The following is a 56785-nucleotide window of genomic DNA, read 5'->3' on the forward strand; positions in this document are numbered from 1 at the left end:
CCGAGCTGCGCGCCACGGAGGCCAGGCTCGAGGCGCTGCGCACGGGACTGACGGATCGGGAGCAGTATCGTGACGCCCTGTACGCGGAACTGGAGCGTAACGAGCGACAGATCGGCGCGCTGGCCAGCGCCGTGCGGGATCTCGCCGAGCGCCATGCCGAGCAGGCGACCCTGGTGGCGGACCTGGACCAGCGCCTGGCGGCGTCCCGGGCCGAGCTCGTGGCGGCCCGGGCGCAGCTCGCGGCACTGATCCGCGCAGCCTATGCCGCAGGGCCCGCCGATCGGCTGCGTTTGCTGCTGAATCAGGGCGACCCGGCCCGCGCCGGCCGGCAGCTCGGCTACTTCCGCGCCGTCGGTCGGCTGCGCGCCCGGCGCATCGCAGACGTGGAGCGCCTGGGCCAGGCGCTGGCCCGGCTGCGGGATGAGGCGCAGCGCGAGGCCGAGCGTCTCGCCGTCCTCACAGCGCAGGAGCGCCGCACCACGGCTGCCCTGAGAGCGGCGAGCGAGTCCCGCCGGGTGGTGCTGGCGGAGCTCGACGCCGCCATCGCCGACGACCGCGCGCAGGTCTCGGAGCTGTCGGCCAACGCCGCGGCGCTGCGCGCGCTGGTGGCGGAGCTCCGGGAGCGTGCGAAGATCGCCGACGAGATCGCCGTCACCCAGGAGGCCATCCATCGGCGTCGCGGCAAGCTGCCCTGGCCCATCGGCGACGCCCGCCTGGTGCGGCGCTTCGTCGGCAACGCCCGCCCGGGTGACCTGCATGCGGACGGGGTGCTGTTCGCGGCGCCCGTGGGCAGCGACGTTTTCCCTGTGCATCACGGCCAGGTGGTCTATGCCGACTGGCTGCGGGGCTTCGGCCTGCTGCTGGTGGTCGACCACGGCGACGGCTACATGAGCTTCTACGGCCACAATCAGGCGCTGCTCAAAGAAGTGGGCGAATGGGTGGACCCGGGCGACGTCGTGGCCCTTTCCGGAACCGTCTCCCGCACCGATATGGACGGAGACGACGCGGAGCGTGCCCGCGGGCGGCTATACTTCGCGCTTCGCCGCAACGGCAAGCCCGTGAATCCGGCACCCTGGCTCGCGGCGGGTCCGGGTTGAGTGCAGGGCCTCGCGGCGGCGCCACTGGGACGCCCTGAGTCCGAGCCTGAGCTGCCCGCCACAACGTCGGCACGCGCCCGGAACACCCAGAGCCATTGTGGTTCTAAACCGGCACCCGGCCGGCTCAGGAAACCGCCCGCTGTAGCCCGCGAGATGCCTTACCCACGAAATACACAGCGCCCGATGCGCCCAAACCCGATGCGGTCAGATACGCCCATGTACCAGATCACCCAACCTGCGCCGGCCGTGGCTGTCAGCGCGCTGCTCGCCGCGCTCGCCCTCGTCGCGCTGCCCGTCGCGGCACACGAGCCGCTTCCCGTCCTGGCGCAGCAGGCAGCGGAGTCGCCGACGCCGGGCGGCGGCGCCCCGGTCGAGCTCCACCCGGTCGAGCCCTATCAGCCGCCGGCCCCGGTAGCGCCGCCTGTGGACCTGCCACCTGCGGCGGCCGAGCCGGACAACGGGTCTGGCGCCCCTGCCGTCGACGGCCCTGCGATCACGGAAGAGTCCGGCCCCGGCAAGGATCAAGCCGGCCCCGCCGAGGATCAAGCCGGCCCCGCCAAGGACCAAGCCGGCCCCGCCGAGGAGAAGACCAGCCCCGCCGACGACGGTGCACCGGCAACGAAGCCCGCGGCGACGGCGGCTGAAGCGGAAGACGGCGGCAAGACCCTGCCGCTGGACGATCTGCGCACCTTCGCCGAGGTCTTCGGGCGCATCAAGAGCGACTACGTGGAAGACGTGGACGACCGCGAGCTGCTGGCGAGTGCCATCCGCGGCATGCTCGGCGGCCTCGATCCGCATTCCTCGTATCTGGACCCGGACGCCTACCGGGATCTGCGCGTCGGCACCACGGGCGAGTTCGGTGGCCTCGGCATCGAGGTTGGCATGGAAGACGGCTTCGTGAAGGTCATCGCCCCCATCGACGATACGCCGGCGGAGCGCGCCGGTATGCAGGCGGGGGATCTCATCGTGCGCATCGACGGCAAGCCCGTGAAGGGGCTCAGCCTGAGTGACGCCGTGGCCCTGATGCGCGGCAAGCCGGGATCGAAAATCGAGCTGACGGTGGTGCGCGAGGGCGAGGGCAACCCCATTCAGGTCACCATTGTCCGCGACATCATCAAGGTCGCGAGCGTCAAGAGCCGCACCCTGGAGCCGGGCTACGGCTACCTGCGGGTGTCCAATTTCCAGGCGCGCACCACCGAGGACCTGCTGGAGGCCATCGCCGAGCTCGAGGCCGAGAACAGCGACGGCCTCAAGGGCGTGGTGCTGGACCTGCGCAACAACCCCGGCGGGGTGCTGAACGCCGCGGTGGGCGTCAGCGACGCCTTCCTGGATGAAGGCCTCATCGTCTACACCATGGGCCGGGACGAGGACGCCAAGCTCGAGTTCAAGGCGGGCCCCAACGACGTCCTCGACGGCGCACCGGTGGCGGTGCTGGTGAACGGCGGCAGCGCCTCCGCCTCGGAGATCGTCGCCGGCGCGCTTCAGGACCAGGGCCGGGCCATCATCATGGGCGAGAAGACCTTCGGCAAGGGCTCGGTGCAGACCATCGTCCCCATCGACGACCGCACAGCACTCAAGCTCACCACGGCGCGCTACTACACGCCTTCCGGGCGCTCCATCCAGGCGCTCGGCATCGAGCCGGACATCGAGCTGGTGCGGGGCAAGGTCGCGGTGGAGGAAGAGCCGGACGTCGCCCCGCTCAAGGAGGCGGACCTGATGCGCCACCTGGAGGACCCGGAGAACGGCGCCGCCACGGCGGAGGACGACGATGACGAAGACCTGCCCCTGGTGGCCGAGGATTACCAGCTCGCCGAAGCGCTGAACGTGCTGAAGGGGCTGAACCTCTTCCGCGGCGCCGCGGCGAAGCAGGATTGACGCCGGGACTTTCCGACGACCGATCGACCCGAACACTTCCCCGAGCCGCCACCGGCGGAGGAGGCAAGCTGCCATGACCCGGGTACTGGTGCCCCTGGCCCAGGGCTGCGAAGAGCTGGAGGCCGTCACCATCATCGACCTGCTGCGCCGCGCCGGCATGGAGGTGGTGACTGCCGGTCTGGATGCGGCGCCGGTGCAGGCGAGCCGCGGCACCGTGCTGGTCCCGGACACAACACTGGATGCCGTCGCCGAGTCCGATTTCGACATGGTGGTGCTCCCGGGCGGTCTGCCCGGGGCCACCAACCTCGATGCGGACCCCCGTGTACACCGGTTGCTGGCCCGGCAGGCGGCGCAGGACCGCTGGTGCGCCGCCATCTGCGCCGCTCCTCTGGTGCTCGCGAGTGCGGGCCTGTTGGAGGGCCGTGAGGCGACGAGCTTTCCCGGGGCGCTGAAGGCCGACGAGCACCCGGGGATCCGGCTCTCGGAGGCACCCGTGGTCACCGACGGCAAAGTGGTCACATCCCGCGGTCCGGGTACGGCGATGGACTTCGCCCTGCACCTTATCGAGCTGCTGGCCGGTCGGGCCGAGCGCGACGCGGTGGAGTCCAAGCTGATGCGCCCGCGCTGAAGGCCGCGGGCGGGCGGATGCGAGCGGACGGCGTTGGCCTGTCGCAGGTGGCGTTCTCCCCACCGGACCCACCGACGGCGGTTCTGTTGGCAGGGCCGGTGCTCGCGTGCTGCACCGCGTTCTGGCTCGTGCGGCTGCTGCGCCACAACCGCATCGCGGCGCTGCGCATTCTGGATGAGCCGAACGCCCGCTCCCTGCACAGCGCGCCGGTGCCGCGCACCGGCGGGATCGGCGTGCTTGCGGGCGTTGCGACCGGGCTCGGCCTGACCCTGCCCTGGCTCGGGGCACCCATCGCCTTCTGGCCCGTGGCCGCGACGGCACTGCTCGCCGTCGTCTCGCTGCTGGACGACCGCCGGCATGTCCCGGCCCGCTACCGACTCGCGGCACAGGTGGCCGCGGCCGGGCTGGTGATGGTCGGTGGCCTGGCCTGGCAGGTGCCGGGACTGCCGGGGCTCGGTGGCGTGGCCCTGCCCGGCTGGCTGGTGCCCGTGATCACCATCGTCTTCGTTGTCTGGATGACCAACCTCTACAACTTCATGGACGGCATGGATGGGCTCGCGGGCGGCATGGCCGTGCTCGGCTTCGGTGGGCTCGCCGTGCTGGGCGCCCTCGGCAATGCGCACGGCTTCGCGCTGGTGGCGGCCGTCATCGCCGCCGCCGCCGTCGGCTTCCTGCCCCACAACCTGCCGCGGGCCGGCATCTTCCTGGGCGATGTGGGCTCCGCGGTGCTCGGCTTCTGGGCGGCGCTGCTGGTGCTGTGGGGCGCGGGGCGGGGCCTGTTCCCGTTGTGGGCAGGGCTGCTGGTGTTCTCGCCCTTTCTGGTGGACGCCACCTGGACGCTGCTCGGCCGACTCGCGCGGGGTGAGGCGGTCTGGCGCGCCCACCGCGAGCATCACTATCAGCGCCTGGTGCTGGCGGGCTGGTCGGCGCGCCGGACCCTCGCCTGGGCCTATGTGCTGATGGCCGCCGCAGCGGCGAGCGCCGTCGGCGCCCGGGATCTGAACAGCCGGGAGCAGTGGCTGCTGCTGGCGGGCTGGGCCGGCGTTTACGGGCTTGTGCACCTGCGCGTCGCGCTGGCGGAGCGCCAGGGCGCCGCCGCGCAGGGCGGGCCGTCGGGGACGCCGCGGTCATGACGCCCTGGGTGGATCGCCTGCGCTCGCGCACCGCGGCCTTCGCGCATGATCTGCTGATGGTCCCGGTGGCCTGGGGGCTCGCCTATTGGACACGCTTCAACTTCGAAGGCATCCCGCCGGTCTACCTCGACATGGCCCTGCGGATGCTGCCCGTGGTGCTGGTGCTCTGCGGCCTGTTGTACTGGGCCTTCGGGCTCTATCGCGGCGTCTGGCGATTCGCGTCTCTGCCGGACCTGCTGCGCATCCTGAAGGCCGTCACCGCCACCACACTTGCCGTGGTGGTGGCGCTGTTCGTCATCAATCGCAGCGAGCACCTGCCGCGCTCGGTGCCGCTGTTGTTCTTCCTCTTCCAGCTGGTGCTGCTGGCGGGGCCGCGGCTGCTGTACCGCTGGCTCAAGGACCATCGCCTGTCGCTCGGCAGCGGCAGCCGGGTGCTCATTGTCGGCGCCGGGCGTGCCGGCGAGATGCTGGTGCGGGACATGCGCCGCGCCGGCGCGCAACGCTACGAGCCCGTCGCCTTCGTGGATGACAAGCTGCGCCGTCACGGCGCCGACATCCACGGCGTGCCCATCCGCGGCGGTACCGACCGCATCCCCGAGCTCGCCGAGGCCCTGGCCATCGACCTGATCCTGCTCGCGGTGCCGAGCGCCACCGCCGCCGAGATGCAGCGGGTGGTGGGGCTGTGCGAGGCCACGGGCAAGCCGTTCCGCACCGTGCCGCAACTGGAGAGCCTGATGACCGGGCAGGTCAGCATCAATCAGCTGCGGCCCGTGTCCATCGAAGACCTGCTCGGCCGCAATCCGGTGCAGCTGGACTGGGACGGGCTGCGCGCCGGGCTCGCGGACCGGGTGGTGCTGGTGACGGGGGCCGGCGGCTCCATCGGCTCGGAGCTGTGCCGCCAGGTGGTGGCCGCGGCGCCGCGCCGGCTGGTGATGCTGGACAACTGCGAGTTCAACCTGTATCGCATGGAGCAGGACTTCGCCGAGCGCCACCCGGATCTGAGCCTCGGGCGGTATCTGATGGACGCCGGCGATCGCACCGGTGTCGATGCGCTGTTCGCCCGGGAGCGACCGCAGATCGTCTTCCATGCCGCCGCCTACAAGCATGTGCCGCTGCTGGAGGACCAGCTGCGGGCGGCGCTGCGCAACAACGTCATCGGCACGGGCGTGGTGGCGGACAGTGCCCACCGCCACCGCTGCGAGCGCTTCGTCCTCATCTCCACGGACAAGGCCGTGAACCCGGCGAACGTCATGGGCGCCAGCAAGCGCGCGGCGGAGATGCTCTGTCAGGCCTTGGCCAGGCACTCGCAGACCCGTTTCATGACCGTGCGCTTCGGCAATGTGCTGGGGTCCGCCGGCAGCGTGGTGCCGCTGTTCCAGCGCCAGATCGAGCGCGGCGGCCCGGTTACTGTCACTGACCCCGACATCGAGCGCTATTTCATGACCATCCCCGAGGCCTGCCAGCTCATCATGCAGGCGGCGGTGATCGGCACCGGCGGGGAGATCTTCGTGCTGGACATGGGTAAGCCTGTCAAGATCCGCGACATGGCCGAGCAGATGATCCGCCTCACCGGGCGCGAGCCGGGACGCGACATCGAGATCCGCTATATCGGCATGCGCCCCGGCGAGAAGCGCTATGAGGAGCTCTTCTACGCCGTCGAATCCCTGACCAAAACCCTGCACCCCAAGATCCGCATCGCCCGGCGGGAATCTGCCGACGCCGATGCCGTTGCCACTTGGCGCGCGGGCCTGGAAGCCTGTATCGAGCGTTGTGACAGCGCAGCGCTGGCGGCCCGGCTGCGGGAGGTGGTGCCGCAGTGGCAGGCCGACGCCGAGCCGCGCCCAGCAGAGAGACCCGAGCCGACCCATGTCTGATGTCCTTCAGCGTCGTTCCCTTGACCCCGACCGGCCGTCGGCAGGCGCCGAGCGCCTGCTGGACGACGACCTCGATCTGGACCTGGGGGTGCATGCGCATGCGCGGCCCGAGCCCCACATGCCTGAGCCCGGCACGGACCTGAACCTCGACTTCGAGGACGACCTGCTGGACGACGCGCCGACCCAACGACCGCCCCAGTCCCAGCCGCCCCAGTCCCGGCCGCCCCAGTCCCAGCCGCTCCAGCCCCACCAGGCGGAGACCGGCGCCGAGGGCACACCCGATCGGGCAGAGGCCGAGGGCGCCGCATCCACCCTGCCCGGCGCACCTGCGCCTGACGCGAGCGCGCCGGCTGCGACCACAGCGCCCGAGCCAACATCGCGGCAGTCGGGCGCCGCCCCGGCGCAGCCGCGGCAGCGCGCAGAGCCCACCGCGTCGCCGGCCACGGGTGAATTCTTGGAAGAGGCGCCGCCACCGCCGCAGAGGTCCGAGCCGCCCGCCGGCGACGCGCCTGACGCATCGGCAGCGGATGCTGGGCAGGGGATCGACGACCACGGCGGAGATGCCCTGGCCGCGGCCGGGGCGCCGGCGCCGACGTCAGCAGCGCAGGCGGCCACGGCCCAGTCCCCGGCGGCACTGGCCATCCTTGCCACACTGGCGGATACGCCGGAGGCGGGCGTCATTGCGCATCTGCGCGCGCAGGGTAAGCTCTCCGACGGCGATCTCGCCCGCGCCCGCAAGCTCGCGGACGACGGCGGCGACCCGCTGCGGACCATGCTCGTGCGCTTGGGCCTGGTGTCCGACCGGGACATGGCGGCGGCCTATGCGCGGGTGCTGGATCTGGAGCTCATCGACGCCGACCACTACCCGGACGCCCCGGTGGCGGAGCCGGAGCTCAGCCTGCGCTTCCTCAAGGACGTGCGCATGGTGCCGCTGCGGGAGGATGGCGAGGTGCTGGAGCTGGCCGTCGCCGACCCGGTTGACAGCTCGGCGGTGCAGGCGGTGGAAATGGCGGCCGGGTGCCGGGCGCGGCTGCGGGTGGGGCTGCCGGCGGAAATCGACGCGGCCCTCGAGCGGCTCTACGAGAGCCCCGAGCCCAGCGAGACGGACGCGGAGCTGGACGCGGACCTCGGCAACTTCTCCGAAGAAGACATCGAGCACCTGCGCGACCTCGCGAGCGAGGCGCCGGTGATTCGGCTCGTGAACCAGATCATGCAGCGGGCGGTGGAGTCGCGCGCGTCGGACGTGCACATCGAGCCCTTCGCCGACGAGCTCAAGGTGCGCTACCGCATCGACGGCATCCTGAAGGAGACCGAATCGCCGCCGGTGCGCTCCACCGCCGCCGTGATCTCCCGTATCAAGATCATGGCCAAGCTCAACATCGCCGAGCGCCGGCTGCCCCAGGACGGCCGCATTCCGCTGCGCATCCAGGGCAAGGAGCTGGACCTGCGTGTGTCCACGGTGCCCACCATGTTCGGCGAGAGCGTGGTCATGCGCCTGCTGGACAAGGAGTCCGTGCGCTTCGACTTCGATGCGCTCGGCTTCGACGGCCCGCCGCGGGAGCGGGTGCTCGAGATCCTGGATCAGCCCTACGGCATCTTCCTGGTCACCGGCCCCACCGGCAGCGGTAAGAGCACCACCCTCTACACGGCGCTGTCGCGGCTCAACACCGAGGCGCGCAAGATCATCACCGTGGAGGACCCGGTGGAATACCAGGTGCCGGGCATCAACCAGATCCCGGTGAAGGCCAGCATCGGCATGACCTTCGCGCATGCCCTGCGCGCCATCGTCCGCCAGGACCCGGACGTCATCATGGTGGGCGAGATGCGCGACCTGGAGACCGCCCGCATCGCCGTGCAATCCGCCCTGACGGGCCACGTCGTGCTGTCCACGCTGCACACCAACGATGCCGCCAGCGGCGTCACGCGCCTGCTGGACATGGGCGTGGAGGACTACCTGCTCACCAGCACCATCAACGGCATCCTGGCCCAGCGCCTGGTGCGCCGGCTCTGCCCCGACTGCCGCGAGCCCTTCCGTCCGCGCCCGGAGATGGCGGCGCGCTTTCTGAACCTGCCGGGCGTGGACGAGTCCGACCTGACCCTGTATCACCCGCGCGGCTGCGACGCCTGCCAGGGCAGCGGCTACCGCGGCCGGCTGGTCATCGCCGAGGTGCTGGTGATGACCGACCGCATCCGCCAGGCGGTGCTGAACCACGCCACCGCCACCGAGATCCAGCGCATCGCCATCGAGCAGGACATGCTCACCATGTACCAGGACGGCCTGCGCAAGGCCGCCGGCGGGCACACCACCGTGGAAGAGGTGCTGCGGGTGGCGTCCGTGGCGGATGACTGATGGATTGGCAGCTGGACGGGCAGCCGCGCGGAGGTGCGGCGCCTTTCAGATTGTCGTCCTTGACTTACACCCTGCCGTGCGCGGCGCCGGTGATGCTGTGCAGCCATCAGGCTGCTCACCGATGATATGATTGCATGCAATCACTTTCTGTGACGAACGCTGCAAAGGGCCTTGTCATGACCAGCATCACGGTACGCAACCTGTCGGAGGAAACCAAAACCAGGCTCCGCCAGCAGGCGGTCGCCAGCGGCCGAAGCCTTGAGGCCCATGTGCGCAGCCTGCTGGACCAGGCAGCAGCCGCAACGCAATCCACGTCTGCCGCACGCTTTCCGCACGACCTGATCGCGCTGCTGGAGCCCGGTGAAGAGATCGAGCCCCTGATTGCGGAACAGGACGAGCAGCAGAGCCCCATCGAGCTGTGATCCTGCTCGACACGAACGTGCTCTCAGAGCTCACCAAGCCGCAGCCCGCACCGCAGGTGGTCGATTGGCTGGCGGAGAACGAGCCGCGCCTCAGCCTGCCGACCGTCGCCTTGGCGGAGCTCCGTTATGGCATCGAGCGACTCCCCGAAGGCAGGCGCCGTCTCAGTCTGTTGCGCTTCTGGGAAGAGACGCGGCGGCGATTCGCCGGCCGCACCTTCGCATTCGATGTCCCGGCGGCGGAGCGCTACGGCTTTGCCGTCGCCGCAGCAGAGCGCGCAGGGCGAAGCGTCCGGGTCGGTGATGGCCAGATCGCCGCCATCGCGCTGGCGCAACGCATGGCGGTTGCCACCCGTTGTGTCGAGGATTTTCGGCCCACCGGTGTCCGACTGATCAATCCCTGGGACGTCCGGTAGCGCGCCTGCGCCCACAGCCGAGCCAGCATTCCTGCACCGACATGCCCCGCTATTTCTACAAAGCAGTCCGGCTCGACGGCGAAGAGGTCGAGGGTGAGCAGGAGGCGCTGGACGAGGGCGCGCTGGTGGCACGCCTCCAGGCGGAGGGGCTGATTCCCCTTCAGACCCGCTCCGCCGGCGGCCTCACGGCGACGCTGGCGCGGCGCCGGCGCAAGCGCCTGTCGGCCAAGGATGTGGAGATCGTCACCCGGCAGCTGGCGACGCTGCTCCAGGCAGGGCTGCCGCTGGACCGCTCGCTCACGGTGCTGGCCGGGCTGACGACAGAGGAGCACGTGGTGCGGGTGCTGGCGGACCTGCAGGACCGGGTGCGCGGCGGCGCCACCCTGTCCGCGGCGCTGGAGGCCCAGGACGGCCAGTTCCCGAAGCTCTACGTCAACATGGTGCGCGCCGGCGAGGCCAGCGGCGCCGTGGACGAGGTGCTGGGCCGGCTCGCGGACTATCTGGAGCGCAGCGCCGAGCTGCGCGGTACGGTGACCTCGGCGCTGGTGTACCCAAGCATCCTGCTCTTCGTGGCCGGGCTCTCGGTGATCCTGCTGCTGGTGTTCGTGGTGCCGCAGTTCACCGTGCTGTTCGAGGACATGGGCGCCGCGCTGCCACTGCCGACGCGCATCGTCGTCGGCGCCGGCGAGATCGTGCGCGGTTATTGGTGGGCGCTGCTGGTGGCGGTGGCCGTCATCGCCGTGCTGCTGGAGCGCTGGCTCATGAACCCGGACAACCGCAGGCGCTTCGACTATTGGGTCATGGCGGTGCCGCTGTTCGGCGACCTGGTATGGAAGATGGAGACCGCGCGCTTCTGCCACACGCTCTCGACGCTGCTCAAGAACGGCCTGCCGCTGCTCTCCGGCCTGAACCTGGCCAAGGAGGTGGTGGACAACCGCAAGATCGGCGACGGCCTGGACGAGGTGGCGGACGGCCTCAAGCACGGCCGCGGCCTCGCCGAGCCGCTGGCGACGCGTCAGGTGCTGCCGGAGCTGGCCCTGCAGATGATCCGCGTCGGTGAAGAGTCCGGCACCCTGGACGCCATGCTCGCCAAGGTGGCCGACATCTACGACCGCGAGACCCGCGCCAGCGTGCAGCGGATGCTCACCCTGCTGGAGCCGGTGCTCATCATCGGCCTCGGCATCGTTATCGCCGGCATCATCGTGTCCATCCTGATGGCGATCCTTGGCGCCAACGAGCTGGTGCTCTGATGGCTGCATCGCGCATGACGGCCGCCAGCGCGGCGGTGCATGAGGAAACCTCGTTGCTATACTGAGACATACACCCACTCCCCGACTGGAGCCTGGAGCCAGTGCCATGCAGCCGAATGCGATCCCCGTCGAGCACGGATCGGCGCCGCCCGGTTGGCGCGAGGTGCCGGAGCGCCGGCCGGACGGCTCCCTCGGCTATCGCGAGGAGCCACTGCCGCCGGACGCCTTCCTCGACCCGCAGGAGGGCGACCACTTGATTCAGGGGACGGAGCACGACTTCTGCGTCATCGACCTGGCCGCGCGGCTGCGCCATCACTTCCGCAACGACCCGACCCGCGCGGTCTACAGCGACGTCAAGATCAAGTGGGGCATGGCCGGTCTCAAGGAGCCGGCCCCCGACGTCGCCGTGATCCCGGACATTCGGGATCGCGACCGACCGCGCCAGGCCTTCCATGTGCTCAAGGAAGGGACACGGCCGAGCCTGGTGATCGAGGTGGTCTCCCCCTACCAGGACGGCGATGAGACCGACAAGGTCGAGATCTACCGCCGCGCCGGCGTTGCCGAATACCTGATTGTCAAGACCTTCGAGCCGGTGGGCGTCGTCAACTACTCCGTGCAGGGCTACCGCCTGGTGGACGGTGGCTACCGGCCGATGCTGCCCGATGCCCACGGCCGCCTGCTCAGCCGCGCCACCGGGCTCGAGTTTGCCTCCGAGCCCGGCCACCGCGGGGTGGTCATCGTCGATGCCGCCAGCGGCGAGCCGCTGTTGGGCGCCGCGGCGCTCGAGCAGCGCTGGCGACAGGAGGCCGAGGAGCGCCGGCACGCCGAGGAGCGCGCCGAGCGTTATGCCAGGCGCCTGCGGGAGTTGGGCATCGACCCCGAAGGCAACGGCTGAAGCCCGCACCCGTCGAGTCGGCTCGTCGGTGAGAAGCACGCCCCGCTCCGTCGTGGGCGGGGCGTCCACCGGCGCGCGTTGTATCATCTCCCACATCGCCGACTGCGCGGCGCTGGCTCGGCCCGCGCGCATGACAATTCCGAGGCAGTGAGGAGACAACGATGATCAAGCGCACATCGCGCACCCCGCGCCGCACCGCCGGCTTCACCCTTGTGGAGCTGTTGGTGGTGCTGGCGATCCTGGGCCTGCTGGCCGGCCTGGTCGGCCCGCAGGTAATGAAGTTCCTCGGCAGCTCCAAGACCAAGACGGCGGCGCTGCAGATCGAGGACCTGGCCGCGACTCTGGACCTGTACCGGCTGGAGATCGGCCATTACCCGGAGAGCCTGGAGGCGCTGGTGAGCGACCCCGGCAACGCCCCGAACTGGAACGGGCCTTACCTGCGCAAGGGCGAAGTGCCGAAGGACCCCTGGGGCAACGATTACGAATACCGGGCGCCGGGCCAGCACGGGCCGGTGGACATCTGGTCGCTTGGCGCGGACGGCCAGGAAGGCGGGGAAGGCGAGGACAGCGATATCACCAGCTGGTCCAAGTCTGCCTGACGTGTCGTCCGGCACCCTGTCCGACGCTGCCGCCAGCAGCGGGGCCTGAGCGTGGTGCCTGCCGCTCGCGGCGAGCGCCGCAGGCTCGGCGGGACCGGCTTCACACTGGTGGAGCTGCTGGTGGTGCTCGCCATCGGCGGCCTGCTGCTCGCGGTGACGCCCCCGCTCATCACCGCAGTCATGCCCGGCGTGGAGATGAAGGCCGCCGCACGGCGCACGGCGGGCGGCCTGAGGCTCGCCCGCGAGATCGCCGTCGCGCGGGGTCGTGACGCCGCCTGGCTGCTGGACGTGGAGCACAACCGCTTCGGCATCGAGAACGACCCCCGCAGCGGCTCGCTGCCGGCGGGCCTGGAGCTGGAGCTGGTGGCCGCCGAGGAGGAGATGCGCAGTGAGTCCGTCGGTGCCATCCGCTTCTATCCGGACGGCAGCTCCTCCGGCGGCCGGGTCATCCTCAAGCGTGGAGAGACGGGCTATCAGGTGGGCGTCAACTGGCTCACCGGGCGGATTCTGATTGCGGAGTGGGTGGCGGAGTGACGGAATTTGTAAAGGGTGAAGGGACGTTGAGACGCATGAAGACCGGTCTAGCGCAGCACGGGTTGCGCAGGACGCAGTACGGTGGCTGGTCGCCCCAGGCCCGCCGTACACCGTCCGCCGTACGCCGTGCCCTGCGGGGTCGGCGCAGTGCCCGGGGCTTCTCGCTCCTCGAAGTCCTGGTGGCCTTCGCCATTCTCGCCCTCAGCCTGGGCGTGCTGCTGCAGATCTTCCAGCGCGCCATGAACACCACCATGGTGAGCACCGAGTACAGCCGCATCGTCGCACTGGCGGAGGCCAGGCTCGCCGACGTGGGCGGCAGCATCCCGCTGGAGGAGGGCATTCACACCGGCGAGCCGGAGAACGGCATGGACTGGATCGTCAGCATCCAGCCTTACCAGCCTCCGGGCTGGCTCGGTGAGGATCCGGCGCCGCCGATGCAGCCCTTCCTGGTCACCGCCGTCGCCTCGCTGCCCACCATCAACGGAGCCCGGCAGGTGACGCTGCGCTCGGTGCAGCTCGCCGCACCCCTGTTGCCTGGCCTGTGACGGGCGCCTGATGCCTGCGCTGTCCACAGGGCATCCGGCCCGACGCCGGCGGCGGGCCTGCCGCCAAGGCGGCTTCACGCTGGTGGAGCTCCTCATTGCACTGGTGCTGGTGAGCGTCATCACGGTGCTGATGTTCTCCGGGCTGCGGCTCGGCTCGCGCGCCTGGGAGGGCGTCGAGGCCCTGTCGGAGCGGGTCAACGACCTGCGCGTGGCGCGCAATTTCATCGAGCAGACGCTGCGCCAGACCCGTCCGGCGTCGGTGATCTTCGACGGCGAGCAGCTGCCCGTCTTCGCCGGCGATGCGGAGCGCCTGGAGCTGGCGGCGCCGCTGTCTGAGCACGTAGGCATTCCGGGGCTCTACATCCTGCGCCTGGTGCGCGAGGCCGCCGGCGACCACGACCGCCTGGTGCTCGTGCGCTGGCTGCTGCACCGCGAGGTGCTCGAAGGCGGCGACGATCACCCTCCCTGGGAGCCCTTGCTGGACAGCAATGTCGCCCTGGACGACGCCGGCCCACTGGACCGCGACATCGCCGAGGGCGCCTACGGCCGCACCGTGCTGCTGCCGCGGGTGGAGACCTTCGAGCTTGCCTACTTCGGCATCGGTGAGGGGGAAAGCGAGCCCGAATGGTTCGAGGAATGGGTCAACCAGCGACGCCTGCCGCTCAAGGTCCGCATTGCGCTCAGCACACCTGCCCAGGCCTGGCCGGCCGCAGTCGTCGTCCTGCCCGGCGGCGATACCGAGAACTTCGGCGAGCTCAGCGGCGGCCTGGATCCCGCCGCACCCGCCCCCGCCCGGCAGCAGGCGCCCGCAGGCGACGGCGCTGCTGCACCGGAGCAGCCCAATGGTCGCTGAGTGCAGCGGACGGCCTCGGCGGCGGCATGGTGCTGACGCGGCCCCGTGCAGACGCAGCGGGGGATGGTCCCACAGCGCTGGCGCAGGCGGCAGGCGACAGTGCCCGCCGCGGCGCAGATGCCCGCGGGCGCAACGCGGCATCGCCCTGGTGCTGGTGCTCTGGATCATCGCCCTGCTCACCGTCATGGCGCTGGGGCTCACCACCACCCAGCGCACCGAGACGGCGCTGGCGCGCAATCAGATCGATGCGGCGCGGTTTCGCGCGCATGCGGAGTCGGCACTGGCGCTGACGGCGCTGAACCTGCTCTCGACGCCGGTGGAGGCCACTGCGCCCGAGGCCGTGTGGATCCCCAACGGCATGCCCCGAGCCCTGGTGCTGGACGGGGTGGAGCTCAGGGTCATCATCACCAACGAGACCTCCCGCATCGATCTGAACCAGGCCACCCGTGACGAGCTGGCGGCGCTCATCGAGCTCGCGCAGGGTGAGGAGGGCTTCGATACCGCGCAGCGCGACGCCCTCGCCGACGCCATCGTCGACTGGCGCGATGAAGACGACCTGACCCAGCTGAACGGCGCCGAGGACGGCGACTACGAGGACGCGGGTTTGCCCTATGGCGCCGGCGACGGCCCCTTCAACAGCGTGGAGGAGCTGCGGCAGGTGCTCGGCATGACCCGCGAGCTCTACCAGCGTCTGGCGCCCAACCTGACGGTGCGCAACGAGCAGGGACGGGTGGAGGAGCGCTTCGCCTCCGCAGAGGTGCTTGCCGCCCTGCAGGGCATCGCGCTGGACGATGCCGCGGAGCTGGTGCTGCAGCGTGACCAGCCGGTGCTGCCGGACGCTCGCCAGACAGTGTTCGCCAATCGCGGCGGACCCCTCTACCGGGTGCGCGTGGCGGCCACCGACGGCGCCGGTGCCGGCCGCCGCATGGAGGCCCTGATGCTGGTGCAGCGTGGGGCACAGCCGCCCTATCAGGTGTTGTGGCGCAGATTCGGACTGCTGGCGTCTACGGCTGAACAGACGGCAACGCCGGCTGCGTCCGAGTGACAGACGCAGGCCGTTGCAGCGCGCTATCCTATCGGGTGCCCTGCGTACACGCTTAAAGTGTCCGGCGGGGTGGGATCGTTTCGTCGCGGAGGGTGTTGTGTCAGTGAGTAAGTCCGGCCTCCTCGCCGGCCTGCGGCTGCCGCCGGCGTCGGCGCTGCCCGGCGTCGGCCTGGTCCAGCGCTGGCGGGATACCCTGGTGGAGTGCCTGCCGCGGCGCGTGCGCCGCTGGCTCGCGCTGCGCAATCCACGGCTCGTGGTGCGCCCCCACGGCGACGATGCGGAGCTGCTGCTGCAGATCGGGGCCGAGCGCGAGCCCGTGGGCGGGCTCGATCTGCGCACCGGCGGCACCATCACCGCCGCCCTGGCGCGCCCGCCGAAGCAGGGCTGGCGCGAGACCTGGCTCGAGCTGCCGGCGGACCGGGTGCTGCTGCGCCGCACGACGCTCCCGTCCCAGGTGAAGGACACTCTGCACCAGGTGGTGCGCTTCGAGCTGGACCGGCTGACGCCCTTCGCGGCCAGGGACGTCTACTTCGACGCGCGTACCCTCGGCTCCTTGGCCCGCGGCACCAAGCTCGACGTGCAGGTGGCCGTGGTGCGGCGCGACGCCGCCGCGGACTGGCTGGACCGGCTGCGGGAGGCGCGCTCCCCGGCGGCGCGGTTGGCCTGGGTGGGCGCCTGGGCGGGCGCGAATCTGCTGCCGCGGGAGGAGCGGCCCAAGCCGCAGCGCCTGCGCTCGCTGGTGACCCCGCTGCTCTGGCTCCTGGTGCTCGGACTGGTGGCCGCTGTGCTGCTGACGCCGCTGTGGCAGAAGCAGCGTGCCCTGGAAGCCCTGGACGCCGAGCTGCGGCGGGTGCGCAGCGCCGCCATCGAGGTGGAGGAGGTGCGCGAGGCCCTGGAGCGCGCGCGCCTCGGCAGTGTCGAGGTGCTGAACCGCAAGCGCGAGCAGCCGCGCATGACGGACCTGCTGCGGGAGCTCACGGATCTGCTGCCGGACGGCACCTGGGTGCAGACGCTCAACTTCCGCGAGGGCGATGTGGACGCCCGCGGCGAATCGGACCAGGCAACGGCCCTCATCGGTCTGCTGGAACAGGGGCCCGGCATCGACGCCGTGCGCTTCCGCTCCCCGGTGATGCAGGTGGCAAGCACCGGGCAGGAGCGCTTCCACATCTCATTCGACTACAGCCGTCCGGAGAGCCCGTGACCCCCTGCCTGCCCGTCAGCCTCCGGCGCCCGCCGGTGCATCCGGCTCCCGCCGCCGGTCGCAACGAGCATCCGCGCTGCGACCGGGCCGCAGGGCATGCGCAGTCGCACGCCGCCGAGCCAGTGAAGGCATCAACATGAGCAACCCGATCATCGCCGACGCGGGCGATCCCCTGGGCAGCGCCGCAGCAGTGCCCGCCGCGGTGGAGGCCGGCGGCCCGGCACCGGCCGCCGTCCCGGCGCGGCGGCGCCGGCTCGCGGCATTGCCCTGGCGCTGCATCGCCGCCTGGACGGTGGCGCTCCTGATCCCTGCGCTGCTGGTGCTCGCCATCGCACTGCCGTGGTGGCAGCGCCTGCAGATGCTGGACGCGGACCATGCGCGGGGACTGGACCAGCTGGCCCGCTATCAGCGGCTGGTGGCGACCCTGCCGTCGCTCCGGGCGGAGCTCGCTAGTGAGCAGGCCAATGACGAGTTCAAGGCCTTTTATTTCGACGCCGAGACGCCGGCACTTGCCGGCGCGCGTCTGCAGAGCGAGGTGCAGGAGATGGTCCGCAGCGCGGGCGCGCGTCCCATCAGCACCCAGATCCTGCCGGTGGACGAGGACGAGCAGCCGCCGCGGGTGCGCATCCGCACCCAGCTCCAGGGCACCACGGACGAGCTGCTGGACCTGCTCTACCGCATCGAGAGCGCGCGGCCGTTTCTGTTCGTGGACCAGATGTCCATCCGTTCCACCTCGCCGCGGCGCAGCAACGTGCGCCGGCGTGTCTCCAGGCGCGGGGTTAATCGGGAGGTCGGGCAGCTCACGGTGCGGCTCGACATCTTCGGTTACATCCTCGGGGGCAGCGCATGAAGGCGGTGCTGCTCGGCATGGCAGCGCTGCTCGCCGGCGTGCTGGCCCTGGAATGGCAGGGCTGGGCACCGGATGCCGGGCTGCCGGCGCCGCCGCCCGCACGAGCGCCCGCCGCCGGAGCCGACGCGGCGGCTGTCGCCGACGTGGACCCGTTCGCGCTGGAGCCGCCGCCGAAGGAGGAGTACGCCTCCGTGGTCGAGCGGCCGCTGTTCCTCCCCGAGCGGCGGCCGCCGCCCGATGAGCCGGAGGAGGGGACCGTCGCCGAGGAGGAGCCCCTCACCGAGCTCGACGGCGTGGACCTGACCGCGGTGGTGATTACTCCGGCGGTGGTGTCCGCCTGGGTGCGGGGCGGCGGCGACAACGAAGTCAAGCGCCTGCGCCTGGGCGACGATTTTCTCGGCTGGACGGTGAAGACCATTGAGCCCGCCAGGCTGGTGCTGGAGCGACAGGGTGAGACCGATGAGTTACCATTACGGGACTACGCAAACGCGCCACCGCCGATACCGCCCACACGGCTGCCGCCGTCAGGCCGCTCTGGTGGTGAGAGGCCCGACCGACCTGCGGCGGGCCGTCGCCGCCCCGCAGCTGAGCCTGCCGGCGCGGCCGATGAGCCCGAGAACGTCCGCCGCTCAGGCCGCGCACCGGTGCGCCAATCCCAGCAGCGGGCCGGCAACCGTCAGCCCGCCCGTCAGCCACCCAGCCGCGCACCGGCGCGCAGACGCGATGCAACACGCTGAGGTCATGAGACAAGTGCAGCGCCGGCGCCCGGCATGGGCGGCTCCGGCAGCGTTACGGACGGGCTGCGGCCGGCATCGCGCCGGGCGCGTGATGGCCCTGCTGGCGGCAGCCCTGCTGGTGCTGGTCACCGCCGGATGCGGCAGCGGCGGTCTGGTCTTCGACCCGAGCAAGCGCGTCGGCTCTCCCAAGGGGCACATCACGGACCCGCAGCGCCGCGCCCTGCCCACAGGCGCAGACGCCCGCCAGCCGCAGAGCATTGCGCTCGGCGACGATCTGCCGGAGGCAGGGGACTCGGTGCGGCGCGGCACCGGCACTTTCGTGCGGCGGGTGTCGCCGCCGAGCGTGGATACGACGCCCGGCGATGTCACCCTGAACTTCGACGGCACCGACATCCGCGAGGTGGTGAAGGTCATCCTGGGCGACCTGCTCGGCGTCAACTATGTGCTGGACCCCGCCGTGTCCGGCTCGGTGTCGCTGCAGACCGGCCGGCCGCTGCGCCGCGACATGCTGATCCCGACGCTGGAGACGCTCCTGCGCATGAACAATGCGGCGCTGGTGGACAACGCCGGCACCTATGAGGTGGTGCCGCTCAACAACGCCGTACAGGGCCGCATCGTCCCGCAGCTCGGCCAGTCCTCCCGCGCGCTGCCGGAGGGCTACAGCGTGCAGGTGGTGCCGCTCAATTACATCGGTGCCGAAGAGATGGCGAGCATCCTGGAGCCCCTGGCGCCCGAGGGCAGCGTGGTGCGCACCGATACGCTGCGCAATGTCATCGTCATCGCCGGCACCAGCCCGGAGATGAGCAATCTGCTGGACACCATCCAGGTGTTCGACGTGGACTGGATGTCCGGGCTGTCCGTCGGCTTCTTCGTGCTGGAATATGCGCAGGCCGCGGACGTGGTGACGCAGATGGAGACGCTGCTCGCCGACGGCGAAGGGGCCAATCCCTTCTCCGGCATCTTCCGCTTCATTCCTGTGGAGAGCGCCAACGCGGTGCTCGTGGTATCCCCGCAGCAGAGCTATCTGGCCCAAATGGAGGACTGGATCGACCGCCTCGACCGCGCCGAGGCGAGCGGCAGCAGCGCGCAGCGGCTGTTCGTGTACCGGGTGCGCCACGGCGACGCCGAGAACCTCGCCGACGTGCTCACCAAGCTCTTCGCCGGCGAGGACGGAGGTGGCGGCAGCCGCAGCGTCGGCGGGGTGGCGCCGGGCCTGCAGCAGGCCAGCATCGGCGGCGATGACGGCGGCGAAGGCGCGGGTGCGGGCACCGCCACCCGCCGGGCCACGTCCAGCACCGTGGAGCTGTCCTCCCAGGTGAGCATCGTCGCTGACACGGTGAACAACTCGCTCCTTGTGCGCTCCAGCCCGCGCGACTACAAGAAGATCCTCGATGCCCTGAAGCAGCTCGACATCGTGCCGCTTCAGGTGCTGGTGGAGGCCACCATCGTCGAGATCCAGCTCAGCGGCAATCTGCGCTACGGCGTGCAGTGGCGATTCTTCGGGCTCGCCGAAGGCGGCGAGTACGACGGCAGCATCCCCGGCAACGTCGGCGGTTACCGCAGCGACATCTCGCTGCGGGAGTCCGCCGGCGGCCCGGCGCAGACCTTCCCCGGCTTCAACTGGTCCGTCGTGCTGCGCCCGGACACCATCCGCGCCACCCTGTCGGCGCTGGCCGAGGACGACCTCGTGAACGTGCTGTCATCCCCCTCGGTGATGGTCCGCGACAATCAGACCGCCGAGATCCGCGTGGGTGAGGACGTGCCCATCGCCACCTCCCAGCAGCAGGGCACCAGCACCACGGACCGCATCGTCAACCAGATCGAGTACCGGAACACGGGTGTCATCCTGTCGGTGAAGCCGCGGGTCACGCCGGGCGGGCTGGTGCAGATGGAAATCGAGCAGGAAGTCAGCAGCGTGGCCCAGGCGAGCGGTACCCTGAACTCGCCCACCTTCCGCACGCGGGAGATCACCAGCAACGTCGCCGTGCGCTCGAACCAGGCCGTCGTGCTGGGCGGCCTCATCGAGGACCGCAGCGAAGACGGCAAATCCGGTGTGCCCGGGCTGTACCGGGCGCCCCTCATCGGCCCGCTGTTCGGCCAGACCTCGCGGCAGGCGGCGCGCACCGAGCTGGTGGTGGTGCTGACCCCGCGGGTCATCGCGAGCGATGCTGACGTGGAGATGGTCACCCGGGATTTCCGCGACAAGGTCCGCAATCTGGACACCCGCTTCTGAGCCCCTCAGCGCTTGCGCCAGGCACCCCGCACCCGAGACCGCGCGCTCCGACCCGACCTCATGCCGGACACCGCTGACCCCAAGTTGCCCACCTGCCGCATCGACTGCGCGGCGGTGGCGCGCGAGGTGTTCGAGATCGAGGCCGCCGGCGTGCTCGGCCTTGGGCGCAACCTGGACGGCACCTTCAGCGCCGCGGTGGAGGCCGTCCTTGCCACCAGCGGGCGCGTCATCGTCTGCGGCATGGGCAAGTCCGGCATCATCGGCAAGAAGCTCGCGGCGACCCTGGCCAGCACCGGCACGCCGGCCTTCTTCATGCACCCCGGGGAGGCCTTCCACGGCGACCTCGGCATGGTGACGGCGGCGGACACCTTCATCGCGCTGTCCAACTCCGGCGAGACCGAAGAGCTGGTGAAGCTGCTGCCCTTCCTGCGCGACAACGGCAACTGCATCATCGCGCTCACCGGCAACGCCCGCTCGACCCTGGCCGTTCACGCCGATCTGCACCTGTCCGTGCGGGTGGAGCGCGAGGCCTGCCCGCTGCAGCTGGCCCCCACTGCCTCCACCACCGCGGCGCTCGCCATGGGCGACGCGCTGGCGGTGGCCCTGATGCGTGCCCGGGACTTCCAGCCCGGGGACTTCGCGCGCTTCCACCCCGGTGGCAGCCTCGGCCGCCGGCTCCTGCATACGGTGCGCGAGGAGATGCGCGGGGAGAGACTGCCCTTCGTGCCGCCGCAAGCAGAGGCCGATGCCGTGCTCACGGCTGTCAGTGACGGCGGGCTGGGCATCGCGCTGGTGAGCGCCGATGGCCGGCGCGCCGAGGGCATCATCACCGACGGTGACCTGCGCCGTGCGGTGCAGGCGCATCGCGAGGCCTTCTTCGGCAAGACCGCCCGTGACCTGATGACGCCGGACCCGGTGAGCATCGGTGCCGACAGCAACATGCAGACCGCCATCGAGCTCATGGCCAAGCACCGCATTACGCTGCTGGTGGTGGTGGATGAGACGGGGGTCGTTGGGGTGGTTCAGAAATGAGTGACGAGGGACGAGGCGCGAAGGGCGAGGTCAGCGGGACACGTCAGTTGAGACCCGATACTCGCCACTCGCTCCCAGCCGCTGCCTGTGTAACCGTTCGCTGTCACTGATCTCACCAACGGGCGACGCCATGCAATTCATCGACCTCAACGCTCAGCAGCAGCGCATCGCCGCAGACGTGCACGCGCGCATGGAGGCCGTGCTGGCGCACGGGCGCTATATCCTGGGCCCGGAGGTGGCGGAGCTGGAGGCGCGCCTGGCGGACTATGTGGGCGTGCGCCATTGCGTCGGCGTCTCCAGCGGCACCGACGCCCTGCTGGTGGCCCTGATGGCGCTGGACATCGGCCCGGGGGACGAGGTCGTTACCACGCCCTTCACCTTCGTCGCCACGGCGGAGGTCATCGCGCTGCTGGGCGCGGTGCCGAAGTTCGTCGACATCGACCCCATCACCTACAACATCGAGCCGACCCGCATCGAGGCCGCCATCGGCCCCAAGACCCGTGCCGTCATGCCCGTGTCGCTGTACGGCCAGTGTGCGGACATGGACGCCATCAACGCCATCGCCGAGCGCCACGGCCTGCCGGTCATCGAGGACGCCGCCCAGAGCTTCGGCGCCACCTACAAGGGGCGGCGCTCCGGTGGCCTGTCCACCATCGGCTGCACCTCCTTCTTTCCGTCCAAGCCATTGGGCGCCTATGGCGACGGCGGCGCCTGCTTCACCGACGACGAGCAGCTCGCCACGCGCATGCGCCAGGCCATGAACCACGGCCAGGACAAGCGCTACAACCATCCGCGGCTCGGCATCAACGGCCGGCTGGACACGCTCCAGGCCGCTGTTCTGCTCGCCAAGCTCGCAATCTTTCCGGATGAGGTGGAGCGCCGCGCGGCCGTCGGCGCCCGCTACACCGAGCTGCTTCGGGCCCGCGGCGCCGGAAGCCTCAAGGACACCGCCGACGGCCTGCTCACGCCCCATGTGGAGGCGCACAACACCAGCGTCTTCGCGCAGTACACGCTTCAGGCCGACGACCGCGACTCCGTCATCGCCATGCTCAAGGCCCAGGACATTCCCACCGCGGTGCACTATCCCATCCCGCTGAACCGCCAGGGCGCCTACGCCCGCTTCTGCTGCCCGGACTGTACCCCGAACGCCGACCGCGCCGCCGCCCGTGTGCTCAGCCTGCCGATGCATCCCTACCTGAGCGCCGAAGACGCCGAGCGGGTCGCGGACGCCGTCACCTCGGCTTAGCCGCGCTGACCCCAAGTCGGCGCCGGCGCAGCGCGCCCACTGCATCACGCAGGCGGCGCAGGTTGTCTGCGCCGCGGTCAGCGCCGGCATAGCGCAGGCGCACATAGGCATGCACCACAGCGTCTGCGCCCGCGGCGAGGTCCGGGCGCGCGGCGACCAGGCGGGCGTGATGGTCCAGCGGGCCCTCGTCCGGGCGCCTGGCTAGTCTGGAGTCCATGCGCCGCAAGCGACGCTGGAACTGGTTGTAGGCGGCAGCGACGGGGTCGGTCTCGCGGCTGGGGCGCGCGAGCCAGAGGCCCCAGGCGAGCATGACGCCGGCACCGGTGAGCGCCATCAGCGCCACGAGACCGGCCTCGCGGAAACGGCCGAGGCCCAGATTCGCCAGCAGGCGCTGCTGCTTGAAGCGCGAGAAGCCCACCACCCAGGACTGCCAGGCGGCGTCGAAGGCGTCCGCCGCCAGGTGCAGCTGGTAGATGAGGCGCCCGACAGGTGAGGCGCTGTCCACGCGAAAGCGTGCCGGGGCGTTGGCGCCGAGTGCGGAGAGGCTGCCGTCGGCGTCCACGCGCTCGGCGGCCACGGCCGCGGTGGGGTCAACCCGGGTCCAGCCCTGGTCCGGCAGCCAGACCTCGGTCCAGGCATGGGCCTCGGACTGGCGCACCAGATAGTCGCCGCTGTAGGGGTTGCGCTCGCCGCCGAGGTAGCCCAGCACGATGCGTGTGGGGATGCCGGCGGTGCGCATCAGCAGCGTGAAGGCGGCGGCATAGTGCTCGCAGAAGCCCACCTGCGCGTCGAACAGGAAGGCGTCCATGGCCAGCTCGCCCATGTCCGGAGCCAGCAGCGAGTAGCGGAAGGGCTCGCGATTGAAGTGCTCCAGGGCGCGCTGGACGACGGTTTCCGGCGGCGGGTCGTCGGCGCTCCAGCGGGCCACCAGCGCACGCATGCGGGGCGTGACCTTGTCGGCGGGGAGCGCGGTGGCGGCTTGCTCCTGGTCCAGCGTGAGCTGGGCGGCGCGATAGTCCCGCGCCGAGGTGAGCCGGTACAGCTGACGGTCGTCGATGGGGCGGTCGGCGAGCAGCTGCAGGTCGCCGGTGAGCTCGGCGCCGCGCGGGGCGCTCAGGGGCATGTCGAGGGCCGTGATCCAGCGCTGCTCGCTCGGCTCCAGCAGAGCCGTATAGGTGAGGGGCTCGGAGAGGGGCTCGACGCTGGCTTCGGCCGCCGGGAAGTCGCCGGGCGCGGCGGGCTCGAAGCGGTTGCCCTCGGCGTGCCAGAGCACCGGGCCGCGCCAGTACATCTGCTCCGTGGGGAAGCCGGGCGGCGTGTCGAAGCGCACCCGCATCACCGGCTCACCGGACACCACCAGGTCCTTGACCGAGCCTGGCTCCAGCCAGTCCTTGAGCCCGGTGATGGCATGGGCGTTGTCGAGCCCCAGGTCCCACAGCGGCGCGCTGAGGCGCGGGAAGAAGACGAACAGCACCAGCGCCAGCGGCAGCGCCTGGATGACCATGACACCGGTACGGCCGAGCCCCTCGCGCAGCCGGGCCGTGAGCGTGGCGGGGTGTGTCGGCAGGCTCAGGTCCCGCAACAGCGCGAAGCTCGCCACCAGCAGGGCCGCCATCAGGAGCGCCCGCCACAGGGAGTCGTCGAACAGGAACTGCACCACCAGCACGAAGCCCAGCACCAGCAGCAGCACCCGCAGGTCCCGCTTGCTGCGGGCCTCAAGCAGCTTCAGCGCCACCATGGACAGCAGCAGGGCCGTGCCCGGCGCCTGACCCGCCACGCCGCGGTAGGCGTCCAGCACGTTGAGGCCACCCACCAGGGTCAGCAGCCCGAGCAGCAGCACGCCCGGCTGCAGGCCTGGCCAGCGGATGGCCGCCACCCGCAGCGCCAGCACCCCGGCAATGAAGGCACCCACCTGGGCGTCCAGCTCCGCCAGCAGCGGCAGGGCGCACAGGGCGAGCAGCAGGGCGGCCGCCGTGAGCTGACGGCGATCCGGTGGGTCGGCGGCTGGCGTACCGCGACCGCGCTGGGTCGCCGCCGCGTCTTTCCTGGCGTGGTGCGAACGCTGCAATGGCAGACTCCAGGCCATGGCTCAGCCCTGTTTCGGGTCGTCGTGGCCCGCTGCGGCTGCCGCGGCCGCCTGCTGCCCTGGCGCGAATCGCGCCAGTGCCGCCAGACAGCGGTGCTTGTGCCGGCCGCCGCGGTCGTGGTCGATGGTCAGTCCAGGCAGGCGCAGCCCGTAGCTGTAATTGAGCGCGTCGGCATCCAGCACCTGGCGGGCGAGCAGGGACAGGCGCTGCTCCGGGTCTGCGGCCGGCACGGCGTCCCAGTCCAGCCAGACGCGGGCGGACTGATCGCCGCCGAACTGCTTGACGATGAGACCACGCTCACGGGCGAAGGCCTTCCAGTCCAGCTGCCTGGGCGAGTCGCCGGGGCGATAGGCGCGGGGGCCGACGAAGTCCTCGGCGCCGACGCCCAGGTCACCGCGCCCCTGCTGATCGAAGCGCGGCAGCATGGCCGGCTGCGGCGCATGGGGCGCGGGGCTCGGGTACACGAGCACCGCCGCCTGCGGGTGCAGCTGCGTCCAGGCGCGGAAGAGGCCGAAGGGGTAGCGGGTCTCCAGGACCACGCGGTCCAGCGCCATGGGCCCGCGGCGGGGCGCCGGGCGCGTCAGCTCCACCTGGGCCTCGCCGCCGGCGGCCAGCGTCAGTGGTGCCGCGCCAACGAGCGTGAGCTGCGGTCGCGGCTTGCCGGCCGTGTCCACCAGGGTGACCGGGAAGCGGGCCGTTTCTCCGGCGAACACCGGCAGGCCGTCACGGGCGCGCACCTGGAGCCCAAGGAGCTGGAACCAGCAATGGTGCATGCCCACCAGCGCCGTGGAGATCATCAGAAAGGTCAGCAACAGGCCGAGGTTGTTCTGATAGTTGAGGGCACCGAGGAGTGTCGCCATGAGCACGAGCCCATAGCCGAGACCGGCCCGGGTGGGCAGGATGTAGATGCTGCGGTGATGGGTGCTGGCGACGGCGTCCGGCGTGGCTGCGCGCTTGCGGCGCAGGTTTGTGACGACACGACTCAGGCGCGCCCGGAGCCGCTCCGCGGGCCCGGCGTCCATGTTGTCTGCTGTGATGCGCTTGGGCAAGACGGTCTTTTCGATGAGGACAAGGACAACGCAGCGGGACGGCTTCGACACCGATCCCCATGGCGGGGTCGCTCAGCTGACCGGCACGGACTCCAGAATCAGCTCGGCGATGGCCGCATGCCCGCCGGCGCTGTCGTCCTCGCCCGTCATGAGCCGGTGCGGCACCACCGCGGGCAGCACGCGCTGCACGTCCTCCGGCAGCACGAAGTCGCGCCCGTCCAGCAGCGCCCAGGCGCGGGCGGCGCGCAGCAGGCCCAGGCCGGCGCGCGGCGAGAGGCCATGGACGAAGCGCTCGCTGCGACGGGTGAACCTGAGGATCGCGTGGCAGTAGTCGATGACGGCGGCGGCGGCATGCACGCCGGTGGCCTCCAGCTGCGCGGCAACGAGCGCCGTCGGGTCCATCACCGGCTTCAGCTCCCCCACCATCTCGCGCCGGTCCTGGCCCGCGAGCAGGGCCTTCTCTTCCGCCTCCGCCGGGTAGCCCAGCGCCAGGCGCATCAGAAAGCGGTCCAGTTGCGACTCCGGCAGCGGGAAGGTGCCGATCTGATAGAAGGGATTCTGGGTTGCGATGACGAAGAACGGCTCGGGCAGGGCGCGGGTCTCGCCCTCCGCCGTCACCTGGCGCTCTTCCATGGCCTCCAGCAGGGCACTCTGGGCCTTGGGTGTGGCGCGGTTGATCTCGTCGGCGAGCACCACCTGGGAGAAGATGGGGCCCTTATGGAAGCGGAAGCGCTCGCTGCCGCGGTCATACACGGAGACGCCGACGACGTCCGCCGGCAGCATGTCGCTGGTGAACTGGATGCGCGCGTGCTGAAGGCCCAGCAGGCGCGAGAGCAGGTGGGCGAGTGTGGTCTTGCCCACGCCCGGCACGTCCTCGATGAGCAGGTGGCCGCGGGCCAGCAGGCAGGCCAGCGCGAGCTTGAGCTCGTCGCGCTTGCCGAGGATGACGGCGTCCGCGGCGTCGAGCACTGCCTGCAAGGGGGCGCCGATGTCTGGTTTACGCAGGGTTTGGAGCATGCGTCCTGTCCGGTGGGGTCGCTCGGCATCGCTTCTGCTGGTGTGACCCGGACCTGAAGCTCGGGACGCGGGCGGGGGCGGCGGTGCTCGGCGATTGAAAAACGCGTGGCGGCAGGGACTTAATTCCAAGGAATTCGCTAGTATATGGGCCTGATTTGTCGAGACTGCGAACCATGTCCAGCAATCACCGATACGACGTCATCGTGGTCGGCGGCGGCCACGCCGGCACCGAGGCCGCGCTCGCCGCCGCGCGCCTTGGCGTGCGCACGCTGCTGCTCACACACAACATCGAGACCATCGGCCAGATGAGCTGTAACCCGGCCATCGGTGGCATCGGCAAGGGCCATCTGGTGCGCGAGATCGATGCCCTGGACGGCCTCATGGCCCGGGCCGCGGACCGCGGCGGCATCCAGTTTCGCATTCTGAACCGGCGCAAGGGGCCCGCGGTGCGCGCCACCCGCGCGCAGGCGGACCGGGTGCTGTACAAGGCCGCGGTGCGCAGCGCCGTGGAGCACCAGCCGAATCTGTGGCTGTTCCAGCAGGCGGTGGACGATCTGGTGCTGGAGCCCGCCGGCAACGGCGAGCGAGTGGCCGGTGTGCGTACCCAGATGGGACTCGAATTCCGCGCTCCGACGGTGGTGCTGACCGTGGGCACCTTCCTCGGCGGGCGCATCCATGTGGGGCTCTCCAACCACCGCGGCGGCCGCGCCGGCGATCCGCCCGCCATCGCGCTGGCGGAGCGCCTGCGGGCGCTGCCCTTCAGCGTGGACCGGCTCAAGACTGGCACGCCGCCGCGCATCGACGCCCGCAGCATCGACTTCTCGCGCCTGGAGGTGCAGCCCGGCGACACCCCGGTGCCGGTGTTCTCCTACCTCGGCAACGCCGCGGAGCACCCGCGCCAGGTGAGCTGCCACATCGCCCGCACCACCGAGCGCACCCACGACATCATCCGCGGCGGCCTGTCCCGCTCGCCCATGTTCACCGGCGTCATCGAGGGCGTCGGGCCGCGCTACTGCCCGTCCATCGAGGACAAGGTCGTGCGCTTCGCGGACAAGAGCTCACACCAGATCTTCGTGGAGCCGGAGGGGCTGGAGGCGACGGAGATCTACCCCAACGGCATCTCCACCAGCCTGCCCTTCGAGGTGCAGCTGGACCTGGTGCGCTCCATCCCGGGCTTCGAGCAGGCGCATATCACGCGCCCGGGCTATGCCATCGAGTACGACTTCTTCGACCCGCGGGACCTGGCGCCCACGCTCGAGACGCGCTGCGTGCCCGGGCTCTATTTCGCCGGGCAGATCAACGGCACCACCGGCTACGAAGAGGCTGCGGCGCAGGGGCTGCTGGCGGGCGCCAACGCGGCGCTCCGGGTGCTCGGGCGCGAGCCCTGGACCCTGCGCCGGGACGAGGCCTACATCGGCGTGCTGGTGGACGACCTCATCACCCGCGGCACCAGCGAGCCCTACCGCATGTTCACCAGCCGCGCCGAGTACCGGCTCATGCTGCGCGAGGACAACGCGGACCTGAGGCTCACGGAGACCGGCCGCCGCCTGGGCCTCGTCGGAGACGCGCGCTGGCGGCACTTCGAGGCCAAGCGCGAGGCCATCGAGCGCGAGCGCCAGCGCCTGCGCGAGTGCTGGGTGCGCCCCGGCAGCCCCGCGGCGGCGGCGCTGGCCGCCGCCACCGGCGAGCCCATCAACCGCGAGGCCCGGGCGCTGGAGCTGCTGGCCCGTCCGCGGGTCACCTATGCCGGCCTCGCCGAAGCCCTCGCGCAGGCGCAGGGTGTTGCGGCAGAGCCCGTGGAGGGTCAGGTGGCCGAGCAGATCGAGATCCAGACCAAGTACGCGGGCTACCTGGAGCGCCAGGCGCACGAGGTGGCCCGCCAGCAGGCCGAGGACGCCCGTACCCTGCCCGCGGACTTCGATTATGGCAACGTCCGCGGCCTGTCGGCGGAGGTGCGCGAGAAGTTCCAGCGCGTGCGCCCGGCCACCGTCGGCCAGGCGGCGCGGATTCCCGGCGTCACGCCGGCGGCGGTGTCGTTGCTGCTGATTCATCTCAAGCGGCGCACCGCCTGAAGGCCCCGTCGGTCATGCCGCCAATCACGCGACCGGCCACCCCGCCGACCGGTCCGCCCGCCACCGGCGGCAGCGACATGGACACGCCGGCGACCCGACTGGACGCCGGCCTCGCCGCCCTCGGCGTGGCTGCCAGCGATCAGCAGCGCCGGCAGCTCCTCGCGTATGTCGACCTGCTGGCGCGCTGGAATCGCGCCTACAACCTCACCGCCGTCCGCGACCCGCTGGATATGATCCCGAAGCACCTGCTGGACAGCCTCGCCGTGCTGCCCTGGGTGCGGCGAGGCCCCGTGCTCGATGTCGGCACCGGCGCCGGGCTGCCCGGCCTGCCGCTTGCGATCATGCGCCCGGACCTCGCCTTCACGCTGCTGGACAGCAGCGGCAAGAAGGTGCGCTTCGTGCGCCAGGCGGTGCTGGAGCTTGAGCTTTGCAATGTGACGCCGGTGCAGGCGCGGATGGAGGCGTACCGGGGCGCGGTGAAATTCGCTACCATAACGGCTCGTGCGGTGACGAGCCTCGATGCGCTCTGTGCGGACTGCGCAGCGCTGCTGGCGCCGGGCGGCGTGCTGCTCGCGCTGAAGGGGCGGGACCCTGGTCCTGAGCTCGACGCCCTGGCCGCGGCGGCGCCGCCGCGGGTGGACGCGGATGCCGCCGTGGTGCACCCGCTCACGGTGCCGATGCTCGAAGCCGAGCGCTGCGTGATCGAGGTACCGTTCAGCTGACGGGCAAGGCGGGCTGCGCTTGCACACCGCCCTGCTGAGGTGCCCGGCTGAGGTGCCCGGCCGTGGCGCTCTGGGGAAGGCTTCGCTGCGGCCCATGGGCAGGGCGCGACCCTGTTCGGCTCGCGGATCAGCCCGCACCCGCACCACGCCCGTTAAGGACGGCGCCACGCGCCGCTGGAAGCACTCAGGAGCCACATGGCCCGCATCATCGCCATCGCGAATCAGAAGGGCGGCGTCGGCAAGACCACCACCGCCGTCAACCTCGCCGCGTCGCTCGCCTCCATGAAGCGCCGCGTGCTGTTGGTGGACATGGACCCGCAGGGCAATGCCACCATGGGCGTCGGCGTGGACAAGTACGCGCTGGAGCGCACCGGCTGCGACCTGCTGCTTTCCGACACCCCGTTTGCGCAATGTGTGCAGCGGGTGCCGGAGCCCGCGCCCGGCTTCGACCTGCTGCCCTCCAATGGCGACATGACCGCCGCCGAGGTGGGGCTCATGCAGGGGGAGACTCGCGAGCGTACGCTTGCCACAAGGCTCGCGGCACATGCGGCGGCGTATGAGATCATCCTGCTGGACTGCCCGCCGTCGCTCAACATGCTCACCGTGAACGCCCTGGTGGCGGCGGACGGCGTGCTCATCCCCATCCAGTGCGAGTATTACGCGCTGGAGGGGCTGTCGGCGCTGCTCGACACCATCGAGCAGATCCGCAGCAGCCGCAACGGGGCGCTGCGCATTGACGGCATCCTGCGCACCATGCACGACCCGCGCAACAATCTTTCCAACCAGGTCTCCACGCAGCTCGTGACCCACTTCAAGGGCCAGGTCTACCGCACCATCGTGCCGCGCAATGTGCGCCTTGCCGAGGCGCCGAGCCACGGGCTGCCGGTGCTGGAATACGACGCCGGCTCCCGTGGTGCACTGGCCTACGTGGCGCTTGCCGGCGAGGTGCTGCGCCGCCGGGAGCCGGCCCCGAACGCGGCCTGAGGCCGCTGAGCCGCCCGGCACCAGCACCAGCCCCAGCACCAGCGCCAGCCCCGCGACGAAATCCGAGCGCCACCGAATCCGCATCCGCGCCGCACAGGACGCCGTGAAGAACGCCCTATCGCTGATCGAGGCCCAAATCGAGCCCCCCACCGAGCCGCCGCCCACCGCAGATGCGCCGAACCCAGCCGAGCCGCCGACGGCCGCCGCCGAGCCGGACCCTCCCGCTGCGGAGGGCGTGCGCATCATGACCGCCGCCAAGAAGCGCGGCCTGGGCCGCGGTCTGGATGCCTTGCTGGGCGCTGCACGGGAGGACGCCGGCGAGCCGGAGGCTGGCGATGCCGCGGAGCCCCTCACCCGCGCAGCGCCCGACGAGGCGGTGCGCCGGTTGCCGCTGGAGCGCATCGACCGCGGTCGGTACCAGCCGCGCCGGGAGTTCGACCCGGACGCCATGCGCGAGCTCGCCGACTCCATCGCGAGCCAGGGCGTGCTCCAGCCCATCGTGGTGCGCCCCGTGGCCGGCGACCGCTACGAGATCGTCGCCGGCGAGCGGCGCTGGCGCGCGAGCCAGCAGGCGGGTCTCGCCGAGATCCCCGTCGTGGTGCGCCAGGTGGACGAGCAGACCGCGCTCGCCATCGCGCTCATCGAAAACATCCAGCGCGAGAACCTGGCGCCCCTGGAAGAGGCCGGCGCCCTGCATCGGCTGCAGGAAGAGTTCGGCCTCACCCACCAGGCGGTGGCCGAGGCGGTGGGCAAGTCGCGCACCACGGTCACGAACCTGCTGCGGCTGCTGGAGCTCGGTGCGGAGGCCAAGTCGCTGCTCGACGCCGGGCGCCTGGAGATGGGCCACGCCCGCGCCCTGCTCGGGCTGAAGGGCGACACCCAGACACTGGCGGCACGCCAGGTGGTGGGCCGCGGGCTCTCGGTGCGCGAGACGGAGCGCCTGGTGCGCCGGCTCCAGAGCGAAGACCCCGGCGCGGAGCGCGCGCACCAGCCGTCACAGGACCCGGACATTCGCCGTCTCCAGGACGACCTTGCCGAGCGCCTGGGTGCCCGGGTCGCGATCCAGCACGGGGCCAAGGGCGCCGGCAAGCTGGTCATCACCTACAACAGCCTGGACGAGCTGGATGGCATCCTGGGTCATATTCGGTGATAACCCCAGCCGGTGTCGTCACCAATCCGTAAGGTCCATTCGTCACGCTTATGGCAACATGCGCGGGGTTTGGTCAGGGATTTGACCAGAATATTCGGGCACGCTTATACTCGCGGCCCTTTGCGGGGGGCAAGTGAATTCGGGGAATGCCCGTGGTCTGGGCCCGCACGATCGGGTGCAGCTGCGCCGCCTGCTGCTTTGGCAAGGGGGATTTGCGCTGGCCGCCGTCGTGCTGGCGGCGCCGTTCGGTGTGACCGCGCTCAAGTCGGCGGCCATCGGTGCCGGTGTCTGCCTCCTCGCCAACTGGGTGTTCGCCCTGAGGGTTTTCCGCGGCTACCGCGCCCAGGCGCCGGCGGAGCTCGCATCGCGGATCTACGCGGCCGAGATCATCAAGATCGTGCTCATCCTCGGCCTGTTCGCGCTTGCGTTCGCCACCCTCGCGAATCTCAACCTGCCGGCGCTGCTCGGCACCTATTTCGCGGTGCAGGTGCTGCCCGCGCTGTTTGCATCGCGGCCCGCGTCTCCGCGGACCGCCAACCGGGATTGATCGATGGCTGCAGATACGCTCACCGCCCAGGACTACATCGCGCACCACCTGACCAACCTCACCCTGGGCTTGCACCCGGAGCACGGACTCACCTTCGCGCACAACGCCGAAGAGGCCGCCGCCATGGGGTTCTGGGCGCTGCATGTGGACAGCCTGCTGTGGTCCTTCGGCCTCGGCTATCTCGCCTACCGCTTCATGCGCGGCGTGGCCCAGAAGGCCACCGCCGGCGTGCCCACAGGCGCGCAGAATTTTCTGGAGTGGATCGTCGATTTCGTCAACGAGAACGTCCGCGGCTCCTTCAGCGGCAAGAACGACCTCGTTGCCCCCCTCGCGCTGACCGTGTTCGTCTGGGTCTTCCTGATGAACCTGATGGACCTGATTCCGGTGGACCTGATTCCCTATGCCTTCGCGCAGTTCATGGGGCTGTTCGGTGCCGATCCGCATCACGTCTACATGCGCATCGTGCCCACCACAGATCCGAACATCACGTTTGGGATGTCGCTGTCGGTGTTCCTGCTGGTGCTCTACTACAGCATCAAGATCAAGGGCGTCGGCGGCTTCGCGTCCGAGCTCACCATGCAGCCCTTCGGCAAGCTCGGCATGCCGGCGAACCTTGTGCTGGAGGGCATCAGCCTGCTGTCAAAGCCGCTCTCGCTGTCGCTGCGGCTCTTCGGCAACCTCTACGCCGGCGAGATGATCTTCATCCTGATCGCGCTGATGTACGGCCACAACCTGCTGCTGGACCTGTCCGGCATGACGCTGCAGCTGGCCTGGGCCATCTTCCACATCCTGATCATCACGCTGCAGGCGTTCATCTTCATGGTGCTCACCATCGTCTACCTGGACATGGCGCACCAGCACCATTGACGCCCGCGGCGCCGCCGGCCAACGCGGCGGCAACAACCGAAAACCCTTACCATCCAACCATATAGATCCCGAGGGGAACAACATGGAACTCGCACAAGCACTCGTCTACGTCGCCGCCGGTCTCATGCTGGGCCTCGGCGCCATCGGCGCCGGTGTCGGCATCGGCGTCCTCGGCGGCCGCTTCCTGGAAGGCGCTGCGCGCCAGCCGGAGCTGATCCCGATGCTCCGCACCCAGTTCTTCATCGTCATGGGTCTGACCGACGCGCTGCCCGTCATCGCCATTGCGATGGGGCTGTACGCGATGTTCGCCCTCTGAGTCGTCCTCTGGTCCCCCCCAAGGCCCCAGATGGGTCCTCCACCGCGGGGGAGCCCACGTCGGGCGGTCGGCGGCCATGCGTCAGAAATGGCCGCCGGTGACCGCCGTTCCACACTAGAGGCACAAGTCAGAAAGGCAGACGGATGAACATCAACCTTACTTTGCTCGTGCAGATGATCGCCTTCGGCGTGTTCGTCGCCTTCTGCATGAAGTACGTCTGGCCGCCCATCATGAAGGCGCTGGAAGAGCGCACGGCGAAGATCGCCGAGGGGCTCGCGGCCGCGGAGCGCGGCAAAGAGGAGCAGGAGCTGGGCGAGCAGCGGGCGCTGGAGGTCATGAAGGAGGCCAAGACCAACGCCTCCGACATCGTCTCCCAGGCACAGAAGCGCTACAACGAGATCGTCGACGAGGCCAAGCGTGACGCCGTGGCGGAGGCCGAGCGCATCCGCACGGCAGCCCAAGCCGAGATCGAGCAGGAGGCCAACCGCGCGCGCGAGGAGCTGCGCGAGCGCATGGCCCAGCTCGCGGTGGCCGCGGCCGAGAAGATCCTGCAGAAGGAGGTCGACGCCAAGGCGCACAAGGACCTCATCGAGTCCTTCGCGAAGCAGATCTAGGGGCAGAGCATGGCCGGAGATACCACCACCATCGCCCGCCCCTATGCCGAGGCGGCCTTCGAGGTTGCCAAGGCGGACGGCACGGTAGACGCCTGGGCCGAGGGCCTGGCACTGCTCGGTGCCATCGTCGAGGACCCGCAGGTGGGCGCCCAGCTCGGCAGCCCCAACGCCACGTCGGCGCAGCTGCGCGACCTGATCTTCGGCGTCGCCGGCGAGGGCCTGGGCGAGCACCTGCAGAATCTCGTGCGCCTGCTCGCGCAGAACAAGCGGCTCATTGTGCTGCCGGACATCGCCCGGCTCTTTGCGCAGATGAAGACCGTCTACGACGGCCTGCGCCACATCGAGATCACCAGCGCCTACCCGGTGGACGACGCCGAGCGCAGCGCCCTCACCGAGCGCCTGAAGGCCCACTTCGGCGGCGACGTGGATCTCACCGTGGCGGAAGATCCGAGCCTCATCGGCGGCGTCAAGGTGCGCGCCGGCGACATCGTGATCGACGGCTCGGTGCGCGGCAAGCTCGAGCGGCTGTCCAACGACCTGCAATTCTGACGGCCGCCCGGCTTGAGCGCCATCTGACGGCGCACGTCGGCAGCCCTCATCGGAGACTCTCAGCGGAGCAATCCCATGCAACTCAATCCCTCCGAGATCAGCGACCTGATCAAGCAAAAGATCGAGCAGTTCGATCTCAAGACCGAGGCGCGCGCCGAAGGCACCATCGTCAGCCTCACCGACGGCATCGTGCGCATCTACGGTCTGTCGGACGCCCAGTACTATGAGATGCTGGAATTTCCGAACAACGTCTTCGGCCTGGCGCTGAACCTGGAGCGCGATTCCGTCGGCGCCGTCGTGCTCGGCGACTACACGAACCTCTCGGAAGGCGACTGGGTGCGCTGCACCGGTCGCGTGCTGGAGGTGCCGGTGGGCGAGGGCCTGCTCGGCCGCGTGGTGGACTCCCTGGGGCAGCCGCTGGACGGCAAGGGCCCGGTGCAGACCGACGCCACCTCGCCCATCGAGAAAATCGCCCCCGGCGTCATCGCCCGCCAGTCCGTGGACCAGCCCATGCAGACCGGCATCAAGGCCATCGACGCCATGGTGCCCGTCGGCCGCGGTCAGCGCGAGCTCATCATCGGCGACCGCCAGACCGGCAAGACCGCGGTGGCCGTGGACGCCATCATCAACCAGAAGGGCACCGGCGTTAAGTGCATCTACGTTGCCGTGGGCCAGAAGAACAGCTCCGTGGCCGGGGTGCAGCGCAAGCTCGAAGAGCACGGCGCCATGGAGCACACCATCATCGTGCACGCCGGCGCCTCCGACTCCGCGGCCATGCAGTTCATCGCCCCCTATGCCGGCTGCGCCATGGGCGAGTACTTCCGCGACAAGGGCGAGGACGCGCTCATCGTCTACGACGACCTCACCAAGCAGGCCTGGGCCTATCGCCAGGTGTCCCTGCTGCTGCGCCGCCCGCCTGGCCGCGAGGCGTACCCGGGCGACGTTTTCTATCTGCACTCCCGCCTGCTGGAGCGTGCCGCGCGCATCAACGCGCACGAGGTGGAGAAGCTCACCGGCGGCAAAGTCAAGGGCCAGACCGGCTCGCTGACGGCGCTGCCGATCATCGAGACTCAGGCGGGTGACGTGTCGGCCTTCGTGCCCACCAACGTCATCTCCATCACCGACGGCCAGATCTTCCTGGAGACGGATCTGTTCAACGCCGGCATCCGCCCGGCCATCAACGCGGGTCTCTCGGTGTCCCGTGTCGGCGGCTCGGCCCAGACCAAGATCGTCAAGAAGCTTGGCGGCGGTATCCGTCTGGCCCTGGCCCAGTACCGCGAGCTGGCGGCCTTCTCGCAGTTCGCCTCCGACCTGGACGAGACCACCCGCAAGCAGCTGGAGCGCGGCGAGCGCGTCACCGAGCTCATGAAGCAGATGCAGTACACGCCCATGAGCGTCGCGCAGATGGCCTGCTCGCTGTTCGCCGTCAACGAGGGCTACCTCGACGACGTTGAGGTGAAGAAGGTCGTGGACTTCGAGCGTGCCCTGCAGAGCTATATGGCCTCCGCCCAGAAGGACCTGCTGGACAAGATCAACGCCACCGGGGACTACAGCGACGAGATCAAGGAAGCCCTGCACGCCGCGCTGAAGGACTTTACGGCGAACAACACTTGGTAGGTTTGTCGTGACAGTCCTCGGGGCGCGCTGGTGATGGGGAGTCCAGTTGCTCCCTGCGCCAAGCGCGCGCAGGGCGGAGGGCTGAGGGCCGAAGCACAGCGACGGACCGCCTCAGCCCTCAGCCCCGAGGAACATGCCGTCGTCGTGTGCACGTACATCGTGACCGCACAGACGCAGCTCAGAACACAGATCGGAGCCCCCCATGGCAGGCGCCAAAGAAATCCGCACCAAGATCTCCAGCATCAAGAGCACGCAGAAGATCACCAAGGCCATGGAAATGGTGGCCACGTCCAAGATGCGTAAGGCGCAGGATCGCATGCGTGCCTCACGGCCCTATGCCCAGAAGATGCTGCAGGTGATCCGGCATCTGGCCAAGGCGTCGCCGGAGTATCACCACAGCTTCCTCGCCACCGAGCGCGAGGTGAAGCGGGTGGGGTACATCGTCGTCTCCTCGGACCGCGGGCTCTGCGGTGGCCTCAACGCCAACCTGTTCCGCAAGCTCGTCGGCGAGATCCGCGGCCACCGGGACAATGGCATCGATGCGATGTTCTGCACCATCGGCAACAAGGCGCTCGGGTTCTTCCGGCGCTTCGGCGGCAAGGTGGAGGCGCAGGTGACCCATCTGGGTGACAAGCCGCACATCGAAGACCTCATCGGCACGGTCAAGGTGATGCTGAACGCCTTCGAGCAGGGCGAGATCGATGCCATCCACATCGCTTACAACGAATTCGAGAACACCATGACCCAGCGGCCGACCATCCGGCAGCTGGTGCCCATCCAGGCCGAAGACGACGGCCCAACGGGCCCGATCTGGGACTACATCTACGAGCCGGACGCGCGCCTGGTGCTCGATAACCTGCTGACCCGTTACATCGAGTCCCTGGTGTACCAGGCCGTGGTGGAGAATGGCGCCTGCGAGCAGGCCGCACGCCGCGTGGCCATGAAGGCCGCCACCGACAACGCCGGCGGCCTCATCGACGAGCTGCAGCTCGTCTACAACAAGGCCCGGCAGGCAGCCATCACCCAGGAAATCTCCGAGATCGTCAGCGGTGCCGCGGCGGTGTAGCGCAGCGGGACTGACCGAAATCCCCATCCGACACAGCGATCCGCTGCGCGCCTGCGCGCGCAGCAGCAGCAGAGGAAACCATTATGAGCTCCGGTAAGGTCGTGGAAATCATCGGCGCCGTCGTCGATGTGCAATTCCCCCGCGGCGACATGCCCAAGGTGTATGACGCACTGATGATCGATAACAACGGGCTGACGCTGGAGGTGGAGCAGCAGCTCGGTGACGGCGTGGTCCGTACCATCGCCATGGGCTCCACCGACGGCCTGCAGCGCGGCGTGGATGTCACCAACACCGGCAAGCCCATCAGTGTGCCGGTGGGCAAGCCGACGCTCGGGCGCATCATGGACGTGTTGGGCCGGCCCATCGACGAGAAGGGCGAGGTCGCCGCCGACGAGCTCTGGTCCATCCACCGCAAGCCGCCGACGTTCGAGGAGCAGTCCGGTGCCACCGAGGTGCTGGAGACCGGCATCAAGGTCATCGACCTCATCATGCCCATCGCCAAAGGCGGTAAGGTCGGGCTGTTCGGCGGCGCCGGTGTGGGCAAGACGGTCACGCTGATGGAGCTGATCCGCAACATCGGCGTGGAGCACTCGGGCTACTCGGTGTTCGCGGGCGTCGGCGAGCGCACCCGCGAGGGCAACGACTTCTACCACGAGATGACCGAGTCCAACGTGCTGGACAAGGTCGCCCTGGTCTACGGCCAGATGAACGAGCCCCCCGGCAACCGGCTGCGGGTGGCGCTGACCGGCCTCACCATGGCGGAGTTCTTCCGCGACGAGGGCCGTGACGTGCTGATGTTCATCGACAACATCTACCGCTACACCCTCGCCGGCACCGAGGTCTCGGCGCTGCTCGGGCGCATGCCCTCCGCGGTGGGCTACCAGCCGACGCTCGCCTCCGAGATGGGCGCCCTGCAGGAGCGCATCACCTCCACCAGCACCGGCTCCATCACCTCCTTCCAGGCGGTGTACGTGCCCGCGGACGACCTCACCGACCCGTCGCCGGCCACGACTTTCGCGCACCTCGACGCAACCCTGGTGCTCTCGCGCCAGATCGCGGAGCTCGGCATTTATCCGGCCGTGGACCCGCTGGACTCCACCAGCCGTATCCTGGACCCGAACGTCGTCGGCCAGGAGCACTACGACACGGCACGGGCGGTACAGGGCACGCTGCAGCGCTACAAGGAGCTCAAGGACATCATCGCCATCCTCGGCATGGACGAGCTTTCGGACGAAGACAAGCTCATCGTCTCTCGCGCACGCAAGCTCCAGCGCTTCCTGTCGCAGCCCTTCTTCGTGGCGGAGGTCTTCACCGGCGCCCCCGGCAAGTACGTGTCGCTCAAAGACACCATTCAGGGCTTCCAGGCCATCGTCAACGGTGACCACGACGCGCTCCCGGAGCAGGCGTTCTACATGGTGGGCTCCATCGACGAGGCCGTCGAGAAGGCGCAGAAGATGTAAACCAGCCGCACCCGGCAGCGCCGCCCGCCGACCGGTGCGCGGCGGCCCTGCCGGGCCGGGCAGCTTTCTGGAGCACGCCATCATGGCAATGCAGATCCACGTGGACATCGTGAGCGCCGAGGGGGCCATCCACTCCGGCAGCGCGAGCATGCTCTACGCCCCCGGCGAGATGGGCGAGCTCGGCATCGCCGCCCGCCATGCACCGCTCATCACCCGCCTCAAGCCCGGCGATGTCCGGGTCGAGGATGACCATGGCAAAATGGAGCATTTCTACGTCTCCGGCGGCATGCTGGAGGTGCAGCCGGACGTGATCACCGTGCTCGCCGACACGGCTATCCGTGCCGAGAACATCGACGAGGCCAAGGCCCTGGAGGCCAAGCGCCGCGCCGAGGACACGCTGGCCGGGCAGACGGCGGAATTCGAGTACGCCAAGGCGCAGGCGGAGCTGGCCGAGGCCATCGCACAGTTGCGCGCCATCGAGAAGCTGCGCAAGATGCGCGCCAGTTGAGGTCGGGCCGGTCCTAAGTAAGCGCCCCGAGCGCGCGAGCATCCGACAACGACCGGCGCTGGTCGGGCCACAGCGCCGCTGAACCGGCCGCTCGCGGACAGCCCCGCTTCAGACGGCGTGTCAGTCGGGCCCTGTGTTGGCTGTCCATCCCCGCGGATGGCCTGCGAAGTGCCCGGCCGTCTCGGGTGCGGCACTCAAGACTTTTGGGCCTGCGGTCGGTTGCGCTATGCTCCCGGCAGTCAACCTGCTTACCCCCGCCCGCCATGTCCGACCGCGTCGCCGCCGGCAAGCTCGTGTCCCTGACCTACAGCATCCGTGACGATGCGGGACAGGTGCTTGAGCAGAGCAACCTGCCTGTGTCGTACATCCAGGGCGGCAACAGCGAGCTCATCGGCGGCATGGATGCGGCCATTGCCGGCAAGGGCGCCGGTGACGAGGTGGAGCTGGACGTTGCGCCGGAAGCAAGCGGTTTCGGCCCTTACGACCCGGACCTGACGTTCACCGACGCCGTCGAGAATGTGCCACCCGAGTTTCGCCGGGTCGGCGCCGAGGTGCCCATGCAGAGCGACGCCGGCGAGACGCGGACCTTCTACGTGACGCGCATTGCCGACGGCCGCCTCACCGTCGACGGCAACCATCCCCTCGCCGGCAAACGGCTGCGGGTGCGCATCCGCATCCAGGACGTGCGCGAGCCCAGTGCCGCGGACGTGCAGGCGGATGCCGCCGACGACGCGCCCGCCACCAACCCCGGCACGCTGCACTGAAGCAGGCGGCCATCGCTGTCATGTCGCCCGCCGCCGGATCGATTCACTCAAGCCTGCCCAAGGTCTCTGCCCCATGACCCTCGGCGTCGTCATCCTCGCCGCCGGCAAAGGGACGCGCATGCGCTCCGCCCTGCCGAAGGTGCTGCATCCACTCGCAGGCCGCCCACTGCTGCGCCACGTGCTCGATGCCGCGGGGGCCGTGGGCGCCACCCGTGTCTGCGTGGTCTACGGCCATGGCGGCGAGCAGGTGCCGCGGGCCCTGGCCGACGCCGACTGCGCCTGGGTGGAGCAGGCGGAGCGCCTCGGCACCGGACATGCGGTGCAGCAGGCACTGCCGGCCATGGCGGAGGTGGACCGGGTGCTGGTGCTCTACGGCGATGTGCCACTCATCGAGGCGGAGACGCTGAACCGGCTCATTGCCGACAGCAGCGACACGGCCCTCGGCCTGCTCACCATGACCATCGCCGACCCCGCCGGCTACGGCCGCATCGTCCGCGACGGCGGCGGCCACGTGCTGCGCATCGTCGAGCACAAGGACGCGAGCGATGCCGAGCGCGCCATCACCGAGGTCAACACCGGCATCATCGTCGCTGATCGCGCCCGCCTCGCCGACTGGCTCGGGCGGGTGGATAACAACAACGTCCAGCGCGAGTACTACCTCACGGACGTCATCGGGCTCGCCGCCGCCGAGGGCGTGGACGTGGTCACCGCGCAGCCCGAAACGCCGGAAGAGGTCGCCGGCGTCAACGACCGCATCCAGCTCGCCGAGCTGGAGCGCTGTCACCAGCGGCGCACCGCCGAATGCCTGATGCGCCGCGGCACCACCATCATGGACCCCGCCCGCATCGATGTGCGCGGGCGCCTGGACTGCGAGCGAGACGTCACGCTGGATGTGAACCTGGTCTGCGAGGGCGAGGTCAACATCGGCACCGGCGCCCGCATCGGCCCCAACTGCGTGCTCAAGGACTGCGACATCGGCGCCGGTGCCGAGGTGCTCGCCCATTGCATCATCGAAGGCGCGCGGGTCGCCGCGGGGGCTCGCATCGGACCCTATGCCCGGCTGCGGCCGGGGGCGGACATCGGCCGCCATTGCCACATCGGCAACTTCGTCGAGGTGAAACAGGCCCACATCGCCGAGGGGAGCAAGGTCAACCACCTGAGCTACATCGGCGATGCGGAGATCGGCAGCGGCGTCAACGTCGGCGCCGGCACCATCACCTGCAACTACGACGGCGCCTACAAGCACCTGACCCGCATCGGCGACGGCGCCTTCATCGGCTCCAACACCGCTCTGGTGGCGCCGGTGGCCGTGGGCGCCGGCGCCACCATCGGCGCGGGCTCCGTGATCAGCATGGATGCACCCGCCGAGCAGCTCACGGTGAGCCGCGCCCGGCAGGTCACCATTCAGGGGTGGGAGCGGCCGCGGAAGAAGTGACGAGTGACGAGGGCCGAGTAACGAGGGGTGCAATCCACTCCTCGCCCCTCGCCCCTCGATCCTCGCCCCTCGATCCTCGCCCTGAAGCCCAAAGAAAGAGCTCAATCCTATGTGCGGCATCGTCGGCGCCATCGCCCAACGGCCCGTTGCGGCCATCCTGCTGGAAGGTCTGAAGCGGCTGGAATACCGGGGCTACGACTCCGCGGGCCTCGCCGTGCTCAGCCCTGCCGGCGGCATGCAGCGCCTGCGCACCCTCGGCAAGGTGGCGAAGCTCGCCGAGGCCGTCGCCGCGGAGCCCCTCAACGGCAGCATCGGCATCGCCCACACCCGCTGGGCCACCCATGGTGAGCCGTCCACCGAGAACGCCCATCCGCACCTGTCGGGCGAGCGCTGCGCCATTGTCCACAACGGCATCATCGAGAACCACGCGACCCTGCGTGCGGAGCAGCTCGCCGCCGGCCACAGCTTCGGCTCCCAGACCGACACGGAGGTCGTAGTCCACGCCGTCTACGACGCGCTGGCGGCGGGCCACAGCCTCACCGAGGCCGTGCGCCGCACCACCGCGCGGCTGGAGGGTGCGTATGCACTCGGCGTCATCGACGCCCAGGACCCCACCCGCCTGGTGGCCGCCCGCCAGGGCAGCCCGCTGGTGATCGGCGTCGGCTTCCAGGAGCACTTCATCGCCTCCGATGTCTTCGCCCTGCTGCCGGTGACCAACCGCTTCATCTTCCTGGAGGAGGGCGACCTCGCCGAGCTGCGCCTGGACGGCGTCACCATCTGGGACCGCGACGGCCAGGTGGTGGAGCGCCCGGTGCGGGAGTCGAGCGTCGCCGCGGACTCCGCGGAGCGCGGCGAGTACCGCCACTTCATGCAGAAGGAGATCTTCGAGCAGCCACGGGCCATCGCCGACACCCTGGAGGGTCGCCTCGCCGCCGAGCACGTGCTGCCGGAGGCCTTCGGCGTCGAGGCCGAGGCCGTGCTGGCCCAAGCGCGGGCCGTCACCATCGTCGCCTGCGGCACCAGCTACCACGCCGGGCTCGTGGCCAGGTACTGGATCGAGGCCCTCGCGAACATGCCCTGCCACGTGGAAGTGGCCAGCGAATACCGCTACCGCAAGCACGTGGTGCCGTCGGATGCGCTCTTCGTCACCATCTCCCAATCCGGCGAGACCGCCGACACCCTGGCGGCGCTGCGCATCGCCAAGGACAGCGGCTATGCCAGGACGCTCGCCATCTGCAACGTCCCGGAGAGCTCCCTGGTGCGCGAATCCGACCTGGTGCTGCTCACCCATGCCGGTCCCGAGATCGGCGTCGCCTCCACCAAGGCCTTCACCACCCAGCTGGTGGCGCTGCTGCTGCTCACCGTCAATCTTGCCCGCACCCGCGGCATGGATGCGGCCGCAGAGGCCCATGCCGTCGCCCTGCTGCGCGGGCTGCCGGCCCAGCTCGACGAGGTGCTGGCCATCGACGGGCAGATCGCCGCGCTCGCCGAGCGCTTCGTGGAGAAGCATCACTGCCTCTTCCTCGGTCGCGGCGAGCAGTACCCGATTGCCATGGAAGGGGCGCTCAAGCTCAAGGAGATCTCATACATCCACGCCGAGGCCTATCCCGCCGGCGAGCTCAAGCACGGCCCGCTGGCCCTCATCGACGAGGACATGCCCGTGGTGGCCGTGGCGCCCAACAACGCCCTGCTGGAGAAGCTCAAGTCCAACCTGGAGGAGGTCCGCGCCCGCGGCGGGCAGCTCTTCGTTTTCGCCGACACCCAGGTGCCCATGCAGGAGGAGCCCGGCATCACCGTCATCCGCCTGCCCGAGACCGACGACCTCATCGACCCCCTCGTCTTCACCATCCCCATGCAGCTGCTGGCCTATCACGTGGCGACGCTCAAGGGCACCGACGTGGACCAGCCGCGCAACCTGGCCAAATCGGTGACGGTGGAGTAACGCCTGCCCGTGCGCACAGGGATCTTGCAGCGCCTCCTCTCCCGCCTGTTCATCGCCCTGCTGGTGCTGGCGGGGCTGTATCTCGTCGTCGTCAACACGGCCCTGAATCTGCCGGCCACCCGCGATTACCTGAACCGCCTCCAGCCCGAGACCTTCCCGGTGAGCTGGCGGCGCGCCTGGAGCCCATGGCCGCTGCGGGTCGTGTTCACCGGGGTCGCCGCGGACGGGGCCACGCCGACGGCGCAGTGGCAGGTGGACGCCGGGCGGGTGGGGGCCGCGATGTCGATTCCGGCGCTGTTCCGCGGGAAGGTGCTGCTGCACCACCTGGCGCTGACCGACCTGGATCTGCGCCTGCGCCCGCTGCCGGGGCCGGAGGACGATTTCGGCCGCATCGCCGGGTTCTTTCCGGTGGTCCGCAACCGCGACCCGGCAGCACTCGCGGGGCCCGCGCCGGCGCCCGAGCCCGGCACCCTGGTCGTGGAGCTGGACGACATCCGGGTCAGCGGCGAGCACAGCCTCTGGGTGGGGCAGACACGGGGTGAGCTGACCGGCGACATCGGCGGCAACTTCCGCATGGACACGGCCACCGGCGAGCTGTCGCTGGCGAAGGGTGCTGTCGATCTGGCGCTGACGGACCTCACCGTCGGTCCGCAGGAGCACGTGACCGATGGCGCGATGATCCGCGGGCACCTCGACATCAAGCCATTCGCGCCCGCAGAGACCCAGGGCCTGGAATTCATGCGCGTCGGCGACCTGGATGTCACGCTGGATCTGCCGGTGCAGAGCCTGGCCTTCGTGAGCTGGCTGATGCCGCCGGCGGCGGCGCTGGATCTGCAAGGCCGCGGGCAACTGCGCGGGCGCCTCGCCCTCGCCGACGGCGAGATGCTGCGCGGCACGGACCTGGTCGTCGAGGCCCACGAGCTGGCCATGGGTGTCGGCGCCTACCGCTTCGCCGGCGACGGCTCGGTGGAGCTGCGCGTGGACCCGCAGGACGAGGCCCAGGCCGATCTCTGGGTCCGCTTCGATCAGGTGCGGGCCGCCCTCCCGGACGCCGATGCCGAGACCGCCGATGTGCTGTTCACCGGCCGCGGGCTCACCGCGCAACTGCGCGTGGCGGAGGTGGACCCGAGCACCACCTCCACCGCCCAGGCGCCGGAGGAGCTGCTGGAGGAGGTCGCGCTCGACTTCACGCTGACCATCCCCGCCATGCAGGTGGACGACATCGCCGTCTACAACCGCCTGTTCCCGGACAAGTGGGACCTGGCGCTGCTGGGCGGCAGCGGCAGCCTGAGCGGTCGCTTTGCCGTGAACGCCGAGACGCTGCAACTCGACCTGGACCTGGCGTCGAACGATGCGTCGCTGCGGCTCGCGGACTACCGCGCCGGTGCGGACCTGCTGCTGCAACTGCGGGCGGTGGTGGAGAGCCGCGGCGCCGGCCACGACATCGCGACGCTGGACATGACCGGCACCGAGGTTCGCCTGGACGACGCGCGCCTGGCCAGGGCCCAGCAGGCCGCGGGCGCTGCCCCGCCCTGGGCGATGCGCTTCGCGGTCAGAGCGGCCGATCTCGGCATCCCGCTGTCGCCGGCGCAGGTCGAGGCGGGCGCGGTGCGGGCGGTGGCGACGACGCTGTCCGAGGCCGGGTTCGGCGCGGTGCTCGCAACCGCCGATGGCGAAGCAGACACCTTGCTAACCGTCTCATCGCTGGACTGGATCGCCGCGCTCCTCGGCCGACCGCTGGACCTCGGCCTGCAGGGACAGGGCGAGTTGGGCGTCGACATCGTGCTGCACAACGGCTGGCCCGCCGCGGGCTCCACGCTGCGCATCCCCAAGGAGCCGCTGTCCGTGAGCCTGCTCGACTACCGCATCGACGCGACCGGCTCGGCCTCCCTCCAGCTGGAGCGTGGCGGCAAGCACCCGCAGGCCCGGCTCGCGCTCGCGCTGGAGGATGGCCGCGCACGCCGCCGCGAAGAGGACCAGCCGAGCATCGATCAGGTGCGCATGGATGCCGAGCTGCTGGTGCGCGATCCCTTCGCCGACAGCGTCGGGGACGCCACTGCCGATGCGGAGCTCCAGGCGAAGATCCATTCCGCCGCCATCCCCGACATGCGCACCTACAACCCTTACCTGCCCGGGCGCACGCCGCTGCCCTTCGTGCAGGCCGACGGCGCCGATGCGCCCGCACCGGCGCCACCTGCCGAGTTTGCGGCGCCCATGCCGGCGGCGGGTGGCGCCAGCCCGCAGCCACCGGCGGCAGCTGAGCCGCAGCCGGCTGAGCCTGCGAATCCGAATCCGTTTCTGGACCACAGCCTCTAGCGCACCACTGCGCAGGCCTTGAGGTTGCCCCGGGTACGCCGACTTCAGTCGCCCCCGGGGCAGGCGGACATCAGTCCGCCGCAACCGACGACCGCCGGCCGTAGTTATCTCGCCGGCTGTTGCGAGTACCGGCGCAGCGCTCAGCCCCGCTCACCGACCGCCGCGCAGCTTCTGCCGCGCCCGCCAAAAGAGGCTGTCAGCTTATCCAGCCCAGGTGCAACAACTGCCTCCAACCAAGGGCGCTGGCCGCGGGGGTTCGTCTGCCCGGAGTGCGGCCATGCCGAAGGCTACACCGAGGTGAAGACCCGCGGGCTGCTGCAGTGCAAGCGTTGCCGCCACCAGACCTCGTTGACCGCAGGCACCGTGCTCGCCTACAGCAAGCTGCCGCTGACCACCTGGTTCTTGGCCATGTACCTGCTCACGCAGCAGAAAAACGCCATCTCCGCGCTGGAGCTGATGCGCCAGCTCGGCGTCTCTTACCCGAGCGCCTGGAGCGTCAAGCACAAGCTCTTGCAGGCCATGCTGGAGCGTGATGCCGAGCGTCAACTGACCGGCGTGATCGAGATCGACGACGCCTACTGGGGCGGGGAGTGCCATGGTCAGACGCCGGGTCGCGGCTCGCCGAACAAGACCCCGTTCGTGGCCGCACTCGCGAAGGATCTCGATGGCCATCCGATGGCGTTGCGCTTGAGCGTCGCCGCCGGTTTCCGCAAGCGCGAGCTGGCCGCGTGGACACAGACATTCATCCTTGCCGCGATGCTCCCGCGCCTCGCTGTCGCGGCTGTGCGCACGCCGCCCATGCCCTACCGGCTGCTCAAGTTGGCTGAGGCTCATTGGTAATCAGGTCCATCGATGCACGGTTTCGCCGTGTTGTTACGTTCCCGGGCAGATGCTCCGCCGTGTGCGTCGGGTTGCTTGTGGGTCATTGGCGAGCCACAACGGGCGTTGTGGATCAGATTGCTTGTTTCATGAGCCGCAACGGCGCTTGTGTCGCGTGTGTGAGCCTCAAAAGGCCTGGTTGCCCTCGGCGATGTTGAGCAGCTCCGGGTAGGCCAAGACCGAAGCGCGCTGCCCGGCGCCCTCCTCGATCACGCGCAGGATGCCCTCTTGTTTCAGGACGCTCAGGATGCGCTTGGCGGTGGCCTCGGGGATCTGCGGTGAGCGGACGAAGTCCGAGCTCTTAAAGATGGGCCGCTCGAAGATCCAGTCGAGGGCGTGGATCGCGTACTGGGAATGGGTGGCGTCGACGAAGCGGGGCTTCATGTCGTTGTACAGCGCGAGGATGTCGCGGGCCTTGGCGAGGTTGTCCCTCGCCTGCTCCTGCACCGCCTGCAGAAAGAACAGGCACCAGTCGGTCCAGGCGTCGTCGCGGGAGACGGCCAGCAGGCGCTCGTAATAGGTGTCGCGGTGCGATTCCAGGTAGGCGCTGATGTAGACCATGGGGGATTGGATCAGGCCCTTGTCGAACAGAAACAAGGGTATCAGCATCCGCCCCAGGCGGCCGTTGCCGTCCAGGTAGGGGTGCAGGGCCTCGAGCTCGGCGTGCAGGAGCGCGAGCTGGACCAAGGGGTCAGTGGCCTGTTCGTGGAGGAAGCGCTCCCAGCGGGACATGGCGTCCGGCAGTTGGTCTGCGGCGATGGGGATGAAGCGGGCTTCGTCCATGGAGCAGCCGTGAGGGCCGATCCAGTTGGGAATCCGGCGGTACTCGCCCGGCGACTTGCCGTGGCCGCGCACGCCGGAGAGCAGGACCTTGTGGGTCTCGTTGATCAGCCGTTGGGACAGGGGCAGTTCCTTGAGCATGGCCTCGGCCGCGCGCATGGCCCTGCGATAATTCAGCACCTCCCAGATGTCGGCTTCTTTGGGGGAGGTCAGGTCGCCGGTGTCGCCCTTGGCCTCGTATTCCAGCACCTCGCCCATGGTCGCCTGGGTGCCCTCGATGCGCGAGGAGAGCACCGCCTCCTGGGTCGTGAGCGGGCTCAGCAGCACGGCGGCATTGGGGATGGCGGACAGCATGCCGTCGTAGCGCGCGACGGCGGCGTTGGCCGCGCCGATCAGGGGCGCAAGGCGCTGCCAGTCGAGGTGTTGCGGCGGAAAACGGCCGCTGTGGTAGCCGACGGCGCCGGTCATGCCAGCTGCTCCACGTGGGCCGGCGTCAGGCCGTTCTGCTCGCGCAGGAATTCGCGGTATTTTTCGGCGATGACCGGCAGGTCGTTGTCGGGAACGCGTTCGCTGCGGGTCAGGGTGCGCTCGACGATGCGCCCACCGATGCGGATGCGCTCGGTGTGCTGCCTGGGCTCGATGATCTCCTCGCCGTCCGGGGTGCGCTCGTAGAGGGTGTTGCCGCGGCGGTCGAAGCCGACCTTGTCGGCGACGGCCATGAAGACCTGGTATTCCTCGGCGCCGCCGAGGGCCTCCCGATGCTTCTCTTCCTCGTCCTTGCGGCGCAGGAACAGCAAGCTGGTCAGGATGTTGACGTTGGCCTCGGCGATGAAGGCCTCCACCGGCAGGTCCACGGAGGCGAGCACCTGGGTCTCGCGCATGATCCACCAGCGGATGTACTCGGCCGCCGGGTTGCCGAGCACCCCGTCCGGCAGCACGATGCCGAGGCGGTACTTCTCCAGCCGATGCCCCAGGGCGGCGACCAGGAAGCCGCCGGTGCCGCAGGCGGGGTCCAGCAGGGTCTCGTGCTCTTGCGGATCGAGCATGTCGACGACCAGCTTCACGACCCCCCGCGGCGTGAAGTACTGCCCGCGATCACCGCGCAGGTTGACGCCCACCAGCTCCTGGTAGGCCACGCCCTTGGCATCCACGTCCGTGCGGGTGAAGTCGTAGCGTGCCAGCTCGGAGACGATGAAGGCCAGCGCCCGATCGGACAGCGTGATCTCCTCGTTGCCGCGGAAGATGTTCTTGTATTGGCTCTTGACCTCGCTGAAGAGCCCTTCGACGCGCTCACGGATCTCCCGCCGGCCCTTGGGCTCGAACTGCTCCTTGGGGCCGGCCCAGAACCGGCGCCGCCAGGCCTGGCGCTGTCTGGTGCGCAGGCCCTCGTCGTGCATCTTGCAGAAGATCAGGTACAGGAACTGCCAGAAGGCGGCATCCCTGGGCATGCCCTCGTTGCCGTGGATGAAGTTGTGGCAGCGCCGGAAGGTGATCTTCAGCATCTCGTTGTCGGCGACGCGGGTATGGGCGTCGGAGACGACCTCTCGGGTGCCGACGGACTCCTCGGCCAGCGGCCAGTCGCCGATGGGGTTGCAGCGGGTCTCGAACCGCGTCTGCGCCTTCTCGAGATAGAAGAAATCCAGGCCGTTGGTCCACAGGCCGTACTGGATGGCTTCGACATCGCGCATGATGGCCTCGATCTCCTCCAGGTCCGAGGCCGCCTGCTCGAAATCGCGCAGGCGCACGGCGTTCCTGCCGACCTTGGGCTCCGGGCGGCAGAGCACCGCGCGACCGAGATGGTCGCCGCGGTGCGGCTGGCCGTGGTGGAAGATCGCGACATCCACCTTCTTGCGCCCGCCGACGGAGAAGTCCAGCGCCATGTCCTCGGGGGAGAAGCCGTATTCGTGGATCAGGGCACGCACAACCCGTTGGCGGACCAGCTCCTTCTTGGTTTCCTTGATCTGCTTGCCGGAGACGTAGTCCAGCATGTACCCCGCCGGGATGGTGGATTCGGTCTGCGTGTTGTTGTCTTGAGGCATGGGCAGGTTGGACGGATTCCCGCAATTCGAAGGAGGTCGTGTGCCGGTGGCAGGATTCTGTGAGAAGGAGGCTTCAAACCGTTGCCCTCAAGGGCCGCCCCGTGTTGTACCAATGACGGCAACGCGCAACACGATAGGATAACAGGCGTGTTTAGTGTTGCGCAACACTTAACAGACCTGTTATCGTTTCACGGCATGAAAAGCTTCGGTGAGACCCTGCGCGAGCTTCGCGTCGCGCAACAGCTCGGCCTGCGCGAAACGGCGGGCAAGGTCAGTATTTCCCCGGCGTACCTGAGCCGTATCGAACGTGGAATGGAGCGGCCGCCGCGCCCGAATGTCATCAAAGACCTCGCCAAGGTTCTGGCCGCGGACCCCGACGTCTTGTTCCGCCTATCGTCCGCCACTGACCCGGATGTGGTGGACTATCTGCACGAGCAACCGGATGCGCTGAGCCTGCTGCGCTACATCAAGGACGAAGGCTTTTCCCAAGCCCAGATCCAAGAGCTTAGGCGGGCGGCCCAAAGCATTCGAAGCGCTGCCCGGTAGCAGAAGCTGCGCAGCGGCAGCAGCGGCGACTTGTCCGGCGGGAGGGCGGGCAGCACAGCACCTCGTCCGCTGCTGCGAAAGGGGCGAGGACAAGGCTCACACCCGCTCCCCCAGCGCCTCCCGCAGCTTCTGCCGCGCCCGGAACAGCCGGGTACCGACGCCGGCGGAGGTCAAGCCCAGGCGTTCGGCGATCTCCTGCTGGGAGAGGCCGTGCAGCACCTGCAGGATCAGCGGCTCGCGGTACTCCGGTGCCAGGGCGGCGATGGCGCGGCGCAGCACGAAGGCCTCGGTGGAGGTGTCGTAGGTCTTGCGCTGGGCGCCCACCTCCTCCGTGGGCATGGCGCTCTCCCGGGGCTGGATGCGCTCGAAGCGGCGCGCGTTCTCGCGGCGGACGATGGTCTTGAGCCAGCCCTTCACCGCCGCCGGCTCCTTCAGCTTGTGGCGCGCGCGCCAGGCCCGGAGCAGGCTGTCCTGCACCAGGTCCTCGGCGGTGTGGGCGTCGCCGGCCAGGCGGTAGGCGTACTTGTACAGGGCCGACCAATGGGTGCGGACCAACTGGTCGAAGTCGATGGTCGGGCGTAGGGTGTCGGCGGCGGTGGGTGCGGTGGCGGTTGCGGTCGCAGGCATGGTGAGTCTCCTGGTGCAGTGAGCGTTGCTGTCCAAGGCTCAGCACCTGCCATGCCAAACTGTAAGTCACTGTTTTATAGATCATTACTGTGGCCCGCTCGCCGGCGGACGTAACGCTTCGTTGCAACGCATCGTTACGCCTCGCGTCCGGTCGGCCGCAGCCGCCGCCGTTGACGGCTGGCGAGAATCCCTTGGCGGGCACACGTCTGTGCACGCGCGGGGCTGGTGTTCAGCTATTCCAATGTCGGCTACACGGTGCTCGGCCATCTGGTGCAGCATCTGGCCGCCGAGCCCTTCGCAGTGCACCTGGGGCGGACCCTGTTCGCGCCCCTGCACATGGAGGCAACCCGCATTGCCAGCCTGCCGGCGCGGGCCGACGCCCTCGCCATCGGTCATCGCCGCGGCCGCCCCCTGACACCGCTGCCCATCCGGGACCTGCCGGCCCAGGGGCTGCAAACCACGGCGCGTGACGTGGCGACGCCCTGCGCTTCGTCGAGGGCGCGGGCGGCACATCGCTGCTGCGTTGGTCCGGCTATCTGGCGGAGCCCATCGGCGTGGTGGGGCCCTCAGCCGCCGACGATCACGCCGCCGCCATCAGGTCGCTGAAATAATCCGCTCAGGCACTGGGTCTCTAGGGGCAAACGCGGACGGCAAGGCAACGCGCCGCCCACGTCAACCCGGATGACGGCAATGGTGCACCTGCACTGACAAGCCGGCATCACCCGCCAACAGCAAGAGACTGGAGACCCAGGATGACCAAGACCCTCGCCATCGCCGCCGCTGTGCTCTTCACCGCCGGTGCCCAGGCCGCCGACAGCTACCGCGCGCTCACCGCCGGTAACCCCGACAGCAGCAACCCGCTGATCAAGTACGAGGGCGTCACCGCCGTGCAGCCCGGGGTCGGCAGCGATGTCGATCGCTACCAGGGCATCGCCCGTGGCAACTCGGACCTGTTCAACGTGGACCTCGATGCGGCCTTCAACCAGGAGCGCGGGTCCTCCGAGCGTCCGGACATTTATGGGCCCTTCGGCGGCAGCCTGGACTTGAGCTACTGACGCGGCGGCCTGCCGGCGCGCCAGCGTGCGGCGGGCATCGCATCCTATCCCTGGCCTAGCTCGCGGCGTTTCGCCCAGATGCCCCTTGCCCCGTCGGCATCGGGATGGCATCCAATGTGGCCGCGGGCAGCTGCAGCGCGATCGCGGGCTCGACGCGAACACGGGCAGACAGGCCCACGGCGAGGCCCGCCTGTGCCGGCAGCTGCGCTTCAAGAACGCGCCGGCCGGTGTCCGGCTCCAGGGCGGGCCATGCGCGCGTGATGGCAAGCTCGACGGGGCTGCCCGGGGCGCCGGCGAACTGCGCCTGCACCTGCTGGCCCGGGGCCAGCCCGAGGGCTTGGCTGCCGTCCACGGTGAAGCGCAGCACCAGGCTGTGCGGATCGAACAGCTCCAGCAGCAAAGCCTGTGCCGGCACCTCGCGCCCTTCCACATGCACATGCGAGCGCAGCACCTCTCCATCCCAGGGTGCAGCCATCTGTTGCTCAGTGGCGTCGGCGGCGGTCGGCACGATGCGCAGCAGTGCCTGCCCGGCCGTGACGACGTCACCCTCACGCACCGCGCAGTCCTGGACCCGCCCCGCAATGGGCGCATAGAGCTCGGCGAGGCGTGTCGGCTCGACCACCGCGTCCGCGTCGATGAGCCTGGGCTGCGGCGGCGCAGCATCAACGGCCGCAGCTTGTGGGGTACGGGGGAGCCAAAGCGAGAGCAGGGCCGCGGCCAGCACGAAGCCGGTGGACCACCACAGACAGCCTTCCAGACCCTGAAGCTGATAGATCAGGCCCGACAGCACCGTGCCGGCGAGGCGACCGCCGGCATTGGCCATGTAGTAGAAGCCAACGTTGAGCGCGACCTTGTCGGCATCGGCGTAGGCGAGGATCAGATAAGAATGGACCGCAGAGTTGATGGCGAAGACGATGCCGAAGGCGATGAGCCCGATGATCAGGATTGGCCCCGGCTCCCAGTCCAGCGCCGGGCCTTGCATCAGCGCCAGGGCGATGCCCGCCGGCACCAGTGCCAGCACCAGCGCGCCGAGCAGCGCCGAGCGTCCGCTGGGGCCTTGGCCCTGGCGGTTCGGGCGGAGCAGCGCTGGCGCGCCGGCCTGCACGATGCCGTAGCCGATGACCCAGAGCGCGAGGAAGGCGCCGACGGCCGTGTACTCCCAGTTCAGCACCGAGTAGAGATACACCGGCAGCGCCACGACGAACCAGACATCGCGGGCGCCGAATAGGAAGAAGCGCGCCGCCGACAGCCAGTTGATCGCCGGGGTGTTGGAGAAGACCTGGGTGAAGGGCGCCTTCTGCTTCATCTTGCCGACGCCGGAGGGCAGCAGGATGACGGTGACCAACATCACCAGGAACAGCCCGCCCGCGAGCGTGAAGAGCGCGTTGCGGAAGCCGAAGGCCTGCAGCAGCGCGGCACCGACGAAGAAGCCCGCGCCCTTGAGCGCATTCTTGGAGCCTGTCAGCACCGCGACATACCTGAAGAGCTTCGACTCGGCCCCTGCGCCCTCCCCGGTCAGCGTCTTGACCGTGGCCTTGGCCGACATCTTGTTCAGGTCCTTCGCGATGCCGGACAGGGCCTGTGCCGCCATGACATAGACCACCGAGAGCCAGGGGTCCGGCACCGTCAGCATCAGGAGCGCCGCCACCTGCAGGCCCATGCCGATGTGCATGGTGAGATTGAGCCCGATGCGCGCCCCGAGCCAGCCGCCGACGAGGTTGGTCACGATGCCGAAGACCTCGTAGAAGAGGAACAGCATCGCCACCTCGAACGGCGAATAGCCGAGCTGGTGGAAGTACAGCACCACCAGCATGCGGATAGCGCCGTCGGTGACCGTGAAGGCCCAGTAGCCCGCGGTGACAGTCAGATAATTGCGCGTGGCGGCTTGCATGGCTCAGAGGCTCCGCGCAAGCATCCAGGCAATGTCGATCATCCGGTTCACATAGCCCCATTCATTGTCGTACCAGGCATAAATCTTCACCTGTGTGTTATCGATGACCATGGTGGAGGGGGCATCGACGATGGACGAGCGGGGATCGTTAAGATAATCCACGGACACCAGCGGGCGCTCCTCATAGCCCAGGACGCCGGCGAGCTCGCCCGCGGCGGCGGCCTTGAACAGCGCATTGATCTCCTCCGCCGTTACCGACCGCGCGGCCTCGAAGACGAAGTCCGTCAGCGACGCGTTCAGCAGCGGCACCCGCACCGCGTGCCCGTTCAGCTTGCCGGTCAGCTCCGGGAAGATCTTGGTGATGGCCTTGGCAGAGCCGGTGGTGGTCGGGATCAGGGACTGGCCGCAGGCGCGGGCGCGGCGCAGGTCCTTGTGGCCCAGGTCCACGATGCGCTGGGTGTTGGTGATGTCGTGGATGGTGGTCATGCAGCCGTGCACGATACCCACCTGCTCGTGCATGACCTTCACCACCGGCGCGAGGCAATTGGTGGTGCAGGACGCGGCGGTCACCAGGTGGTGCTGGGCCGGATCGTAGCGGTCATGGTTGACGCCGTAGACGATGTCGAGCGCACCCTTGGTAGGCGCCGCGACGAGCACCTTTTTGACGCCCTGCTCGAAATAGCCCTGCAACAGCTCCGGCTGCTTGTGGTGCTTGCCGGTGGCCTCGATGACGATGTCGCAGCCGTACCAGTCCACATCGGCGATGGCCGTGTGGCTGCTGTAGCCGATGCGTCCGCCGTCGACCAGCAGTGCATCGCCGTCGCCGGCACACGCACGCCCGAAGCGCCCGTGCACCGAGTCGAATTCCAGCAGATGCGCCGCCCCCGCGGCATCGCAGGCAGTCTCATTGACATGGACGAATTCGAGCGCAGGCCCGTCATCCTTGCGGTCCCAGGCCGCCCGCAGCCCGAGCCGCCCCATGCGCCCAAACCCATTGATCCCGATCCGAACAGTCATCGTCAATCCCCCTGACAGATTGCAAACCTCAGATTGCACAAGATTGCACACTGGGAGCTTCTAGCTGCCGCCGACCCAACGGCGGACCGCATCCGGCCCCGGCACGCCGCCGCTGTGCACCAGCTGCCCGTCGACCACGACTCCCGGCGTGGATAGGACGCCGTAGCTCATGATCTCGGCGACGTCGGTGACCTTCTCCACCTGCACCTCGACGCCCGCCTGTTGTGCGGCCGTTTCGATGAGTTTGGCGGTGGTCTCGCAATTGCGGCAGCCGCTGCCGAGCACCTTGATCGCTTTCATGGATTCACTCCGGGTGTTGGCTCGCTTGGATAGTGGTTGCGTTGGATCTACAGGTTGTCCGGTGGGCCAGCAACGCGTTCTTCACCGAGAACGCGCTGGGAGCGCCGTCCTGTGCGCCATCGACCTCAGGGCGCGGCGAGGACGCCGCTGCACCGGCCATGCGGGTCTGCTGCTGAGGCATGCGCCGCCGCCGCTCAAGCGGGAGCTGCCAGCGGCCCCACCAGGTTGAAGCCCCAGCCCACCAGCGTGAAGGCCACCGCCAGCACGCCGGCGAAGAGCGCCAGCGCCGGCCAGCGGATGACCTTGCGCAGGATCAGCAGCTCCGGCACCGACAGGGCCGCGACGCTCATCATCAGCGCCAGCGTCGTGCCGATGGCCACCCCCTTGCCGAGCATCGCCTCCGCCACCGGGATGACGCCTGTGGCATTGGCATACATCGGGATGCCCAACAGCACCGCCGCCGGCACGCTGTACCAGGCGCCGCCGCCCAAATGCGTTGTCACCCAGTCCGCCGGCACGAAGCCGTGGAAAAGCGCGCCGACGCCGATGCCGAGCAGCACCCAGCGCCAGATGCGCCCGACGATCTCCCGCACCTCGCCCACGGCATAGCGGTGGCGGGCGGCCAGCGAGCGCGACGGTGTCGGCGTGCCGGCGCTGCCGACGCGGATGGCCCAGACGTAGTCCTCCACCCAGCGCTCCGGGCGGAAGCGCTGCATGACGATGCCGCCGACCCAGGCCACCGTGAGCCCGGCCAGCACGTACAGCGCCGCCAGCTGCCAGCCGAGCAGGCCCACCAGCACCACCACCGCCACCTCGTTGATCATCGGGCTCGCGATCAGGAACGAGAAGGTCACACCGAGCGGGATGCCCGCCTCCACGAAGCCGATGAACAGCGGCACCGATGAGCAGGAGCAGAAGGGCGTCAGCGCACCGAGCCCCACCGCGATGCCGCGCGCCTGCCAGTCGGGGCGCCCGCGCACGATGGCCCGCACCCGCTCCGGGGAGAGCAGCGCGCGGAGCAGGCCCATGACGTAGATCACCACCACCAGCAGGGCGAAGATCTTCGTCACGTCCATGACGAAGAACTGCAGCGCGGGCCCGAGGTGGCCGGCCGGGTCGAGGTGGAGCAGGTCGTAGGCGATGAGGTCGCCGAGTCGCGCGAACATGGTCAGTCGTCCTCCGGGCGAGCCCGGCGCCGGAATGATGGGCAGCAGCTACAGCGCAAAGGCGTCGTCATAGGGCGCCGCGCCCTCCACCACCGGCAGCGTCAGCGTGTTGCCCCAGTGGGACCAGCCGCCGTTGTAGAGCCGCACATCCGCATAGCCCAGGTGCTTCAGCTGCATCCAGGCGAGGCTCATGCGGAAGCCGTCGTGGCAGTAGACGTAGAGGGTCTTGTCCTTCGGGATGTCGGCGTAGAGCGCTTGCAGACGCTCATCGTTGAGCCAGCGCTGGGTCTGACCGTCGGTGCCGTCCAGGCTCACCACATTGACCGCCCCCGGGATATGGCCGCCCTGGATGGAGTGACGGATGACCTCGCCCGTGTACATATCGTGCGGGCGGGCGTCGAGCAGCACCACGTCCGGGTCGCGGCGGGACACCACATCGTCGTAGATGGCGGTCCATTCCACGAACAGGTCAGGGTCGGCCGCCTGCAGCGTCACGCTGCCGGGTGTGGGCGTCACCGGGTCCCGGCTCAGCGCCTCGAACACCGTCCAGTCCACGGTGCCGCCGTTCAGTACCTTCACCTGTTCCAGCGG

52 protein-coding genes and 2 pseudogenes (2 of these 54 running past the window's edge) are annotated in these 56785 nt (G+C 69.6%); 42 read left to right on the plus strand and 12 right to left on the minus strand.

What is annotated here, in order from left to right:
- The 21 genes from QZ607_RS07565 to QZ607_RS07665 all read left to right on the plus strand — a co-directional run.
- Nucleotides 1-1097, plus strand: the 3' portion of a protein-coding gene (locus QZ607_RS07565; RefSeq protein ID WP_295881444.1) for a peptidoglycan DD-metalloendopeptidase family protein. It extends 253 nt beyond the left edge of the window; the window shows 1097 of its 1350 coding nt (coding positions 254-1350); its start codon lies beyond the left edge, outside the window; the stop codon is at nucleotides 1095-1097.
- 216 nt (nucleotides 1098-1313) lie between these two features.
- Nucleotides 1314-2972 carry a S41 family peptidase gene (locus tag QZ607_RS07570; protein ID WP_295881446.1) on the plus strand — a complete coding sequence of 553 codons (1659 nt, stop codon included), beginning with the start codon at nucleotides 1314-1316 and terminating at the stop codon, nucleotides 2970-2972.
- Nucleotides 2973-3045: 73 nt separating this feature from the next.
- A complete protein-coding gene (locus QZ607_RS07575; RefSeq protein ID WP_295881448.1) occupies nucleotides 3046-3600 on the plus strand; it encodes a DJ-1 family glyoxalase III in 555 nt (184 codons plus the stop codon).
- 47 nt (nucleotides 3601-3647) lie between these two features.
- Nucleotides 3648-4733, plus strand: coding sequence for a glycosyltransferase family 4 protein (locus tag QZ607_RS07580; protein WP_295881450.1), 1086 nt, complete (start codon nucleotides 3648-3650; stop codon nucleotides 4731-4733).
- Nucleotides 4730-6607, plus strand: coding sequence for a nucleoside-diphosphate sugar epimerase/dehydratase (locus tag QZ607_RS07585; RefSeq protein WP_295881452.1), 1878 nt, complete (start codon nucleotides 4730-4732; stop codon nucleotides 6605-6607). Before QZ607_RS07580 ends, QZ607_RS07585 begins: the two co-directional genes overlap by 4 nt.
- A gap of 640 nt (nucleotides 6608-7247) precedes the next feature.
- Complete coding sequence (gene gspE / locus QZ607_RS07590) at nucleotides 7248-8957, plus strand: type II secretion system ATPase GspE (protein WP_295881640.1); 1710 nt, start codon at nucleotides 7248-7250, stop codon at nucleotides 8955-8957.
- Between the two features lie 176 nt (nucleotides 8958-9133).
- The gene (locus QZ607_RS07595; protein WP_295881455.1) at nucleotides 9134-9379 is read left to right on the plus strand and encodes a hypothetical protein; all 246 of its coding nucleotides are present in this window, start codon (nucleotides 9134-9136) and stop codon (nucleotides 9377-9379) included.
- Complete coding sequence (locus tag QZ607_RS07600; protein WP_295881457.1) at nucleotides 9376-9792, plus strand: type II toxin-antitoxin system VapC family toxin; 417 nt, start codon at nucleotides 9376-9378, stop codon at nucleotides 9790-9792. Before QZ607_RS07595 ends, QZ607_RS07600 begins: the two co-directional genes overlap by 4 nt.
- A 41-nt stretch (nucleotides 9793-9833) precedes the next feature.
- Entirely contained in the window at nucleotides 9834-11042 is a 1209-nt protein-coding gene (locus QZ607_RS07605) for a type II secretion system F family protein (protein ID WP_295881460.1), read from the plus strand.
- Between the two features lie 106 nt (nucleotides 11043-11148).
- Nucleotides 11149-11937, plus strand: coding sequence for a Uma2 family endonuclease (locus QZ607_RS07610; RefSeq protein ID WP_295881462.1), 789 nt, complete (start codon nucleotides 11149-11151; stop codon nucleotides 11935-11937).
- A gap of 161 nt (nucleotides 11938-12098) precedes the next feature.
- A complete protein-coding gene (gene gspG, locus QZ607_RS07615; RefSeq protein WP_295881464.1) occupies nucleotides 12099-12536 on the plus strand; it encodes a type II secretion system major pseudopilin GspG in 438 nt (145 codons plus the stop codon).
- Nucleotides 12537-12587: 51 nt separating this feature from the next.
- On the plus strand, nucleotides 12588-13070 hold the full coding sequence (locus tag QZ607_RS07620) for a GspH/FimT family pseudopilin (RefSeq protein ID WP_295881467.1): 483 nt from the start codon (nucleotides 12588-12590) through the stop codon (nucleotides 13068-13070).
- Nucleotides 13071-13105: 35 nt separating this feature from the next.
- Nucleotides 13106-13615, plus strand: a complete 510-nt coding sequence (locus QZ607_RS07625; protein ID WP_295881469.1) for a prepilin-type N-terminal cleavage/methylation domain-containing protein — start codon at nucleotides 13106-13108, stop codon at nucleotides 13613-13615.
- Between the two features lie 10 nt (nucleotides 13616-13625).
- A complete protein-coding gene (locus QZ607_RS07630; protein ID WP_295881471.1) occupies nucleotides 13626-14468 on the plus strand; it encodes a prepilin-type N-terminal cleavage/methylation domain-containing protein in 843 nt (280 codons plus the stop codon).
- Nucleotides 14469-14616: 148 nt separating this feature from the next.
- Nucleotides 14617-15513, plus strand: coding sequence for a general secretion pathway protein GspK (locus tag QZ607_RS07635; RefSeq protein ID WP_295881474.1), 897 nt, complete (start codon nucleotides 14617-14619; stop codon nucleotides 15511-15513).
- A gap of 103 nt (nucleotides 15514-15616) precedes the next feature.
- A complete protein-coding gene (locus QZ607_RS07640) occupies nucleotides 15617-16714 on the plus strand; it encodes a PilN domain-containing protein (RefSeq protein WP_295881476.1) in 1098 nt (365 codons plus the stop codon).
- Between the two features lie 136 nt (nucleotides 16715-16850).
- Entirely contained in the window at nucleotides 16851-17564 is a 714-nt protein-coding gene (gene gspM, locus QZ607_RS07645) for a type II secretion system protein GspM (RefSeq protein ID WP_295881479.1), read from the plus strand.
- Nucleotides 17561-18301, plus strand: coding sequence for a hypothetical protein (locus QZ607_RS07650; protein WP_295881481.1), 741 nt, complete (start codon nucleotides 17561-17563; stop codon nucleotides 18299-18301). The genes gspM and QZ607_RS07650 overlap by 4 nt, the downstream gene beginning before the upstream one ends.
- Nucleotides 18302-18392: 91 nt before the next feature.
- Nucleotides 18393-20534, plus strand: a complete 2142-nt coding sequence (gspD, locus tag QZ607_RS07655; RefSeq protein WP_295881482.1) for a type II secretion system secretin GspD — start codon at nucleotides 18393-18395, stop codon at nucleotides 20532-20534.
- 60 nt (nucleotides 20535-20594) lie between these two features.
- Nucleotides 20595-21566 carry an SIS domain-containing protein gene (locus tag QZ607_RS07660; protein ID WP_295881484.1) on the plus strand — a complete coding sequence of 324 codons (972 nt, stop codon included), beginning with the start codon at nucleotides 20595-20597 and terminating at the stop codon, nucleotides 21564-21566.
- Nucleotides 21567-21696: 130 nt separating this feature from the next.
- Nucleotides 21697-22812 (plus strand): DegT/DnrJ/EryC1/StrS aminotransferase family protein, encoded by a 1116-nt coding sequence (locus QZ607_RS07665; protein ID WP_295881487.1) that lies wholly within the window; start codon nucleotides 21697-21699, stop codon nucleotides 22810-22812.
- On the opposite strand, the gene QZ607_RS07670 is transcribed toward QZ607_RS07665, so the two are convergent.
- From QZ607_RS07670 to QZ607_RS07680, 3 genes are all read right to left on the minus strand, one after another.
- Complete coding sequence (locus QZ607_RS07670; protein ID WP_295881491.1) at nucleotides 22799-24880, minus strand: DUF3488 and transglutaminase-like domain-containing protein; 2082 nt, start codon at nucleotides 24878-24880, stop codon at nucleotides 22799-22801. The two genes, QZ607_RS07665 and QZ607_RS07670, sit on opposite strands and share 14 nt — an antisense overlap.
- A gap of 21 nt (nucleotides 24881-24901) precedes the next feature.
- Complete coding sequence (locus QZ607_RS07675; RefSeq protein ID WP_295881493.1) at nucleotides 24902-25948, minus strand: DUF58 domain-containing protein; 1047 nt, start codon at nucleotides 25946-25948, stop codon at nucleotides 24902-24904.
- Nucleotides 25949-26020: 72 nt separating this feature from the next.
- A complete protein-coding gene (locus tag QZ607_RS07680) occupies nucleotides 26021-26965 on the minus strand; it encodes an AAA family ATPase (RefSeq protein ID WP_295881496.1) in 945 nt (314 codons plus the stop codon).
- Between the two features lie 173 nt (nucleotides 26966-27138).
- Between QZ607_RS07680 and mnmG the strand changes: the two genes are divergently transcribed.
- The 18 genes and pseudogenes from mnmG to QZ607_RS07770 form a co-directional block, all read left to right on the plus strand.
- A complete protein-coding gene (gene mnmG, locus QZ607_RS07685; RefSeq protein ID WP_295881499.1) occupies nucleotides 27139-29037 on the plus strand; it encodes a tRNA uridine-5-carboxymethylaminomethyl(34) synthesis enzyme MnmG in 1899 nt (632 codons plus the stop codon).
- A 14-nt stretch (nucleotides 29038-29051) separates the two neighbouring features.
- Nucleotides 29052-29759: a 16S rRNA (guanine(527)-N(7))-methyltransferase RsmG gene (gene rsmG / locus QZ607_RS07690; protein ID WP_367268166.1), complete on the plus strand. Its 708-nt coding sequence runs from the start codon at nucleotides 29052-29054 to the stop codon at nucleotides 29757-29759.
- 195 nt (nucleotides 29760-29954) lie between these two features.
- Nucleotides 29955-30743, plus strand: a complete 789-nt coding sequence (locus tag QZ607_RS07695) for a ParA family protein (protein ID WP_295881502.1) — start codon at nucleotides 29955-29957, stop codon at nucleotides 30741-30743.
- Between the two features lie 244 nt (nucleotides 30744-30987).
- Nucleotides 30988-31893 carry a ParB/RepB/Spo0J family partition protein gene (locus tag QZ607_RS07700; protein WP_295881645.1) on the plus strand — a complete coding sequence of 302 codons (906 nt, stop codon included), beginning with the start codon at nucleotides 30988-30990 and terminating at the stop codon, nucleotides 31891-31893.
- Nucleotides 31894-32068: 175 nt separating this feature from the next.
- Nucleotides 32069-32440 (plus strand): ATP synthase subunit I, encoded by a 372-nt coding sequence (locus QZ607_RS07705; protein WP_295881504.1) that lies wholly within the window; start codon nucleotides 32069-32071, stop codon nucleotides 32438-32440.
- A gap of 3 nt (nucleotides 32441-32443) precedes the next feature.
- On the plus strand, nucleotides 32444-33307 hold the full coding sequence (gene atpB, locus QZ607_RS07710) for a F0F1 ATP synthase subunit A (protein ID WP_295881506.1): 864 nt from the start codon (nucleotides 32444-32446) through the stop codon (nucleotides 33305-33307).
- 82 nt (nucleotides 33308-33389) lie between these two features.
- The gene (atpE, locus tag QZ607_RS07715) at nucleotides 33390-33623 is read left to right on the plus strand and encodes a F0F1 ATP synthase subunit C (RefSeq protein ID WP_058557788.1); all 234 of its coding nucleotides are present in this window, start codon (nucleotides 33390-33392) and stop codon (nucleotides 33621-33623) included.
- A gap of 143 nt (nucleotides 33624-33766) precedes the next feature.
- Complete coding sequence (locus QZ607_RS07720; RefSeq protein WP_295881508.1) at nucleotides 33767-34237, plus strand: F0F1 ATP synthase subunit B; 471 nt, start codon at nucleotides 33767-33769, stop codon at nucleotides 34235-34237.
- Nucleotides 34238-34246: 9 nt separating this feature from the next.
- Nucleotides 34247-34786 (plus strand): F0F1 ATP synthase subunit delta, encoded by a 540-nt coding sequence (locus QZ607_RS07725; RefSeq protein WP_295881510.1) that lies wholly within the window; start codon nucleotides 34247-34249, stop codon nucleotides 34784-34786.
- Between the two features lie 75 nt (nucleotides 34787-34861).
- Nucleotides 34862-36403: a F0F1 ATP synthase subunit alpha gene (atpA, locus tag QZ607_RS07730; RefSeq protein WP_295881514.1), complete on the plus strand. Its 1542-nt coding sequence runs from the start codon at nucleotides 34862-34864 to the stop codon at nucleotides 36401-36403.
- Between the two features lie 202 nt (nucleotides 36404-36605).
- Nucleotides 36606-37469 carry a F0F1 ATP synthase subunit gamma gene (atpG, locus tag QZ607_RS07735; RefSeq protein ID WP_295881515.1) on the plus strand — a complete coding sequence of 288 codons (864 nt, stop codon included), beginning with the start codon at nucleotides 36606-36608 and terminating at the stop codon, nucleotides 37467-37469.
- 83 nt (nucleotides 37470-37552) lie between these two features.
- Complete coding sequence (gene atpD / locus QZ607_RS07740) at nucleotides 37553-38929, plus strand: F0F1 ATP synthase subunit beta (protein ID WP_295881517.1); 1377 nt, start codon at nucleotides 37553-37555, stop codon at nucleotides 38927-38929.
- A gap of 82 nt (nucleotides 38930-39011) precedes the next feature.
- Nucleotides 39012-39437 (plus strand): F0F1 ATP synthase subunit epsilon, encoded by a 426-nt coding sequence (locus QZ607_RS07745; protein WP_295881519.1) that lies wholly within the window; start codon nucleotides 39012-39014, stop codon nucleotides 39435-39437.
- Between the two features lie 263 nt (nucleotides 39438-39700).
- The gene (locus QZ607_RS07750) at nucleotides 39701-40201 is read left to right on the plus strand and encodes a peptidylprolyl isomerase (RefSeq protein ID WP_295881520.1); all 501 of its coding nucleotides are present in this window, start codon (nucleotides 39701-39703) and stop codon (nucleotides 40199-40201) included.
- 73 nt (nucleotides 40202-40274) lie between these two features.
- Complete coding sequence (glmU, locus tag QZ607_RS07755; RefSeq protein WP_295881522.1) at nucleotides 40275-41636, plus strand: bifunctional UDP-N-acetylglucosamine diphosphorylase/glucosamine-1-phosphate N-acetyltransferase GlmU; 1362 nt, start codon at nucleotides 40275-40277, stop codon at nucleotides 41634-41636.
- Nucleotides 41637-41745: 109 nt separating this feature from the next.
- Nucleotides 41746-43578, plus strand: coding sequence for a glutamine--fructose-6-phosphate transaminase (isomerizing) (gene glmS, locus QZ607_RS07760; RefSeq protein WP_295881525.1), 1833 nt, complete (start codon nucleotides 41746-41748; stop codon nucleotides 43576-43578).
- A 24-nt stretch (nucleotides 43579-43602) separates the two neighbouring features.
- On the plus strand, nucleotides 43603-45894 hold the full coding sequence (locus QZ607_RS07765; protein ID WP_295881527.1) for a hypothetical protein: 2292 nt from the start codon (nucleotides 43603-43605) through the stop codon (nucleotides 45892-45894).
- Nucleotides 45895-46128: 234 nt separating this feature from the next.
- Nucleotides 46129-46734 (plus strand): annotated as a pseudogene (locus tag QZ607_RS07770) (IS1595 family transposase); the annotation flags it as partial.
- A gap of 165 nt (nucleotides 46735-46899) precedes the next feature.
- Here the strand turns inward: QZ607_RS07770 and QZ607_RS07775 are convergent.
- The gene (locus QZ607_RS07775) at nucleotides 46900-48021 is read right to left on the minus strand and encodes a Fic/DOC family N-terminal domain-containing protein (protein ID WP_295881529.1); all 1122 of its coding nucleotides are present in this window, start codon (nucleotides 48019-48021) and stop codon (nucleotides 46900-46902) included.
- Nucleotides 48018-49592 (minus strand): N-6 DNA methylase, encoded by a 1575-nt coding sequence (locus QZ607_RS07780; RefSeq protein ID WP_295881532.1) that lies wholly within the window; start codon nucleotides 49590-49592, stop codon nucleotides 48018-48020. The genes QZ607_RS07775 and QZ607_RS07780 overlap by 4 nt, the downstream gene beginning before the upstream one ends.
- A 195-nt stretch (nucleotides 49593-49787) precedes the next feature.
- Here QZ607_RS07780 and QZ607_RS07785 point away from each other — a divergent pair, with 195 nt between their 5' ends.
- A complete protein-coding gene (locus QZ607_RS07785) occupies nucleotides 49788-50138 on the plus strand; it encodes a helix-turn-helix transcriptional regulator (RefSeq protein ID WP_295881535.1) in 351 nt (116 codons plus the stop codon).
- A gap of 96 nt (nucleotides 50139-50234) precedes the next feature.
- Here the strand turns inward: QZ607_RS07785 and QZ607_RS07790 are convergent, their stop codons facing one another.
- Nucleotides 50235-50765 carry a sigma-70 family RNA polymerase sigma factor gene (locus QZ607_RS07790; protein WP_295881537.1) on the minus strand — a complete coding sequence of 177 codons (531 nt, stop codon included), beginning with the start codon at nucleotides 50763-50765 and terminating at the stop codon, nucleotides 50235-50237.
- A gap of 225 nt (nucleotides 50766-50990) precedes the next feature.
- On the opposite strand from QZ607_RS07790, the gene QZ607_RS07795 reads away from it, so the two are divergent.
- Nucleotides 50991-51371 (plus strand): serine hydrolase domain-containing protein, encoded by a 381-nt coding sequence (locus QZ607_RS07795; RefSeq protein WP_295881540.1) that lies wholly within the window; start codon nucleotides 50991-50993, stop codon nucleotides 51369-51371.
- 146 nt (nucleotides 51372-51517) lie between these two features.
- Nucleotides 51518-51820: a hypothetical protein gene (locus QZ607_RS07800; protein ID WP_295881543.1), complete on the plus strand. Its 303-nt coding sequence runs from the start codon at nucleotides 51518-51520 to the stop codon at nucleotides 51818-51820.
- Nucleotides 51821-51875: 55 nt separating this feature from the next.
- On the opposite strand, the gene QZ607_RS07805 is transcribed toward QZ607_RS07800, so the two are convergent.
- The 6 genes and pseudogenes from QZ607_RS07805 to QZ607_RS07830 all read right to left on the minus strand — a co-directional run.
- Nucleotides 51876-52442: an HlyD family efflux transporter periplasmic adaptor subunit gene (locus tag QZ607_RS07805; RefSeq protein ID WP_295881648.1), complete on the minus strand. Its 567-nt coding sequence runs from the start codon at nucleotides 52440-52442 to the stop codon at nucleotides 51876-51878.
- A gap of 54 nt (nucleotides 52443-52496) precedes the next feature.
- Nucleotides 52497-53711 (minus strand): annotated as a pseudogene (arsJ, locus tag QZ607_RS07810) (organoarsenical effux MFS transporter ArsJ); the annotation flags it as partial.
- 3 nt (nucleotides 53712-53714) lie between these two features.
- Nucleotides 53715-54728 carry an ArsJ-associated glyceraldehyde-3-phosphate dehydrogenase gene (locus tag QZ607_RS07815; protein WP_295881545.1) on the minus strand — a complete coding sequence of 338 codons (1014 nt, stop codon included), beginning with the start codon at nucleotides 54726-54728 and terminating at the stop codon, nucleotides 53715-53717.
- Nucleotides 54729-54788: 60 nt separating this feature from the next.
- On the minus strand, nucleotides 54789-55028 hold the full coding sequence (locus QZ607_RS07820; RefSeq protein WP_295881547.1) for a thioredoxin family protein: 240 nt from the start codon (nucleotides 55026-55028) through the stop codon (nucleotides 54789-54791).
- Nucleotides 55029-55222: 194 nt separating this feature from the next.
- Nucleotides 55223-56194: a permease gene (locus QZ607_RS07825; RefSeq protein WP_295881549.1), complete on the minus strand. Its 972-nt coding sequence runs from the start codon at nucleotides 56192-56194 to the stop codon at nucleotides 55223-55225.
- A gap of 48 nt (nucleotides 56195-56242) precedes the next feature.
- Nucleotides 56243-56785: the 3' portion of a sulfurtransferase gene (locus QZ607_RS07830; protein WP_295881550.1), read on the minus strand. Its footprint extends 399 nt past the window's final position; 543 of the gene's 942 nt are visible here — the last part of the coding sequence; its start codon lies beyond the right edge, outside the window; the stop codon is at nucleotides 56243-56245.

It is taken from the genome of uncultured Thiohalocapsa sp., from assembly GCF_913063425.1.
Classification (GTDB): domain Bacteria; phylum Pseudomonadota; class Gammaproteobacteria; order Chromatiales; family Chromatiaceae; genus Thiohalocapsa.

What these genes read in the sequence shown, in the direction of transcription:
- gspG (WP_295881464.1), top strand. Translation starts at nt 12,099, where the DNA reads ATGATCAAGCGCACATCGCGCACCCCGCGCCGCACCGCCGGCTTCACC.
- QZ607_RS07680 (WP_295881496.1), bottom strand. Translation starts at nt 26,965, where the DNA reads ATGCTCCAAACCCTGCGTAAACCAGACATCGGCGCCCCCTTGCAGGCA.
- QZ607_RS07570 (WP_295881446.1), top strand. Translation starts at nt 1,314, where the DNA reads ATGTACCAGATCACCCAACCTGCGCCGGCCGTGGCTGTCAGCGCGCTG.
- QZ607_RS07815 (WP_295881545.1), bottom strand. Translation starts at nt 54,728, where the DNA reads ATGACTGTTCGGATCGGGATCAATGGGTTTGGGCGCATGGGGCGGCTC.
- QZ607_RS07785 (WP_295881535.1), top strand. Translation starts at nt 49,788, where the DNA reads ATGAAAAGCTTCGGTGAGACCCTGCGCGAGCTTCGCGTCGCGCAACAG.
- QZ607_RS07660 (WP_295881484.1), top strand. Translation starts at nt 20,595, where the DNA reads ATGCCGGACACCGCTGACCCCAAGTTGCCCACCTGCCGCATCGACTGC.
- QZ607_RS07780 (WP_295881532.1), bottom strand. Translation starts at nt 49,592, where the DNA reads ATGCCTCAAGACAACAACACGCAGACCGAATCCACCATCCCGGCGGGG.
- QZ607_RS07725 (WP_295881510.1), top strand. Translation starts at nt 34,247, where the DNA reads ATGGCCGGAGATACCACCACCATCGCCCGCCCCTATGCCGAGGCGGCC.
- QZ607_RS07650 (WP_295881481.1), top strand. Translation starts at nt 17,561, where the DNA reads ATGAAGGCGGTGCTGCTCGGCATGGCAGCGCTGCTCGCCGGCGTGCTG.
- atpA (WP_295881514.1), top strand. Translation starts at nt 34,862, where the DNA reads ATGCAACTCAATCCCTCCGAGATCAGCGACCTGATCAAGCAAAAGATC.
- atpE (WP_058557788.1), top strand. Translation starts at nt 33,390, where the DNA reads ATGGAACTCGCACAAGCACTCGTCTACGTCGCCGCCGGTCTCATGCTG.
- QZ607_RS07605 (WP_295881460.1), top strand. Translation starts at nt 9,834, where the DNA reads ATGCCCCGCTATTTCTACAAAGCAGTCCGGCTCGACGGCGAAGAGGTC.
- gspM (WP_295881479.1), top strand. Translation starts at nt 16,851, where the DNA reads ATGAGCAACCCGATCATCGCCGACGCGGGCGATCCCCTGGGCAGCGCC.
- QZ607_RS07575 (WP_295881448.1), top strand. Translation starts at nt 3,046, where the DNA reads ATGACCCGGGTACTGGTGCCCCTGGCCCAGGGCTGCGAAGAGCTGGAG.
- QZ607_RS07745 (WP_295881519.1), top strand. Translation starts at nt 39,012, where the DNA reads ATGGCAATGCAGATCCACGTGGACATCGTGAGCGCCGAGGGGGCCATC.
- atpD (WP_295881517.1), top strand. Translation starts at nt 37,553, where the DNA reads ATGAGCTCCGGTAAGGTCGTGGAAATCATCGGCGCCGTCGTCGATGTG.
- QZ607_RS07585 (WP_295881452.1), top strand. Translation starts at nt 4,730, where the DNA reads ATGACGCCCTGGGTGGATCGCCTGCGCTCGCGCACCGCGGCCTTCGCG.
- QZ607_RS07720 (WP_295881508.1), top strand. Translation starts at nt 33,767, where the DNA reads ATGAACATCAACCTTACTTTGCTCGTGCAGATGATCGCCTTCGGCGTG.
- QZ607_RS07790 (WP_295881537.1), bottom strand. Translation starts at nt 50,765, where the DNA reads ATGCCTGCGACCGCAACCGCCACCGCACCCACCGCCGCCGACACCCTA.
- QZ607_RS07700 (WP_295881645.1), top strand. Translation starts at nt 30,988, where the DNA reads ATGACCGCCGCCAAGAAGCGCGGCCTGGGCCGCGGTCTGGATGCCTTG.
- QZ607_RS07825 (WP_295881549.1), bottom strand. Translation starts at nt 56,194, where the DNA reads ATGTTCGCGCGACTCGGCGACCTCATCGCCTACGACCTGCTCCACCTC.
- QZ607_RS07750 (WP_295881520.1), top strand. Translation starts at nt 39,701, where the DNA reads ATGTCCGACCGCGTCGCCGCCGGCAAGCTCGTGTCCCTGACCTACAGC.
- QZ607_RS07610 (WP_295881462.1), top strand. Translation starts at nt 11,149, where the DNA reads ATGCAGCCGAATGCGATCCCCGTCGAGCACGGATCGGCGCCGCCCGGT.
- mnmG (WP_295881499.1), top strand. Translation starts at nt 27,139, where the DNA reads ATGTCCAGCAATCACCGATACGACGTCATCGTGGTCGGCGGCGGCCAC.
- QZ607_RS07665 (WP_295881487.1), top strand. Translation starts at nt 21,697, where the DNA reads ATGCAATTCATCGACCTCAACGCTCAGCAGCAGCGCATCGCCGCAGAC.
- gspD (WP_295881482.1), top strand. Translation starts at nt 18,393, where the DNA reads ATGGCCCTGCTGGCGGCAGCCCTGCTGGTGCTGGTCACCGCCGGATGC.
- glmS (WP_295881525.1), top strand. Translation starts at nt 41,746, where the DNA reads ATGTGCGGCATCGTCGGCGCCATCGCCCAACGGCCCGTTGCGGCCATC.
- atpG (WP_295881515.1), top strand. Translation starts at nt 36,606, where the DNA reads ATGGCAGGCGCCAAAGAAATCCGCACCAAGATCTCCAGCATCAAGAGC.
- glmU (WP_295881522.1), top strand. Translation starts at nt 40,275, where the DNA reads ATGACCCTCGGCGTCGTCATCCTCGCCGCCGGCAAAGGGACGCGCATG.
- QZ607_RS07800 (WP_295881543.1), top strand. Translation starts at nt 51,518, where the DNA reads ATGACCAAGACCCTCGCCATCGCCGCCGCTGTGCTCTTCACCGCCGGT.
- QZ607_RS07595 (WP_295881455.1), top strand. Translation starts at nt 9,134, where the DNA reads ATGACCAGCATCACGGTACGCAACCTGTCGGAGGAAACCAAAACCAGG.
- rsmG (WP_367268166.1), top strand. Translation starts at nt 29,052, where the DNA reads ATGCCGCCAATCACGCGACCGGCCACCCCGCCGACCGGTCCGCCCGCC.
- QZ607_RS07630 (WP_295881471.1), top strand. Translation starts at nt 13,626, where the DNA reads ATGCCTGCGCTGTCCACAGGGCATCCGGCCCGACGCCGGCGGCGGGCC.
- QZ607_RS07695 (WP_295881502.1), top strand. Translation starts at nt 29,955, where the DNA reads ATGGCCCGCATCATCGCCATCGCGAATCAGAAGGGCGGCGTCGGCAAG.
- QZ607_RS07820 (WP_295881547.1), bottom strand. Translation starts at nt 55,028, where the DNA reads ATGAAAGCGATCAAGGTGCTCGGCAGCGGCTGCCGCAATTGCGAGACC.
- QZ607_RS07775 (WP_295881529.1), bottom strand. Translation starts at nt 48,021, where the DNA reads ATGACCGGCGCCGTCGGCTACCACAGCGGCCGTTTTCCGCCGCAACAC.
- atpB (WP_295881506.1), top strand. Translation starts at nt 32,444, where the DNA reads ATGGCTGCAGATACGCTCACCGCCCAGGACTACATCGCGCACCACCTG.
- QZ607_RS07625 (WP_295881469.1), top strand. Translation starts at nt 13,106, where the DNA reads ATGAAGACCGGTCTAGCGCAGCACGGGTTGCGCAGGACGCAGTACGGT.